Source organism: Variovorax sp. UMC13 (assembly GCF_014170375.1).
Classification (GTDB): Bacteria; Pseudomonadota; Gammaproteobacteria; order Burkholderiales; family Burkholderiaceae_C; genus Variovorax.
The window spans coordinates 332,538-387,745 of record NZ_LZZW01000036.1 but is presented as its reverse complement, the minus strand read 5'-3'; the positions used below and the strand labels follow the sequence as shown (position 1 = coordinate 387,745).

46 protein-coding genes (1 of these 46 only partly in view) are annotated in these 55,208 nt (G+C 70.0%); 25 read left to right on the top strand and 21 right to left on the bottom strand.

Going from position 1 to position 55,208, the window contains the following annotated elements; genetic code table 11:
• Positions 1 to 1,989: PhoX family phosphatase (locus tag A9977_RS31390; RefSeq protein ID WP_183028715.1), on the top strand; the 1,989-nt coding region annotated here is incomplete at its 5' end.
• A 66-nt stretch (positions 1,990 to 2,055) separates the two neighbouring features.
• Here A9977_RS31390 and A9977_RS31385 read toward each other — a convergent pair.
• On the bottom strand, positions 2,056 to 2,523 hold the full coding sequence (locus A9977_RS31385; RefSeq protein WP_183028714.1) for an Lrp/AsnC family transcriptional regulator: 468 nt from the start codon (positions 2,521 to 2,523) through the stop codon (positions 2,056 to 2,058).
• A 106-nt stretch (positions 2,524 to 2,629) separates the two neighbouring features.
• Between A9977_RS31385 and mdeB the strand changes: the two genes are divergently transcribed.
• The 10 genes from mdeB (at position 2,630) to A9977_RS31335 (ending at position 13,809) form a co-directional block, all read left to right on the top strand.
• Positions 2,630 to 5,284, top strand: coding sequence for an alpha-ketoglutarate dehydrogenase (gene mdeB, locus A9977_RS31380; protein ID WP_183028713.1), 2,655 nt, complete (start codon positions 2,630 to 2,632; stop codon positions 5,282 to 5,284).
• A 103-nt stretch (positions 5,285 to 5,387) separates the two neighbouring features.
• Complete coding sequence (gene ltnD / locus A9977_RS31375) at positions 5,388 to 6,281, top strand: L-threonate dehydrogenase (RefSeq protein WP_183028712.1); 894 nt, start codon at positions 5,388 to 5,390, stop codon at positions 6,279 to 6,281.
• Positions 6,278 to 7,246 (top strand): LysR family transcriptional regulator, encoded by a 969-nt coding sequence (locus A9977_RS31370; protein ID WP_310936230.1) that lies wholly within the window; start codon positions 6,278 to 6,280, stop codon positions 7,244 to 7,246. The genes ltnD and A9977_RS31370 overlap by 4 nt, the downstream gene beginning before the upstream one ends.
• 70 nt (positions 7,247 to 7,316) lie before the next feature.
• Positions 7,317 to 8,294: a tripartite tricarboxylate transporter substrate binding protein gene (locus tag A9977_RS31365; protein WP_183028711.1), complete on the top strand. Its 978-nt coding sequence runs from the start codon at positions 7,317 to 7,319 to the stop codon at positions 8,292 to 8,294.
• A 7-nt stretch (positions 8,295 to 8,301) separates the two neighbouring features.
• Positions 8,302 to 9,285 carry a 4-hydroxythreonine-4-phosphate dehydrogenase PdxA gene (locus A9977_RS31360; protein ID WP_183028710.1) on the top strand — a complete coding sequence of 328 codons (984 nt, stop codon included), beginning with the start codon at positions 8,302 to 8,304 and terminating at the stop codon, positions 9,283 to 9,285.
• A gap of 24 nt (positions 9,286 to 9,309) precedes the next feature.
• Positions 9,310 to 10,575: a 3-oxo-tetronate kinase gene (gene otnK, locus A9977_RS31355; protein WP_183028709.1), complete on the top strand. Its 1,266-nt coding sequence runs from the start codon at positions 9,310 to 9,312 to the stop codon at positions 10,573 to 10,575.
• Positions 10,576 to 10,636: 61 nt separating this feature from the next.
• Complete coding sequence (locus A9977_RS31350; RefSeq protein WP_183028708.1) at positions 10,637 to 11,305, top strand: aldolase; 669 nt, start codon at positions 10,637 to 10,639, stop codon at positions 11,303 to 11,305.
• Between the two features lie 22 nt (positions 11,306 to 11,327).
• A complete protein-coding gene (gene otnI / locus A9977_RS31345; RefSeq protein WP_183028707.1) occupies positions 11,328 to 12,155 on the top strand; it encodes a 2-oxo-tetronate isomerase in 828 nt (275 codons plus the stop codon).
• Positions 12,152 to 13,348, top strand: a complete 1,197-nt coding sequence (locus A9977_RS31340; RefSeq protein ID WP_183028706.1) for an amidohydrolase family protein — start codon at positions 12,152 to 12,154, stop codon at positions 13,346 to 13,348. The genes otnI and A9977_RS31340 overlap by 4 nt, the downstream gene beginning before the upstream one ends.
• Positions 13,345 to 13,809: a RidA family protein gene (locus A9977_RS31335; protein ID WP_183028705.1), complete on the top strand. Its 465-nt coding sequence runs from the start codon at positions 13,345 to 13,347 to the stop codon at positions 13,807 to 13,809. Before A9977_RS31340 ends, A9977_RS31335 begins: the two co-directional genes overlap by 4 nt.
• Here A9977_RS31335 and A9977_RS31330 read toward each other — a convergent pair.
• The 8 genes from A9977_RS31330 to A9977_RS31295 form a co-directional block, all read right to left on the bottom strand.
• Complete coding sequence (locus A9977_RS31330; RefSeq protein ID WP_183028704.1) at positions 13,802 to 14,488, bottom strand: TetR family transcriptional regulator C-terminal domain-containing protein; 687 nt, start codon at positions 14,486 to 14,488, stop codon at positions 13,802 to 13,804. The genes A9977_RS31335 and A9977_RS31330 overlap by 8 nt on opposite strands.
• Positions 14,489 to 14,534: 46 nt before the next feature.
• Positions 14,535 to 15,497, bottom strand: coding sequence for a PDR/VanB family oxidoreductase (locus A9977_RS31325; RefSeq protein WP_183028703.1), 963 nt, complete (start codon positions 15,495 to 15,497; stop codon positions 14,535 to 14,537).
• A 2-nt stretch (positions 15,498 to 15,499) separates the two neighbouring features.
• Positions 15,500 to 16,519 carry an ABC transporter substrate-binding protein gene (locus tag A9977_RS31320; protein ID WP_183028702.1) on the bottom strand — a complete coding sequence of 340 codons (1,020 nt, stop codon included), beginning with the start codon at positions 16,517 to 16,519 and terminating at the stop codon, positions 15,500 to 15,502.
• Positions 16,520 to 16,560: 41 nt separating this feature from the next.
• Complete coding sequence (locus A9977_RS31315; RefSeq protein WP_183028701.1) at positions 16,561 to 17,931, bottom strand: FAD-binding oxidoreductase; 1,371 nt, start codon at positions 17,929 to 17,931, stop codon at positions 16,561 to 16,563.
• Positions 17,928 to 18,809 carry an ABC transporter permease gene (locus A9977_RS31310; RefSeq protein WP_183028700.1) on the bottom strand — a complete coding sequence of 294 codons (882 nt, stop codon included), beginning with the start codon at positions 18,807 to 18,809 and terminating at the stop codon, positions 17,928 to 17,930. Before A9977_RS31310 ends, A9977_RS31315 begins: the two co-directional genes overlap by 4 nt.
• Positions 18,787 to 19,593: an ABC transporter ATP-binding protein gene (locus tag A9977_RS31305; RefSeq protein ID WP_183028699.1), complete on the bottom strand. Its 807-nt coding sequence runs from the start codon at positions 19,591 to 19,593 to the stop codon at positions 18,787 to 18,789. Before A9977_RS31305 ends, A9977_RS31310 begins: the two co-directional genes overlap by 23 nt.
• A 2-nt stretch (positions 19,594 to 19,595) precedes the next feature.
• Positions 19,596 to 20,414: a creatininase family protein gene (locus A9977_RS31300; protein ID WP_183028698.1), complete on the bottom strand. Its 819-nt coding sequence runs from the start codon at positions 20,412 to 20,414 to the stop codon at positions 19,596 to 19,598.
• Between the two features lie 303 nt (positions 20,415 to 20,717).
• Positions 20,718 to 22,340, bottom strand: a complete 1,623-nt coding sequence (locus tag A9977_RS31295; protein ID WP_183028697.1) for an MFS transporter — start codon at positions 22,338 to 22,340, stop codon at positions 20,718 to 20,720.
• Positions 22,341 to 22,523: 183 nt separating this feature from the next.
• Between A9977_RS31295 and A9977_RS31290 the strand changes: the two genes are divergently transcribed.
• Complete coding sequence (locus A9977_RS31290) at positions 22,524 to 23,984, top strand: ATP-binding protein (RefSeq protein ID WP_183028696.1); 1,461 nt, start codon at positions 22,524 to 22,526, stop codon at positions 23,982 to 23,984.
• 149 nt (positions 23,985 to 24,133) lie between these two features.
• Here the strand turns inward: A9977_RS31290 and A9977_RS31285 are convergent, their stop codons facing one another.
• A complete protein-coding gene (locus tag A9977_RS31285; RefSeq protein WP_183028695.1) occupies positions 24,134 to 24,616 on the bottom strand; it encodes an Lrp/AsnC family transcriptional regulator in 483 nt (160 codons plus the stop codon).
• Between the two features lie 173 nt (positions 24,617 to 24,789).
• Between A9977_RS31285 and A9977_RS31280 the strand changes: the two genes are divergently transcribed.
• Positions 24,790 to 28,395, top strand: coding sequence for an indolepyruvate ferredoxin oxidoreductase family protein (locus A9977_RS31280; RefSeq protein WP_183028694.1), 3,606 nt, complete (start codon positions 24,790 to 24,792; stop codon positions 28,393 to 28,395).
• A gap of 68 nt (positions 28,396 to 28,463) precedes the next feature.
• Here A9977_RS31280 and A9977_RS31275 read toward each other — a convergent pair whose 3' ends face one another.
• Positions 28,464 to 29,075, bottom strand: coding sequence for a glutathione S-transferase N-terminal domain-containing protein (locus tag A9977_RS31275; protein ID WP_183028693.1), 612 nt, complete (start codon positions 29,073 to 29,075; stop codon positions 28,464 to 28,466).
• Positions 29,076 to 29,228: 153 nt separating this feature from the next.
• Here A9977_RS31275 and A9977_RS31270 point away from each other — a divergent pair, with 153 nt between their 5' ends.
• The 6 genes from A9977_RS31270 to A9977_RS31245 all read left to right on the top strand — a co-directional run bounded on the left by A9977_RS31270 (position 29,229) and on the right by A9977_RS31245 (position 36,915).
• Positions 29,229 to 30,383: a YjgN family protein gene (locus A9977_RS31270; protein ID WP_183028692.1), complete on the top strand. Its 1,155-nt coding sequence runs from the start codon at positions 29,229 to 29,231 to the stop codon at positions 30,381 to 30,383.
• A 5-nt stretch (positions 30,384 to 30,388) separates the two neighbouring features.
• Complete coding sequence (locus A9977_RS34725) at positions 30,389 to 31,447, top strand: M48 family metallopeptidase (protein WP_183028691.1); 1,059 nt, start codon at positions 30,389 to 30,391, stop codon at positions 31,445 to 31,447.
• Between the two features lie 31 nt (positions 31,448 to 31,478).
• Positions 31,479 to 32,858, top strand: coding sequence for an adenylosuccinate lyase (gene purB / locus A9977_RS31260; protein WP_183028690.1), 1,380 nt, complete (start codon positions 31,479 to 31,481; stop codon positions 32,856 to 32,858).
• Positions 32,859 to 32,988: 130 nt separating this feature from the next.
• Complete coding sequence (locus A9977_RS31255; protein ID WP_183028689.1) at positions 32,989 to 34,113, top strand: PepSY domain-containing protein; 1,125 nt, start codon at positions 32,989 to 32,991, stop codon at positions 34,111 to 34,113.
• Between the two features lie 55 nt (positions 34,114 to 34,168).
• Positions 34,169 to 36,304 (top strand): TonB-dependent siderophore receptor, encoded by a 2,136-nt coding sequence (locus A9977_RS31250; RefSeq protein WP_183028739.1) that lies wholly within the window; start codon positions 34,169 to 34,171, stop codon positions 36,302 to 36,304.
• Between the two features lie 50 nt (positions 36,305 to 36,354).
• Positions 36,355 to 36,915, top strand: a complete 561-nt coding sequence (locus tag A9977_RS31245) for a YaeQ family protein (protein ID WP_183028688.1) — start codon at positions 36,355 to 36,357, stop codon at positions 36,913 to 36,915.
• Positions 36,916 to 36,919: 4 nt separating this feature from the next.
• Here A9977_RS31245 and A9977_RS31240 read toward each other — a convergent pair whose 3' ends face one another.
• Genes A9977_RS31240 through A9977_RS31225 form a run of 4 tightly spaced genes read right to left on the bottom strand, consistent with a single transcriptional unit; the run spans position 36,920 to position 38,844 of the window.
• Positions 36,920 to 37,654, bottom strand: a complete 735-nt coding sequence (locus A9977_RS31240; RefSeq protein WP_259652221.1) for a sulfite exporter TauE/SafE family protein — start codon at positions 37,652 to 37,654, stop codon at positions 36,920 to 36,922.
• Positions 37,651 to 37,959, bottom strand: coding sequence for a DUF2007 domain-containing protein (locus A9977_RS31235; protein WP_183028686.1), 309 nt, complete (start codon positions 37,957 to 37,959; stop codon positions 37,651 to 37,653). The genes A9977_RS31240 and A9977_RS31235 overlap by 4 nt, the downstream gene beginning before the upstream one ends.
• Before the next feature lie 7 nt (positions 37,960 to 37,966).
• A complete protein-coding gene (locus A9977_RS31230; RefSeq protein ID WP_183028685.1) occupies positions 37,967 to 38,413 on the bottom strand; it encodes a DUF3717 domain-containing protein in 447 nt (148 codons plus the stop codon).
• Between the two features lie 26 nt (positions 38,414 to 38,439).
• A complete protein-coding gene (locus A9977_RS31225) occupies positions 38,440 to 38,844 on the bottom strand; it encodes a hypothetical protein (protein ID WP_183028684.1) in 405 nt (134 codons plus the stop codon).
• On the opposite strand from A9977_RS31225, the gene A9977_RS31220 reads away from it, so the two are divergent.
• The 3 genes from A9977_RS31220 (at position 38,831) to A9977_RS31210 (ending at position 40,536) form a co-directional block, all read left to right on the top strand.
• Positions 38,831 to 39,568, top strand: a complete 738-nt coding sequence (locus tag A9977_RS31220) for a TerC family protein (protein WP_183028683.1) — start codon at positions 38,831 to 38,833, stop codon at positions 39,566 to 39,568. The genes A9977_RS31225 and A9977_RS31220 overlap by 14 nt on opposite strands.
• Before the next feature lie 48 nt (positions 39,569 to 39,616).
• The gene (locus A9977_RS31215; protein ID WP_183028682.1) at positions 39,617 to 40,081 is read left to right on the top strand and encodes a hypothetical protein; all 465 of its coding nucleotides are present in this window, start codon (positions 39,617 to 39,619) and stop codon (positions 40,079 to 40,081) included.
• 104 nt (positions 40,082 to 40,185) lie between these two features.
• Positions 40,186 to 40,536, top strand: coding sequence for a phage holin family protein (locus A9977_RS31210; protein ID WP_183028681.1), 351 nt, complete (start codon positions 40,186 to 40,188; stop codon positions 40,534 to 40,536).
• On the opposite strand, the gene A9977_RS31205 is transcribed toward A9977_RS31210, so the two are convergent.
• Complete coding sequence (locus A9977_RS31205) at positions 40,523 to 45,706, bottom strand: non-ribosomal peptide synthetase (RefSeq protein ID WP_183028680.1); 5,184 nt, start codon at positions 45,704 to 45,706, stop codon at positions 40,523 to 40,525. The genes A9977_RS31210 and A9977_RS31205 overlap by 14 nt on opposite strands.
• Positions 45,707 to 45,798: 92 nt before the next feature.
• A complete protein-coding gene (locus A9977_RS31200; protein ID WP_183028679.1) occupies positions 45,799 to 47,379 on the bottom strand; it encodes a M48 family metalloprotease in 1,581 nt (526 codons plus the stop codon).
• Positions 47,380 to 47,443: 64 nt separating this feature from the next.
• Between A9977_RS31200 and moaC the strand changes: the two genes are divergently transcribed.
• Positions 47,444 to 47,923: a cyclic pyranopterin monophosphate synthase MoaC gene (gene moaC / locus A9977_RS31195; RefSeq protein WP_183028678.1), complete on the top strand. Its 480-nt coding sequence runs from the start codon at positions 47,444 to 47,446 to the stop codon at positions 47,921 to 47,923.
• Between the two features lie 19 nt (positions 47,924 to 47,942).
• Here moaC and asnB read toward each other — a convergent pair whose 3' ends face one another.
• The 4 genes from asnB to A9977_RS31175 form a co-directional block, all read right to left on the bottom strand.
• Positions 47,943 to 49,832 (bottom strand): asparagine synthase (glutamine-hydrolyzing), encoded by a 1,890-nt coding sequence (gene asnB, locus A9977_RS31190; RefSeq protein ID WP_183028677.1) that lies wholly within the window; start codon positions 49,830 to 49,832, stop codon positions 47,943 to 47,945.
• A 37-nt stretch (positions 49,833 to 49,869) separates the two neighbouring features.
• On the bottom strand, positions 49,870 to 51,048 hold the full coding sequence (locus tag A9977_RS31185; RefSeq protein ID WP_183028676.1) for a glycosyltransferase: 1,179 nt from the start codon (positions 51,046 to 51,048) through the stop codon (positions 49,870 to 49,872).
• Positions 51,045 to 52,226 carry a glycosyltransferase gene (locus A9977_RS31180; RefSeq protein WP_220812202.1) on the bottom strand — a complete coding sequence of 394 codons (1,182 nt, stop codon included), beginning with the start codon at positions 52,224 to 52,226 and terminating at the stop codon, positions 51,045 to 51,047. The genes A9977_RS31185 and A9977_RS31180 overlap by 4 nt, the downstream gene beginning before the upstream one ends.
• An 82-nt stretch (positions 52,227 to 52,308) precedes the next feature.
• A complete protein-coding gene (locus A9977_RS31175; RefSeq protein WP_183028675.1) occupies positions 52,309 to 53,982 on the bottom strand; it encodes a Wzy polymerase domain-containing protein in 1,674 nt (557 codons plus the stop codon).
• A gap of 257 nt (positions 53,983 to 54,239) precedes the next feature.
• Between A9977_RS31175 and A9977_RS31170 the strand changes: the two genes are divergently transcribed.
• Together A9977_RS31170 and pilV are read left to right on the top strand one after the other, a co-directional pair.
• Positions 54,240 to 54,770, top strand: coding sequence for a Tfp pilus assembly protein FimT/FimU (locus A9977_RS31170; protein WP_310936228.1), 531 nt, complete (start codon positions 54,240 to 54,242; stop codon positions 54,768 to 54,770).
• Positions 54,767 to 55,208 carry the 5' portion of a type IV pilus modification protein PilV gene (gene pilV, locus A9977_RS31165; RefSeq protein ID WP_183028673.1) on the top strand. 122 nt of this gene lie beyond the right edge of the window, so 442 of the gene's 564 nt are visible here — the first part of the coding sequence; the start codon lies at positions 54,767 to 54,769; its stop codon lies beyond the right edge, outside the window. The genes A9977_RS31170 and pilV overlap by 4 nt, the downstream gene beginning before the upstream one ends.

Below are 55,208 nucleotides of genomic sequence, written 5' to 3'. Positions count from 1 at the left end.
CCCGCGCCCGCCCCCGCACCGGCGGCTCCCAAGCTCGGCTTCAACGCCGTGCCCAAGAGCCTCGAAGACCTCGTGACCGTGCCCGCCGGCTACACCGCCAGCGTGCTCTACCGCCTGGGTGACCCGATCGCCACGGGCGTGCCGGCGTACAAGAACGACGGCACCGATGCCGCCGCCACCTACGACCGCCGCGCCGGCGACCACCACGACGGCATGACCTTCTTCGGCGTCGACGCCAGCGGCAAGTGGAGCCACAGCGCGGCCGATCGCGGCCTGCTGGTGATGAACCACGAAGCCATCACGCCGCTGTTCCTGCACCCCACCGGCCAGACCATCGTGGCGGGCGCCCGCACCGTGGCCGACGAAGTGCTGCGCGAGTTCTACCTGCACGGCGTGAGCGTGATCGAGGTGAGCAAGAGCGCCAACAAGTGGAGCTACAAGCAGGCGTCGGGCTTCAACCGCCGCGTGCACACGCTGACCGAAATGGCCTTCTCCGGCCCGGCCGCCAAGACCGACTACCTGAAGACCAAGTACTCGACCAACGGCAGCATGACGCGCGGCACGGTCAACAACTGCGCCAACGGCACCACGCCCTGGGGCACCTACCTCGCCTGCGAAGAGAACTGGGCCGGCTACTTCCGCCGCGTCGCCGCCACCGACAACACGAACCGCAGCGCCAAGGAACTCGCTTCGTTCGCACGCTATGGCGTCGCCGGCACCGGCCGCGAACTGTGGGCCACCGTCACGCCCGACACCAGCGACGACCTGTACGGCCGCTGGAACACCGAGGTGCGCGGCGCCAACGCGCTGGCCGACTACCGCAACGGTGCCAACACCTACGGCTGGGTCGTCGAGATCGACCCGTTCGACCCGCTGTCCACGCCCAAGAAGCGCACCGCGCTGGGCCGTTTCGGCCACGAAGGCGCCTGCCTGGGCCCGGTCGTCGTCGGCAAGCCGCTGGTCTGGTACATGGGTGACGACTCGCGCGGCGAGTACATCTACAAGTTCGTCTCGGCCGCCCTGTGGGACGCAGCCGATGCGACGCGCGGCCTGGCCGCCGGCGACAAGTACATGGACGCGGGCCGCCTCTACGTAGCCAAGTTCGCCGCCGACGGCACCGGCCAGTGGGTGGAACTGGCCTTCGGCGTGAACGGCATCACGGCGAGCAACAGCGCCTATGCCTTCGCCGACGCGGCCGACGTGGCCATCAACACGCGCCTGGCCGCCGACGTGGTGGGCGCGACCAAGATGGACCGTCCGGAATGGACCGCGGTCAACCCGAAGACCGGCGAGGTGTACGTCACGCTGACCAACACCAACGCCAGCGCCCGCCCGATCGACAAGACCGATGCGGCCAACCCGCGCTTCTACACCGACCCGAAGGGCGGTTCGGGCAACCCGAACGGCCACATCGTGCGCTTCGCCGACACCAACGGCGACCCGGCCGCCCTGAGCTTCAAGTGGGACGTGTACCTGTTCGGCGCACGCTCGGTCGCAGCACCCGACGTCAACGTGTCGCAACTCAGCGCGGACAACGACTTCTCCAGCCCCGACGGCATGTGGTTCAGCGAGGCCGCACCCGGCCTGCTGTGGCTGCAGACCGACGACGGCGCCTACACCGACGTCACCAACTGCATGTTGCTGGCGGCCATCCCCGGCCGTGTCGGCGACGGCGCGGCCAAGACCATCACCAACACCAATGGCACCACCACGCGCACGCAGGACACCTTCGTCGGCAAGGCGCCCGGCGCCGACGGCCTGCGCCGCTTCCTGGTCGGCCCGAAGGACTGCGAACTCACCGGCATCGCCGAATCGGGCGACGGCCGCGCGCTGTTCGTGAACATCCAGCACCCGGGCGAGACCCCCCCGGCGACCGGCACGACCGATCCGACCAAGTTCGGCAGCCACTGGCCGGACGGCGGCCTGTCGCGTCCGCGCTCGGCCACGCTGGTGATCACGCGTGACGACGGCGGCCTGATCGGCCTCTGATCGACACTGTGCGAGGGCCCGGTGCAAGGCCGGGCCGCCTCGGGCAGACCCTGCGCTGCCGCTGCCTCAGTTCCGAGGCAGCGGCAGCGCCGTTTTGTAGCGCACCTGCTTGAGCGCAAAGCTCGAGCGGATCTTCTCGATGCCGGGGATCGGCGTGAGCTGTTCCATGATGAACTTCTCCAGCGCCGCCATGTCGGCCACCGCGACCCGGATCAGGTAGTCGCGGTCGCCGGTCATGAGGTAGCACTCCATCACCTCGTCGTGCTCGGCGATGCGCCGCTCGAAGTCGGCCAGCGACTCCTTGCCCTGGGTGCGCAGGCTGATCGAGATGAACACATTGAGCCCCAGGCCCAAGGCCTGGGCGCTCGCCAGCGCCACATAGCGGTCGATCACGCCGGCCGCCTCCAGCGCCTTCACCCGCGCCAGGCAGGGCGAGGGCGAGAGGTGCACGCGCCGCGCCAGTTCGACGTTGGACAGCGAACCATCGCGCTGCAGTTCGTCGAGGATGCGCAGATCCATGGGATCGAGTTTCATGAAATGCCGTTGCCTCGTATTTCTTCGGCATTTTATGCGGCGAGACATGCGAACAACCGCTCTTCACGGCAGCTCATGCGGCGCATAGCATCCTAAAGTGCCTGCTATGAATGCACCGATTTCCGCCTCGCAGTTGCACGCCCTGATGACCCCCGACGCCCACGATCCCGACCCGCAGGAAACCGCCGAATGGCGCGACGCGCTGACGGCGCTGGCCCAGGCGCAGGGGCCCGAACGCGCGCGCCAGATGCTCGATGCGCTGGCCCAGGTCGCCAGCCAGCAGCGCATCGGCTGGAAGCCGGAACTCTCGACGCCCTACGTCAACACCATCGGCGTCGACGCCCAGCCGGCCTTCCCCGGCGACCTCGCGATCGAGGAACGGCTGGGCTCGCTGATGCGCTGGAACGCGCTGGCGATGGTGGTGCGTGCCAACCAGGCCTACGGCGAGCTTGGCGGCCACATCGCGAGCTATGCGAGCGCGGCCGATTTGTTCGAAGTCGGCTTCAACCACTTCTTCCATGCGCGCAACGAAGGGCATGGCGGCGACCTGGTGTTCTTCCAGCCGCACAGCGCGCCGGGCGTCTATGCCCGCGCCTACCTCGAAGGCCGGCTCGGCGAAGACGACCTGCTGCACTACCGCCAGGAACTCACCGCGCCCGCCTTCACCCAGGGCAGCGGCGCGCGCGGCCTGTCGAGCTACCCGCATCCCTACCTGATGCCCGACTTCTGGCAGTTCCCCACCGGCTCGATGGGGATCGGCCCGATCAGCTCGATCTACCACGCGCGCTTCATGCGCTACCTGAGCGACCGCCAGCTGCAGGACTGCAGCCAGCGCAAGGTCTGGGGCGTGTTCGGCGACGGCGAGATGGACGAGCCCGAATCGATGAGCGCGCTCACGCTGGCCGCGCGCGAAAAACTCGACAACCTGGTCTGGGTGGTCAACTGCAACCTGCAGCGCCTGGACGGCCCGGTGCGCGGCAACGGCCGCATCGTCGACGAGCTGGAAAAACTGTTCGCGGGCGCGGGCTGGAACGTGATCAAGCTGGTCTGGGGCAGCGACTGGGACGGCCTGTTCGCGCGCGACACCACCGGCGCCCTGGCACGCGCCTTCGCCCACACGGTCGACGGCCAGATGCAGACCTTCGCGGCCAAGGACGGCCGCTTCAACCGTGACTCCTTCTTCGGCCAGAACGAGGAACTGAAGAAGCTCGCGCAGGGCATGACCGACGAGCAGATCGACCGCTTGAAGCGCGGCGGCCACGACCTGGTGAAGATCCATGCGGCCTACGCCGCGGCCGCCGCGCACAAGGGCCAGCCCACCGTCATCCTGGCCCACACCAAGAAGGGCTACGGCATGGGCGCCGCGGGCCAGGGCAAGATGACCACGCACTCGCACAAGAAGTTCGAGAGCGCGGACCTGATCGGCTTCCGCAACCGCTTCGACCTGCCGCTGTCCGACGAGCAGGCCACCTCGCTGACCTTCTACAAGCCGGCCGAGGACAGCGCCGAGATGCGCTACCTGAAGGCGCACCGCGACGCACTGGGCGGCGCGATGCCCCGGCGCGAGACCGACTGCGCGGTCGTGCCCAAGCCCGAACTCGCGGCCTATGCGCAGTTCGCGCTGGCGGCCAACGGCAAGGAGATGAGCACCACCATGGCCTTCGTGCGCATGCTGGGCAACCTGTTGAAGGACAAGGCCCTGGGCCCGCGCGTGGTGCCCATCGTGGCCGACGAGGCGCGCACCTTCGGCATGGCCAACCTGTTCAAGCAGGTCGGCATCTACTCCAGCGTGGGCCAGCGCTATGCGCCCGAGGACATCGACTCGATCCTCAGCTACCGCGAAGCCACCGACGGCCAGATCCTGGAAGAGGGCATCAGCGAGGCCGGCGCCATCGCGAGCTGGACCGCCGCAGCCACCAGCTACAGCGTGCACGGGCTGGCGATGCTGCCCTTCTACATCTACTACTCGATGTTCGGCTTCCAGCGCGTGGGCGATGCGATCTGGGCCGCGGCCGACCAGCGCGCGCGCGGCTTCCTGCTGGGCGCGACCTCGGGCCGCACCACGCTGGGCGGCGAAGGCCTGCAGCACCAGGACGGCAGCAGCCACCTGGTGGCCGCGACCATCCCCAACTGCAAGGCTTACGACCCGGGCTTCGCGGGCGAGATGGCGGTGATCGTCGACGCCGGCATCCAGGAGATGATGGTCGCGCAGCGCGACGTCTTCTACTACGTCACGCTGATGAACGAGAACTACGCGCAGCCCGAGGTGCCGGTCGAAGCCGCGGCCGACATCCTGCGCGGCTGCTGGCGCTACGAGGGCTGGCGGGACGCGGCATCGTCGTCGAAGCCGAAGAAGCCCCAGGTCACGCTGATGGGCTCGGGCGCGATCCTGACCGAGGTGGTCAAGGCCGCGCAGCAGCTCGAGGCCGAGGGCATCGCGGCCGAGGTGATCAGCGTCACCAGCTGGAGCGAGCTCGCGCGCGACGGCGCGGCCTGCCAGGCGCGGGCGCTGAACGGCGAGGAGGCCGGCACCGCCTTCATCGCGCAGCAGCTGGGCGAGGGCAAGACGCCGATCGTGGCCGCCACCGACTACGTGCGCGCCGTGCCCGAGAGCGTGCGCGCTTTCCTGCCCGAGGGCCGGCGCTACCTCACGCTGGGCACCGACGGCTTCGGCCGCAGCGACACCCGCGCCGCGCTGCGCGACTTCTTCGGCGTCGATGCGGCGAGCATCGTGCGGGCCGCCAAGCTCACGCTGCGCTGAGAAGCTTCTGAATCCCATCGCCCACGGGCTTGTCCCGTTGGTGCGCGCGCGGCCTCGGGGTATGGTCAGGCCCTCCTGAACCAGCACGCCTGCGGGCATTGCCATGAACACTGTCGGATTGATCGGCCTGGGCGCCATGGGCCTGGGCATCGCGCAGACGCTGCGCAGCAACGGATACGAAGTGCACGTCTGCGACGTGCGGCCCGGCGCGGCCGCGGCCTTCGCCGAGGGCGGCGGCGTCGCCCATGCCACGCCGGCCGACGTCGGCGCGGCCTGCGACGTCGTCGTGAGCGTGGTGGTCAACGCCGCGCAGACCGAAGCCGTGCTCTTCGGCGAGCACGGCGCCGCGGCCACGATGCGGGCCGGCAGCACCTTTGTCATGTGCTCGACCGTCGACCCGAACTGGTCGGCGGCGCTCGAACAGCGCCTGAACGCCAGCGGCCTGCACTACATCGACGCGCCGATCTCCGGCGGCGCGGCCAAGGCCGCGAGCGGCCAGATGACCGTGATGTCGGCCGCCAAGCCCGAGGCCTATGCCCGGGCCGGCGCGGTGCTCGACGCGATGGCGGGCAAGGTCTACCGGCTGGGCGACAGCGCGGGCGCGGGCAGCAAGGTCAAGATCATCAACCAACTGCTGGCCGGCGTGCACATCGCCGCGGCGGCCGAGGCGATGGCGCTGGGCCTGCGCGAGGGCGTGGACGCGGCGGCGCTGTACGAGGTCATCACGCACAGCGCGGGCAACAGCTGGATGTTCGAGAACCGCATGGCCCACGTGCTGGCGGCCGACTACACGCCGCTGTCGGCGGTCGACATCTTCGTCAAGGACCTGGGCCTGGTGCTCGACACGGCGCGCGCGAGCAAGTTTCCGCTGCCGCTGGCCTCGACCGCGCACCAGATGTTCATGCAGGCCTCGACCGCCGGCTTCGCCAAGGAAGACGACAGCGCGGTGATCAAGATCTTCCCGGGCATCACGCTGCCCGGCGCGACGAAGCAGTGAACACGCGCGCCGCGAAGCCCGCGGCCAAGGCCGCCCCGCCGGACACGGTGCCCGGCCGGGTGCACTTCGACCTGACCACGGTGCGGCTGTTCATCGCCACGGCCGAGTCGGGCAGCATCACGCGCGCCGCCGAGCGCATCGCGCTGGCGCCGGCCGCGGCCTCGCGCCGCATGAAGGAACTCGAAGCGCAGTTCGGCGTGCCGCTGTTCCAGCGCCTGCCGCACGGCATGGCGCTGACCGACGCCGGCCGCACCCTGCTGGCCCATGCGCGCAGCGTGGCGCATGCGGTGTCGCGCATGCAGGACGACGCGCAGGCCTTCCGCCACGGCGACAAGGGTGTGGTGCGCATCGCGGCCTGCACCTCGGCCGTGCTGCAGTTCATGCCGCAGGACCTGCAGCGCTGCCACGCGGCCTACCCCGGCATCAAGATCGACCTGCAGGAGATCAACAGCCAGGGCGTGCTGCAGGCCGTGAGCCGCGGCGTGGTCGACCTGGGCATCTACGAGAGCACGCAGGGCGGCCTGGCGCTGCCGGCCCTGCACTACCACGAGGACCGGCTGGTGCTGGTGGTGCATGCCAGCCATGCGCTGGCCGCGCGGCGCAGCGTGCGGCTGGAGGATTTCCTGCCCTACGACGTGATCGGCCTCACGCAGGGCTCGGCCATCTCGACCACGCTGGCGCGCATGGCCTCGGAGGCGCAGCACAGCCTGCGCATGCGCATCCATGTGGGCAGTTTCGACAGCATGACGGCCATGATCGCGCAGGGCATCGGCATCGGCCTGATGCCGCAGGCCGTGGCGCAGAGCTTCGCGGGCGGCCAGGCCTTCAGGCGCCTGCGCATCGACGACGACTGGGCCGCGCGGCGCTTCACGCTGTGCCACCAGCCGGCCGCGGCGATGTCCTCGGCGGCAATGACCGTGGCCGCGATGCTGTGCCCGGGTGAATTCGCAAACCGCGAATCCTGAGTCGCGCAATGAGCGATGGCCGCGGCGCGCGGCCTCTCCTACAGTGCGCGCACTACAGGAGACATCCCACATGACCCACGCCTTCGCCCGCGCGCTCGCGCTTCTCGCGTTTGCCGCCGCCGTCCCGCTGGCGGCGCACGCCCAGGCCGCGGCCTTTCCGAACAAGCCGCTGCGCATCAACGTCGGCGCCTCGGCCGGTGGCGGCACCGACGTGGTGGCGCGCATCTTCGCCGAGAAGATGGGCCAGGGCCTGGGCCAGTCGATCATCGTCGACAACCGGCCCGGCGCCGCCAACACCATCGCCGCCGACCTGACCTCGAAGGCGCCGGCCGACGGCTACACGCTGCTGATGGCCACCAATTCTCCGCAGGTGATCGCGCCGCACCTGATGAAGCTGGGCTTCGATCCGCTCAAGCAGCTCACGCCGCTCGGCATGGTGGTGATGGTGCCGCATGTGCTGATCGTCAACGCGCAGAACCCGGCCAAGGACTTCCGCGCGCTGCTGGCCGAGATCAAGGCGAAGCCCGACAAGCTGAGCTATGCCTCCTCGGGCATCGGCAGCGTGCAGCACATCGCGGGCGAGCTGTTCATGGCCGCCAGCGACACCCGCATGGTCCACGTGCCCTACAAGGGCAGCTCGCAGGCGCATTCGGACATCCTCGCGGGCCAGGTCGACCTGATGCTCGACACCACCTCCTCGGCCATGGCGCTGATCAAGGCCGGCAAGTTCCGCGCGCTGGCCGTGACCACGCCACAGCGCTCGAGCGAGCTGCCCGACGTGCCGACACTGGCCGAGCTGGGCCTGAAGAACGCCGAGATGAGCACCTGGTACGCGATGTACACGCCGAGCGAGACGCCCGCGCCGGCGCTCGACCGGCTGGTGAGCGAGTTCAACAAATCCCTGCAGCTGCCCGAGGTGCAGACCCGGCTGCGCGCGCTGGGCGGCACGCCCTCGACGCTGACGCGCGAGCAGTTCGTGCAGCTGCAGGCGGCCGACTACCAGCGCTTCGGCGCCCTGATCAAGCAACGCAACATCAAGCTGGACTGAGCCCCCCATGACACTTCCCCGCATCGCACTGGCCATCGGCGACCCCGCCGGCATCGGCCCCGAAATCGTCGCGCGGCTGCTGGCCGACCCGGCCACCGCCACCAAGGCCGACATCCAGCTGATCAGCAACCGCGAGGCGCTCGAAGCCGGCGCGCGCGCGGCCGGCGTGCCGCTGCCGGTGGCCGGCGAGCGCCTGCGCTTCGTCGAATGGGCCGGCCAGGACGCGCGCTTCGCGCCCTCGGTCGCGAGCCCCGACAACGGCCGCTTCATCCTCGACAGCCTGACGCTGGGCACGCGCCTGGTCACCGACGGGCAGGCCGACGCGCTGTGCTTCGCGCCGCTCAACAAGGGCGCGATGCGCATGGGCGGCATGCACGAGGAAGACGAGATGCGCTGGTTCGCCAAGCTGCTCGACTACAGCGGCCCCTGCGGCGAGTTCAACGTGCTGGGCCCGATGTGGACCGCGCGCGTGACCTCGCACGTGGCGCTCAAGGAGGTCTCGTCGCTGCTCACACCCGAAGGCGTGGCCGGCGCGATCCGCATGCTGAGCGACGCGCTGCGCGCGGCCGGCACCGCCCAGCCGCGCATCGGCGTGTGCGGCCTCAATCCGCACAACGGCGACAACGGCAACTACGGCAGCGAGGAGGCCGAGGTGATCGAGCCCGGCATCCGCCTCTCGGCCTCGCAGGGCTTCCCCGCGCTGGGGCCCTACCCGGCCGACACCATCTTCGTGCGCGCCCGCCGCGGCGACCTCGACGGCATCGTCACGATGTACCACGACCAGGGCCAGATCGCGACCAAGCTGCTGGGCTTCGACATCGGCGTGACGGTCGAGGGCGGCCTGCCGATCCCGGTCACCACGCCCGCGCACGGCACGGCCTACGACATCGTCGGCCAGGGCACGGCGCAGGCCACGGCCATGACCAGCGCCTTCGACCTGGCCTGCCGGATGGGCGCCAGCCACAGGGTTCGCCAGGGCGCCGGAAGCTGAGTCGAACCGATAGACTTCTGTCGCATGAAAGCTCTCTCTCTCGGCTGCATCGCCGACGATTTCACCGGTGCCACCGACCTCGCCAACAACCTCGTGCGCGCCGGCATGCGCGTGGTGCAGGTGATCGGCGTGCCCGAAGGTCCGTTGGCCGTCGAGGTCGATGCGGTGGTGGTGGCGCTCAAGTCGCGCACCATCCCCGCGCAGGAGGCGATCGACCAGTCGCTGGCCGCGCTGCGCTGGCTGCAGGCGCAGGGCGCGCAGCAGGTCTACTTCAAGTACTGCTCGACCTTCGACAGCACGCCGGCCGGCAACATCGGGCCGGTGACCGAGGCGCTGATGGACGCGCTCGACACCGCCTTCACCATCGCCACGCCGGCCTTCCCCGACAACGGCCGCACGGTGTTCAAGGGCCACTTGTTCGTGGGCGAGCTGCTGCTCAGCGACAGCGGCATGAAGGACCATCCGCTCACGCCCATGACCGATGCCAACCTGGTGCGCGTGATGCAGGCGCAGACGCGCCGCAAGGTCGGCCTGATCGACCACCGCACCGTGGCGCAGGGCGATGCCGCCATCCGCGAACGCATCGCGGTGCTGCGCGCCGAGGATGTGGGCGTGGCCATCGTCGATGCGGTCACGAACGACGACCTGCTGCGGCTGGGCCCGGCGCTGGCCGGCATGCCGCTGGTGACGGCGGGCTCGGGCGTGGCGATCGGGCTGCCGGCCAACTTCGGGCTCGCGCCCTCGGCCGGTGCCAGCGCGCTGCCGCCCGCGGGTGGCCTGCGGGCCGTGGTGTCGGGCAGCTGCTCGCTCGCGACCAATGCGCAGGTAAAGCATTTCATCGACGGCGGCGGCCCGGCCTTCGCGATCGATCCGTTGCGGCTCATGGCCGGCGACGACGTGGTGACGCAGGCGTTGGCCTGGGCCGCGCCGCTGTTGGCGCAGGGCCCGGTGCTGGTCTATTCGACCGCCGAGCCCTCGGCCGTGAAGGCGGTGCAGGCGAAGCTGGGCGTGGACGAGGCCGGCGCCATGGTCGAGCGCGCGCTCGCGGCCATCGCGCGCGGCCTGGTCGCGCAGCACGGCGTGCGCCAATTGCTGGTGGCCGGCGGCGAAACCTCCGGTGCCTGCGTGCAGGCACTGGGCATCGCACAGCTGCAGATCGGCGCGCAGATCGATCCGGGCGTGCCCTGGTGCCATGCGCTGGCCGAGGCCGCGCCGCTGCACATCGCGCTCAAGTCGGGCAACTTCGGCAGCGCGGACTTCTTCACCAAGGCGTTCAAGGCCCTGGTATGAGCGCGGCGCCGGGCCGCCCCAAGCAAGCTCGCACCGCAGTGCGCAGCACGGAGGTTTCTCAATGACCGAAAGCGAGGCACGCGACGAGATCTGCCGCGTCGGCCGCAGCCTGTTCGCGCGCGGCTACGTGCACGCCACCGCGGGCAACATCAGCGTGCGGCTCGACGACGGTTTCCTGATCACGCCCACCGACGCCTGCCTGGGCTTCCTCGATCCCGCGCGGCTGGCCCGGCTCGACGCGCAGGGCGTGCAGACCGGCGGCGACCGCGCGAGCAAGACCATCGCGCTGCACCGACGCATCTACGCGGCCGCCACGCGCTTCGACGCGCAGACGCGCTGCGTGATCCACACCCACAGCACGCACTGCGTGGCGCTCACGCTGCGCCCGCATGCCGAGGGCGAGGAACTGCTGCCCGCGCTCACGCCCTACTTCGTGATGAAGGTGGGCCATGTGCCGCTCATCCCCTACCACCGGCCGGGCGCCGAGGCGGCCGCCGAAGCCGTGGCGCAGGCGATCGAACAACGCGGCGCGCAGGGCACGCCGATCCGCGCCGTGATGCTCGAGCGGCTCGGGCCCAACGTCTGGCACGACACACCCGCCGCGGCGATGGCCACGCTGGAAGAACTCGAGGAAACGGCGAAACTCTGGGGGTCCGCCGACCCGAAGCCCGCCGAACTCACGGCCGCACAGATCGACGAACTGCGTCGCCACTTCGGCGCGCGCTGGTAAACCTTCAGACACGAGACACGCCATGCCCCGCTTCGCCGCCAACCTCTCGATGCTCTATCCCGAGCTCGATTTCCTCGACCGCTTCGAAGCCGCCGCGCAGGATGGCTTCCAGGGCGTCGAGTACCTGTTTCCCTATGCCTACCCGGCGGCCGAGATCGCCGCGCGGCTGAAATCGAACGGCCTGCAGCAGGTGCTGTTCAACGCGCCGCCCGGCGACTGGGAGGCCGGCGAGCGCGGCCTGGCCTGCCTGCCTGGCCGCGAGGCCGCGTTCCGCGAAGGCATCGCGCGCGCGCTCGACTACGCGGCCGCGCTCGACTGCCCGCGCGTGCACGTGATGGCCGGCCTGCTGCCCGCGGGCATGGCGCGCGAGACCGCGAAGGCGACCTATGTCGCGAATCTGCGCTGGGCCGCGGCCGAGGCCGAGAAGGCCGGCGTCGACCTGCTGATGGAGCCGATCAACACGCGCGACATCCCGGGCTTCTTCCTCAACCGGCAGGACGAGGCGCACGCCATCGTCGAAGCCATCGGCTCGCCCCGGCTCAAGGTGCAGTTCGACCTGTACCACTGCCAGATCGTCGAAGGCGACGTGGCGATGAAGATCCGCCAGTACCTGCCCACGGGCCGCGTCGGCCACCTGCAGATCGCGGGCGTGCCCGAGCGCCACGAGCCCGACGTGGGCGAGATGAACTACAGCTACCTGTTCGGCGTGATCGACGCGGTATCGGCCCAGAGCGGCTGGGAGGGCTGGGTCGGCTGCGAGTACCGGCCCGCGCGCGGCGCGGTGGCCGGCGGCACCTCGGCCGGCCTCGGCTGGCTGCGCAGCCTGCCGAACGGCGGTGCCCAGGCGTGAGGCTCGAGGCCGTCCGCATCCCGCCGCGCCTGTGCGGCTTCGACCCCGGTGAATCGCACGTCTTCGACGTGGTGCTCGAGGGCGCGCGCGTGGCCTCGGTCACGCCCACGCCGGGCCAGCCGGCCGCGCGCGGCACGCTGCTCAGCGCGCCGGTCGATGCCCATGTGCACCTGGACAAGAACTACACGGTGCAGGAGGTCGGTGCCGCGCAGGGCGACCTGTTCACCGCCATCCGCCGCATGAACGCGCACCGCGCGGGCTGGACCGCCCAGACCCTGCGCCCGCGCATGGAACGCGCGCTGCACGAGGCCTGGCAGTCGGGCACGCGTGCCCTGCGCACGCACCTCGACTGGGTCGAGCCCGAGGCGCCGGTGGCGCTGGGCGTGGTCGAGGCCCTGCGCGAGGCCTGGGAAGGCCGCGTCGCGCTGCAGTTCGTCTCGCTCACGCCGCTCGACGTGTTCGCCGATGCCGCGGCGGGCGAACGCATCGCGCGCGATGTGAAGCGCGCCGGCGGCGTGCTCGGGGCCTTCGTCTACCGCAACGCCAACCTGGCCGAGACGCTGGGCCGCGTGTTCGAACTCGCGCAACAGCATGGCCTGGCGCTCGACTTCCACGTCGACGAAGGGCTGGACGTCGAGGCCACGGGCCTGCGCACCATCGCCGAACTGGCGATCGCCCACGGCCCCGGCCTGCCGGTGGTCTGCGGCCATGCCTGCTCGCTCGCGATGCAGCCCGACGCCGACGCGGCCCACACGCTCGCGCTGTGCGCCAAGGCCGGCCTGCACCTGATCGCGCTGCCGACCACCAACCTCTACCTGCAGGGTGCCTGGGACCGCACGCCGGTGGCGCGCGGCATCACGCGCATCCGCGAAGCGGCCACGCACGGTGTGCGCGCCAGTCTCGCGACCGACAACGTGCAGGACGCCTTCTACCCCTACGGCGGCTACGACCTGCTCGAGACCTTCGGCCTGGGCGTGCAGGTGGCGCACCTGGCGCCCGCGCTCGACTGGCTAGACACCATCACCCTCAACCCGGCACGGGCGCTCGGCCTGGCCTGGGACGGCCGCATCGCCGCGGGCTGCCCGGCCGACCTGCTGCTGCTCGCGGCCACCGACGAACACGAACTGCTGGACCCGCGCGGCCGACGCCGCACCGTCATCCGCGCGGGCCGCACCCTGGAGAACATGGCATGAGCATGGGCAAACCGATGGCCAACTACGCGGCCGCCAAGCGCGTCGGCGACTTCGTCTTCATGAGCGGCGTGGTGGCGGTCGATCCGTCGATCCGCCGCGCGGTCGCGGGCTACGACGACATCCCCGCTTCGGCGCGCGAGGCGCTGGGCACGTTGGGCTACGCCACCGGCCAGATGTCGGTCGACGTGTTCGAGGCCGCGATCGTGGCACAGAGCTGGTTCGTGCTGGAACGCATCCGCCAGCTCGCGGCCGAGCACGGCGGCACCATGGACGACGTGGTGAAGCTGGTGCAGTACTTCCGCCACCTGCCGCACTACGCCTTCTACAACCGCGTGCGCGGGCTGTTCTATCCGGGCGAGCCGCCGGTCAGCACGGTGGTCGAGGTGTCGCGCTTCCTGCCGGGGGACGAGGTGCTGGTGGAAGTCGAAGCCACCATGTACCTACCCGCGCGCGCTACCTGACGCCCGCGCCCTTGAGCAGGAAAGCGAGCACCTGCGCATTCAGGTAGCGCTGGTCCTTTTCGTCGTCCTGCGGCGCCACGCCGCGGTAGTAGGCGACCTGGGTGGCGTGGTCGGCATAGAACTGGGTCACGGCCCAGATGTGGAACAGCACCAGCAGCGGATCGGACTTGTCCATCAGCCCCTGGTTCATCCAGTTCTGGATCACGGCCGCGGCCTGCTCGGTGCGCTGCTTGCTCGTGGCCATCATCGCGTTGAGCACCGGCGCGCCGCGCATCATCTCGGCGGTGAAGATGCGGGAGCGCAGCGGGTGCTGGAAGGAGAAGGCCATCTTGCGCTGGATCAGGTCGCCCAGCACCTTGCGCGGGCCGAAGGCCTCGTCGGCAAAACCGAACACGCCGATCCAGTCGGTCAGGATGTCCTGCAGCACCTGGCGGTAGAGCGCTTCCTTGCTCTCGATGTAGTAGTGCAGCTGGGCTTTCGACAGCCCCGCCTTGTCGGCGATGGCCTGGGTCGAGGCGCCGGTCAGGCCCTCGCTCGCGAACACCTCGATCGCCGCCTGGTAGATGGTGCCCAGCACCTGCGTGTACTTGCGCGAACGCCCGCGCGTGGCGGGGGCCTCGGGCGCGACCGGTTCGTCGGTGGCCGGGGCGGCGGGAGCAATGTCGGTCGGCGGGATCATGTGAAGCGAATGGTGCCAGAGACGGGCGCTCACGCCCGTGCCGGCATCAAAGGTCGAGCACCAGTTCCTCGCCCACCGCGCGCGCGCAGCACAGCGCGATCTTGTGGCTGCGTTCGCTGCGCGTGAGGCAGAAGTCGCGGTGCTCGGCACCCGCGCCTTCGCCCGTCACCACGCAGGTGCCGCACAGGCCCTGCTGGCACGAAACCGGGATGTCGATGCCCACCCCGTGCAGCGCATCGACCGCGCTCTGGTCGGCCGCGACCGGCACCGTGATACCGCGCTGCGCGAGCTTCAGCACGAAGGGCTTGCCGGTCGCGCCGCCGGCATCGGCCGGCGCCGCGAAGTACTCGGCATGCAGCGCGTCCTCGGGCCAGTGGGCGGCAGCCTGGCGCACCGCGTCCATGAAGCCGGCGGGCCCGCAGACGTAGAGGTGCGTGTCGGCCGCGGGCTCGGCCAGCAGCGCGCGCAGGTCGATCTTCTGGCCCGCGCCTTCACGGTCCAGGTGCAGCCGCACATGCGGCGCCAGCGCGGGGGCGCGCAGCGCCTCGGCGAAGGCCAGGTGCTCCTCGCTGCGCGCGAACAGGCACAGCGTGAAGTCGGCACCGCTGCGTGCCAGCGACTGCGCCATCGCCAGCAGCGGCGTCATGCCGATGCCGCCGGCCAGCAGCAGGTGGCGCCGCGCCGCGGCCTGCACCGGGAAGGTGTTGCGCGGCGCGCTGATGGGCACCAGGTCGCCCTCGCGCACGCGCTCGTGCATCGCGGCCGAACCGCCGCGGCTCGCGCCTTCACGCTTGACGCCGATCAGGTAGGACAGCGGCGCCGCATCGCCGCCGTCCTGCGCCAGCGAGTACTGGCGCATGAAGCCGCCGGGTGTGTGCACGTCGATGTGCGCGCCGGCCTGGTAGGCCGGCAAGGCGCGGCCCAGCGGGTGCGTGAACTCGAAGGACAGGATCTCCGGCGTCTGGCGTGCGATGCGCGCGACGCGCACCGTCAGGATGCGTTCGAGCATGGCTACTTGACCAGCGCCTTGCGGATGTCCAGCCCGGTGCCCTTGTTGACGAACTGGGTGGTGTAGGCGTCCTTGTAGTTGAAGTCGGTCGGCTTGTAGAGGCCGGCCTCGACGGTCTTGTCGTAGAAGTCCTTCATGCGCGCGTCGCTGATGGCGCCGATGCCCTTGGTGGGCGCATCGCCCACGTCCATGTGCGCGCGCAGCACCGGGATCGACTTCTCGATGTAGTCCTCGCTGATGTCCGGGTTGATCTTCTGGATCATCGCGTCGGCCGCCTTGCGGTCGCCGTAGAGGTAGTTGTAGTGGCCAATGTTGGTGGCCTCGACGAAACGGCGCACCAGGTCCGGCTTGTTCTTGACCAGGTCCTGGCGCGTCTCGATCACCATGCCGTAGGTCGACCAGCCGGCATCGGCCAGCGACAGCACCACCGGCTTGAAGCCGGCCTGCTTCTCGACCGCGAAGGGCTCCGAGGTGGCATAGGCCTGCTGCACCGACTGCTTGTCGGCCAGGAACTGCGACAGGCTGTAGTTGTAGGGACGCACCTGCTCGTCGCGCATGCCGTAGGCCTTCTTCATCCACTGCCAGTAGCTGATCTGGCCGTCCTTGGCGAGCAGCACGGTCTTGGCCTTGGCCAAGTCGGCGAACTTCTCGAAGCCCTGGCCCGGGTGCGCGATGATGGCCTGCGGGTCCTTCTGGAAGTAGGCCGCGACCACCACCGTCGGCACCTTCTGCTTGATGTTGTCGAAGGCCATCAGCAGGTTGCCGGTCATGAGGAAGTCGATCTTGCCGGCCGGCAGCATCGGCCGGTTGTTGACCTGCGGACCGCCCTGCTGGATCTCGACGTCAAGGCCGAACTTCTTGTAGGTGCCGTCGGCCAGCGCCTGGTAGAAGCCGCCGTGGCCGGGTTGCGCGCGCCAGTTGGTGGCGAGCACCACCTTGTCCTGCGCGAGGGCGGCGAAAGCGGTGCCGGCGAGCAGCGTCGTCAGCAGTGCGCGTGCGATGAAGGGGGCTTGGAGTCGCATGGGAATGCCTTGTGTGGGTTTGTTGGGGAACGAAGAAAAGCTCAGGCGTCGCGCGCCATCTCCGGGGTCCAGCCGCGGGTCTTGCCGGGGTTCATCAGGCCCATCGGGTCGCTGCGTTTCTTGAATTCGATCTGCTGGTCGTCGATGGCCTTCATGCCGCCGTCCTCGATGGTGTAGACGTGCGGATTGAAAATCAGGCAGCCGCCCTGCGACTCGATCTCGCGCATCACGGCGTACTGGTGGGCCTCGTCCTTCCAGCGCACCAGCAGGATGCCGAAGGTGCCGTAGGCGCCGCCGGCACGCGCGAAGTCGTGGTGCTGCAGCACCTCGTCGCCGAACAGCGCGAGGTGGCGGTCGACCACGGCCGGGTCGAAGGGCTGTGCATACGCGACCTGCAGGTAGGTCCAGCTGCGGTCGACCTTGAGCGCCTGCAGCGTCGTGTGGTTGAAGGCGCACTCGTAAGCCGGCGGCAGGCCGCGCGCCACCAGTTCGGCCTCGGTGCCGGCCAGCGAGACGGTGCCGCCGTGGGCTGCCACCAGCGCACGGAAGCGCGCCATGGATTCCGGCGCCACCATGGTGAAGGCCGCATGCCGGTCGGGCGGGAACAGCGCGCCCATCTGCACGTAGTAGGGCGAGAAGCGCGCCTCGACGGTCGACAGCAGGAACAGGTCGATCTCGGGCGTGCTCGCGGCCACGCTGAAGTCGAGCGCGCCGCGGTAGCTGTCGAACAGCGCGGTGCAGTGCACCCATTCGATGGCCGGGCTCAGCGCGACCTCGACGTCGAGGATCACGCCGTTGGTGCCGAAGGCATGCTGCACCTGCTGGATCTCGTCGCCCTGAAGTTCGATGATGCGCGGCTCGCGCTCCACCGTCATGACGCGCGCGCGCAGCATGTTGCCGGGGTCGCGCAGGATGCCGTGGCGCACCGAGCCGATGCCGCCGAAGCCGCCCGAGATGAAGCCGCCGATCGAGGCCACGTGCCAGGTCGAGGGCCACATGCGCAGCGCCTGGCCGGTCTCGGCCACGGCCTGCTCGATGTCGTGCATGCGCGCGCCGGCCTGCACCCGCACCCGGCCGTCGTCGATAGAGAGCACGCGGCACATCTGCGTGACGTCGAGCACCAGGCCGTTGTGCAGCGGCACGCACTGGCCGTAGTTGCCGGTGCCGCCGCCGCGCACGGTCAGCGGCAGCTTCCACTTGGCGGCCACCGCGCAGACCTGGCGCACGTCGTCCTCGGTGCTGACCTTGACCACCAGGTCGGCCAGGCAGTCGGCCAGTTGCGCCGTGAGGATCGGGCTGTACCAGTAGAAGTCGCGCGAGAGCTGCCGGCGCTGGCCCGGCGCGTCGATGAGGTTCAGGCCCTGCAGGTCGGCGCACACCGCGGCCCAGTCGATGGAGACGGTAGCGTTCATCGTTCCCTCCGCATCTCGCTCTCGTGCCAATGGCCGAGCACCAGCCGCGACAGCGCCGCGAACACCAGGAAGATCACGATGCCCAGCAGCGACACCAGCAGCAGCGCGGCGAACATCATCGGGATCTCGGTGCGGAAGCTGGACTCGAGGATGCGCGAGGCCAGGCCGGTCTCGCGGCCCGCGGTGCCGGCCGTGAACTCGGCCACCACCGCGCCGATCAGGCTCAGGCCGCCCGCGATCTTCAGGCCCGCCATGAAATAGGGCAGCGCGCTGGGCGCAAGCAGGTAGCGGAAGGTCTGCCAGGGCGAGGCCTTGTAGAGCTGGAACAGGTCGCGCAGGTTGCTGTCGGCGCTCTTGAGGCCGATCACGGTGTTCGACAGGATCGGGAAGAAGGCCACGATCCAGGCGCACAGCAGCAGGGCCGCGGTGGTGCTCGACACATAGATCAGGATCAGCGGCGCGATCGCGATGATCGGCGTGACCTGCAGGATCACCGCGATCGGGAACAGCCCGATCTCGACCCACTTGAACAGCGCGAAGGCGATCGCCAGCAGCACGCCGCCCACGATGGCCGCGAGCAGCGCCAGCAGCGTGAGCTTGACCGTGAACCACAGCGCGCTCGACAGCGTGCCCCAGTTCTCGAACAGCGTGCTGAGGATCAGCGTGGGCGCGGGGATGATGTAGTGCGGCACGTTGTTGATGCGCACCAGCGCTTCCCACACGATCAGCAGCAGCGCCACCACGGCGATGGGCACCACGATGCGCAGCGTGCGCTCGCGCCGGCGCAGGCGCTCGTCGCGCGCGCGCAGCGCATCGGCGGAGGTGGCGTCGGCGTCCTGGAGGGCCACGCCGGGCTCAATGATCGATGTCGATGCCATGCAGGGCTCCATGCAGGGATTGCGACACTGCGGTGCAGTGGGCGTTGTAGCGGCTCGAGGTGCGGAAGGCTTCGCCGCGCGGGTAGGGCTCGTCGATGCGGATCTCGTCGATCACGCGGCCCGGGCGCGCCGCCATCACGACGATGCGGTTCGACAGATAGACCGACTCGTAGACGCTGTGGGTCACGAAGATCACCGAGAAGCGGTGCTCGCGCCAGATGGCCAGCAAGTCGTTGTTGAGCTTGATGCGGGTCATCTCGTCGAGCGCGGCGAAGGGCTCGTCCATCAGCAGCAGGCGCGGATGGGTGACCAGCGCGCGCGCGATCGACACCCGCATCTTCATGCCGCCCGAGAGTTCGCGCGGGTAGACGTCGGCGAAGCGCGACAGGCCCACCATCTCCAGCACCTGCTCGACCACCGGCGCGGCCGCGTCGCGGCCCATGCCGGCCAGCTTGAGCGGCAGCCAGACGTTGTCGAAGACCTTGGCCCAGGGCATGAGCGTGGGCTCCTGGAACACGAAGCCCAGTTCGCGGTCGCTCTTGCTGCCGCTGGTGTTCTCGCGCGACCAGTTCAGTTCGCCCGAACTCGCGCGCGTGAGGCCGGCGATCAGCCGCAGGGCCGTGCTCTTGCCGCAGCCCGAGGGGCCGAGGAAGCTGATGAAGTCGTGCTCGCCGCAGTCGAGGGTCATGCCCTGCAGCGCGAGCGTGCCGTTGGCGAAGCGCTTGCCGACGTTGCGCAGGCTGACCAGCGGCGGCGTGGCGGTGGGGGTGGCGGATGCGTCCATGCTCAGCGCCATGCGGGAACGTTGTCCAGGCGAGAGAGCGGGAAGCGGTCGACCTCCTGCAGCAGCTCGACGAAGCGCCGGCCCACGTGGTCGAGCACGGCCGCGCCCTTCTCGGCGGTGGCGCGCGTGGCGTCGCCGGCCGCGCCCGCGGGGTTGATGTCGTGCATCTGCCAGCCGAGCTTGCCGGTGGGCGTGATCGAGAGGAATTTGTTCTCGCGGGCCAGGTCTTCCGTCATCGAGTGGAAGTTCTGGAACTTGTCGGACTGCACGTCGTCGGGCGTCAGGTGCAGCATCACCGAGCTCTCGAGGTCGCCGGCATGCACGCCATGCCGGCCTTCGTGCGCGGTGAACAGGCCTTCGGGCAGGCCCAGCGTGTACCAGTTGGCCGACACGACCATCATGTCGTGCTCCTCGCGCAGGTCGCGGCCCACGATGTCCATCACGCCCATCTGGCCGCCATGGCTGTTGTAGAGCACCAGCTTGCGCACGCCGGCCTTGGCCACGCAGGCGCCGATGTCCTTCCACAGCGCGATCAGCGTGGCGGCCGACACGGTCAGCGTGCCCGGGTAGCGCGAATGCTCGTTGCTCTTGCCGTAGGCCACGGTGGGCAGGAACAGCACCGGCAGGTCGTCGGGCAGGTAGGGAATCGTCGCCCGCACCATGCCGTCGATGGTGGCGGTGTCGGTCGACATCGGCAGGTGCGGCCCATGCTGCTCGGTCGCGCCCACGGGCAGCACGGCGATCAGCCGTTCGCGGTCGAGGCGGGAAAACTCTTCGCTGGTCAGGTCGGACCAGTAGCGCGTGCGCAAGCGTGTCGTCATGGGCGGGTCTTCCTCTTGTGGTGGGGAATCAAAATTATCCGAGTGGTCAATAGTAATGGGGCTAGCGACTAACCCTGAGCAAAGGCCGTGCCGGAAATTCGGGATTTTCCCAGGGGAAAACGGCACACAAAGCGGGTATTGCGCCTCAGGGCGGTGCGTCGCCAGACCAAATACTTATACGAGTGGTCAATTTACAGGAGGCGGCTGCGTGGTGGGAGCGCGTGCAGCGGAGGTCGCGAGCGACCGACAGCCGGCCACCGCAGCTGCGGGATCGGGGGGCGCAGCAGGCCCCTGCCCGCGTTCTCAGCGGCGGACGACGAAGCGCTTCACCACCGGCGGCCCGTCGCCCAGGTGGAAGGCCAGCCGGCGCTCGCGCAAGGCCAGGTCGGCCGCGGTGGCGCGGTGGAAGCGGCGCAGGTGGCCGGTCCAGGACTCGTCGACGATCTCCTCGACGTAGCGGCCCGGCTCGGCGATGTCGTGCAGCAGCTCCCAGCCGATCGCGCCCTCGCTCAGGCGCGTGCGGCGCGTCTGCTGCATCACCTCCTGGAAAGCCGCGGCGCGCGCCGGATCGATCAGGTACTCGACCATGATCACCAGCCGCCCCTCGCCTGGCGGCGCATGCGGCGGCACGTCGGCCCAGCCCGGCGCGGCCGGGCTCACGTCATCGTCGACGCCGCCGTCGACCACGTAGCGCAGCGCCGCGCCCATCATCAGCACGCCGGTGACCGCCGCAATCAGCAGGCTGGCCTGCAGCGAGCTCACGGTGGCGATCTGGCCCCAGAGCGCGGCCCCGAAGGCGCTGGCGCCCATGATCGACATCTGGAACATCGACATGCCGCGCGCGCGCACCCAGTCGGGCAGCGCGAGCTGCGCCGACACCGACAGCGAGTTCGCCACCGTGATCCAGGCCGCGCCGCCGAAGAACATGGCCGGCACCGCCACCCAGGTGTTGGGCGCGACCGCCATCACCGCGGTCGCGGCCGATTGCAGCAGCGCGCCGCGCAGCACCAGCTGGTCGCGCACATAGGCCTGGCGCAGCCGTGGCATCACCAGCACCGCGCTGATCGCGCCCGAGCCCATGGCCGCGAGCAGCAGCGTGAAGGTGCCGGCGCCGCCGCCCTCGAGGCCGCGCGCCAGCAGCGGCAGCAGGGCCAGCAGCGCGGTCGAGTGCAGGAAGAAGATCGAGATGCGCACCAGCACCGCGCGCATGCGCAGCGACTGGCGCACGAACTGCACGCCCACGCGCATCGCGCTGATCAGCTTCTCGCGGCCCAGCGGATTGGGCGTGTGCTCGCGCCGCCAGCGCAGCACGATGAAGCCCGAGGCCACCGACATCACGGCGTTGAGCACGAAGACCCACAGCGTGCCCGCGCTGGCGATCAGCGCGCCGGCCACCAGCGGGCCGACGATGCGCGAGGCGTTCATCGCGATGCCGTTGAGCCCCAGCGCGGCCGGCAGCAGCGGCCGCGGCACCAGCTCGGGCACGATGGCCGCGAACACCGGCCAGCGCAGCGCCAGCCCGATCCCGTTGGCGAAGGTCAGCGCCAGCAGCAGCGGCGCGCTCATCATGTCGAGCGCCACCGCGATGCACAGCACCACCGCCACACCGGCCAGCCAGAACTGCGTGGCCATCAGCCAGCGCCGCCGGTCGAGGATGTCGGCCAGCGCCCCGCTGGGCAGGCCCAGCAGGAACACCGGCAGCGTGGAGGCCGACTGCACCAGCGCGACCCAGATCGGCGTGGTGGTCAGCGTGGTCATCATCCACGCGGCCGCCACGTCGTTCATCCACATGCAGACGTTGGCCAGCAGCCAGGTGCTCCACAGCATGCGGAAGACCGGCAGCTTCAGCGGCTCGAAAGGCCCGACGCGCGCAGGCTTGGCGCGCGGCGGGGAGAGGGGTGTTTCTTCGGGGGAGATGGGTGGCATCGGGTGGGCTATTGTGGCCGGACAATTGTGGGGTGGCCCGACAATCGCCCCCATGACAACACCCCGAAGCCAACGCCCCAGGGCTGATCGGCGAGAAGCTCGCCGCTGCGGACGGGGAGTGCAGGACATGCATCTGCGGGGCTCGGGCGCGGATCGCCGTTGCCGGGCGACTAAGGAGAGCACGTGATTCGCGACGAAGACTATTGGCGCAGCGTGGTGCACGAACTCGCGGCTTTGCCCAGAGAGACCGGCTGGCTCGAATTCAAGCAGAGCAAGGCCGATCCGCAGGACATCGGGGAGTACATCTCGGCACTCGCAAATTCGGCGGCGCTGGAGGGCAAGGCACAAGCCTATGTGGTCTGGGGCATCGAAGATCTTGCACATGCCATCGTCGGAACGACGTTCGACCCGGCAGCCTGCCGCATCGGCAACGAGGAGTTGGAGAGCTGGCTGTTGCGGCAGCTCTCGCCAAAGATCGACTTTCGATTCCATGCGATCGACATCGACGGCATGCGCGTGGTGCTGCTGGAACTGTCGCGTGCGGTGCGTCACCCTGTGCAGTTCGCCGGCACCGAGTACATCCGCATCGGTTCATACAAAAAGAGGCTCAAGGACTTCCAGGAAAAGGAGCGTGAGCTGTGGCGCATCCTGGACGCCGTGCCCTTTGAACTCCTGACGGCCGCGCAGCGCTTGAGCGCGGACGAGACCGTGGCGCTGCTCGACTACCCGGCCTACTTCGAATTGCTGGGACGGCCCCTGCCCAACGGCAGGGACGCAATCCTTCTGGCCTTGAACGAAGACCATCTGATCGAGCGCGAAGACGGCGGCACGTGGAGCATCCGCAATCTCGGCGCCATGCTGTTTGCACGGCGCCTTTCGGATTTCGGGCGGCTGCAGCGCAAGGCCGTGCGGGTCATTGCGTACAACGGCGTCGGCCGAGTACAGACCTTGCGGGAGCAGGAGGGCAACCGCGGCTACGCGGCCGGCTTCGAGGGCCTGATCGGCTTCATCAACGGCTTGTTGCCGAGCAACGAGATGATCGGCCAGGCCTTGCGCAAGACGGTGCCCATGCATCCCGAGCTGGCGATTCGCGAGCTGGTCGCCAATGCACTGATTCACCAGGATTTGTCGGTGACCGGAAGCGGGCCGATGGTGGAGATCTTCTCGGATCGCATGGAGATCAGCAATCCGGGCCCACCGCTGGTGGACACGAACCGGTTGCTGGACCACCCGCCACGTTCGCGCAACGAAGCGCTGGCGTCGCTGATGCGCCGCATCGGCATCTGTGAGGAGCGTGGCAGCGGGGTCGACAAGGTTGTCTTCGAAACCGAGTTCTACCAGTTGCCGGCGCCGTCGTTCGACGTGGTGGGCGATTCGATGCGCAGCATCTTGTTTGCCCCGATACCCCTGACCAAGATGACGAAAGCCGATCGCATTCGGGCGGTCTATCTGCATGCTTGTCTGCGCCACGTGCAGCGGGAGGCCATGACCAACACTTCGCTCAGGGAGCGCTTCGGCATCGACCCCAGGAACAGCGCGACGGCGTCCCGCCTGCTCAAGGAAGCACTGGAAGCAGGCGTGATCCGGCTGATGGACCCGGATGCTGCGTCCAAGCTGCGCAAATACGTGCCGGAATGGGCCTGAGGCCTGTCCAAATTTTGCTTGATGGGTATTTGATGGAGTGCGCCTTCAGGCCCCGCCATTCACCCATAGAACCCATATGAATCAACAACTTGCAAGCACATCGTTTGCTTGACAGGTAAATGGCGAGCGGCTCCGCCCGTCCGATCCCGTCACTTCTTCAGAGCCAGGTGCCCCAGCGGCAACGCATGGCTCGCCTTCACCTCCCCCAGCGAGAAGCTGGTGTGCAGGTCCTTCACGTTGGGCAGGTTCATCAGCTGCTGGCGGGCGAAGGTCGAGAAGCCGTCGAGGTCCTGGGCCACCACCTGCAGCTCGAAGGTGCCGGTGCCGCTGATGTAGTGGCAGGCCACCACCTCGGGCATCTTGCGGATCGCGTCCTCGAGCTTGCGCGTGGCCTCGTGGGTCACGCGCTCGGTGTCGACGCGCACGAAGGCGAGCACGCCGAGCCCGATCTTGTGGCGGTCGATCTCGGCCCGGTAGCCCTTGATGAAGCCGGACTCCTCCAGCGCCCGCACCCGGCGCCAGCAGGGCGCGGCTGACAGGCCCACGCGCTGGGCCAGCTCGGCGTTGGTGAGGCGGCCGTCGGCCTGCAGTTCTTGCAGGATGGCGAGATCAAACTTGTCAAGGCTTTCCATTTGGATCGATTCTAAGAAAGAATCTTCCCCAAATGGTCGTTTGAAGGGCGTAGAAAGCAAACACCTGTCGGTTGTGCAGGCATACACTTTGCGTGCACCATGGGGTCCATGCCCTACCCGGGCACAGACCCACCAGCCAGGCCCACAAGGCCATGCCACCAGGAGACAAGACGATGAATGCCCCCCTGCCCGAGCACATCCGCAAGGCCCTAGAAACCGTCACGCTCGACGACAAATACTCGCTCGACTACGGCCGCGCCTTCATGAGCGGGGTGCAGGCCCTCGTCAAGCTGCCGATGCTGCAGCGCCTGCGGGACCAGCAGAACGGCAAGAACACCGCCGGCTTCATCAGCGGCTACCGCGGCTCGCCGCTGGGCGGCTACGACCAGGCGCTGTGGAAGGCCAGCAAGTTCCTCAAGGCGCAGAACATCGTGTTCCAGCCGGGCGTGAACGAAGAGCTCGCGGCCACCGCGCTGTGGGGCACGCAGCAGCTGGGCTTCTCGCCCCAAGGCACCAACAAGTTCGACGGCGTGTTCGGCATCTGGTACGGCAAGGGCCCGGGCGTGGACCGCTGCTCCGACGTCTTCAAGCACGCCAACATGGCGGGCACCACCGAGTTCGGCGGCGTGATCGCCGTCGCCGGTGACGACCACATCTCCAAGAGCAGCACCGCCGCGCACCAGAGCGACCACATCTTCAAGGCCTGCGGCACGCCGGTCTTCTTCCCCACCAACGTGCAGGAAATCCTGGACCTGGGCATCCACGCCTTCGCCATGAGCCGCTTCTCGGGCGTGTGGTCGGGCATGAAGACGATCCAGGAGATCGTCGAGTCCAGCGCCACCGCGATGATCGACCCCGAGCGCGTCGAGATCGTCATCCCCACCGACTTCGAGATGCCGCCCGGCGGCCTGCACATCCGCTGGCCCGACCATGCGCTGGACCAGGAAGCGCGGCTGATGCACTACAAGTGGTACGCCGCGCTGGCCTACATCCGCGCCAACAAGCTCAACCACAACGTGATCGAAGGCCCCAACGACCGCTTCGGCATCATGGCCAGCGGCAAGGCCTTCAACGACACGCGCCAGGCGCTGATCGACCTGGGCCTGGACGACGCGGCCTGCCGCCAGCTGGGCATCCGGCTGCACAAGGTCGGCGTGGTGTGGCCGCTCGAGGCCCAGCTCACGCGCCAGTTCGCCACCGGCCTGCAGGAGATCCTGGTGGTCGAGGAGAAGCGCCAGGTCATCGAGTACCAGCTCAAGGAAGAGCTCTACAACTGGCGCTCGGACGTGCGCCCCAACGTGGTCGGCAAGTTCGACGAAGGCCTGGTCGCGGGCGCCGACGGCTACTCCGGTGGCGAATGGTCGATGCCCAACCCGACCTCGCACACGCTGCTGCGCGCCAACGCCGACCTGAACCCGGCGCTGATCGCCAAGGCCATCGTGCAGCGCCTCAAGAAGACCGGCCTGTTCGACCAGGTGGGCGCCGACATGCGCGCGCGCATCGACGCCCAGCTCGCGATCCTCGAGGCCAAGGAGCGCTCGATGGACGTGCTCAAGCTCGGCGGCGTGCAGGGCGCCGACCGCCTGCCCTGGTTCTGCTCGGGCTGCCCGCACAACACCAGCACCGTGGTGCCCGAAGGCTCGCGCGCGCTGGGCGGCATCGGCTGCCACTACATGGCGACCTGGATGGACCGCAGCACCATCGGCTTCACGCAGATGGGCGGCGAGGGCGTGCCATGGATCGGCCAGCAGCCCTTCACCACCGACCAGCACATCTTCGCCAACCTGGGCGACGGCACCTACTTCCACAGCGGCCTGCTCGCGATCCGCCAGAGCATCGCGGCCGGCGTGAACATCACCTACAAGATCCTCTACAACGACGCGGTCGCCATGACCGGCGGCCAGACCGTGGGCGAGCGCCCCGAGGGCCATTCGGTGCTGCAGATCGCGCAGAGCCTGCAGGCCGAAGGCGCGGCGAAGATCGTGATCGTCAGCGACGAGCCCGAGAAGTACGCTGGCGTGAAGGTGGCGGGCGATCCCGAGATCAAGCACCGCGACCTGCTCGACGAGATCCAGCGCGAGTTCCGCGAGATCAAGGGCACCACGGCCATCATCTACGACCAGACCTGCGCGACCGAGAAGCGCCGCCGCCGCAAGCGGGGCACGGCCGTCGACCCGGCCAAGCGGGTGGTGATCAACGAGCTGGTGTGCGAAGGCTGCGGCGACTGCAGCGTGCAGAGCAACTGCCTGTCGGTGGAGCCGCTGGAGACCGAATTCGGCCGCAAGCGCACCATCAACCAGAGCAGCTGCAACAAGGACATGAGCTGCCTCAAGGGCTTCTGCCCGAGCTTCGTCACCGTCGAGGGCGGCGCGCTCAAGAAGAAGGCCAAGAACAAGGCCAACTCGCCCTTCGAACTGGGCCCGCTGCCCGAGCCGGCCGTGCCGCAGCTTGCGCGCGACCAGGTCTGGGGCGTGGTGGTGGCGGGCGTCGGCGGCACCGGCGTGATCACCATCGGCCAGCTGCTGGGCATGGCCGCGCACATCGAGGGCAAGGGCATCGTCACGCAGGACGCGGCCGGCCTGGCGCAGAAGGGCGGCGCGACCTGGAGCCATGCGCTGATCGGCGAATCGCAGGCCGCGATCCGCACCACGCGCGTGGGCACCGCGGCGGCCGACCTGATCCTGGCGGCCGACCCGCTGGTGGCGGTCAACGCCGAAACGCTGGCCCGCATGCTCGAAGGTCGCACGCACGTGGCGCTCAACAGCCACAGCACGCCGACCGCCGCCTTCGTGCGCAACCCCAACTGGCAGAACCCGCAGGACGACTGCGCCAACCAGATCGCCCGCATCGTGGGCCTGGACGGCCTGGGCAGCTTCGACGCCGATGCCGCCGCGGTCTCGCTGATGGGCGACAGCCTCTACGCCAACCCGATGCTGCTGGGCTACGCCTGGCAGAAGGGCTGGCTGCCGCTCGAATACGCGTCGCTGATGCGCGCGATCGAGCTCAACAACGTCGCGATCGAGAACAACAAGACGGCCTTCGAATGGGGCCGCCGCGCGGCGAACGACCTGGGCTCGGTGCAGAAGCTGGTGTCGCCGGGCCAGGTGATCGAGTTCAAGAAGCGCGAGACGGTCGACGGCCTGGTCAAGCGCCGCGTCGAGTTCCTCACGGCCTACCAGAACGCCGCCTATGCCGAGCAGTACCGGGCCTTCGTCGCCAAGGTGCAGCAGGCCGAGACGGCGGCCGTGGGCAAGGCCACGGTGAGCGAATCGGTGGCGCGCTACCTGTTCAAGCTGATGGCCTACAAGGACGAGTACGAGGTCGCGCGGCTGCACACCGACCGCAGCTTCCTCGACCGCGTCAACGGCATGTTTGAGGGCGACTTCAAGCTCAACTATCACCTGGCGCCGCCGATCATTGCCAAGAAGAACGCCAAGGGCGAGCTGCAGAAGCAGAAGTTCGGCCCGGCCATGCTGACCGGCTTCAAGCTGCTGGCGAAGCTCAAGGGCCTGCGTGGCACGGCCTTCGACATCTTCGGCCGCACCGAGGAACGCAAGACCGAGCGCGCGCTGATCGGCGAGTACCGCGCCAGCATCGAGGAAGTGATCGCCGGCCTGAACGCCGCCAACCACGACGTGGCGCTGGAGATCGCGAAGCTGCCCGAGCAGATCCGCGGCTACGGCCACGTGAAGGAGCGCAACCTGGCGGCCGCGCGCACGCGCTGGACGGCGCTGCTGGCCAAGTGGCGCAACCCGCAGGGCGAGCGCGCCGCGGCCTGAGCACTGCTCGGCCGCCCATGAAAAAAGCGCCTCACGGCGCTTTTTTCATGTCCGCGGCAGCGGTGTGCTCAGGGCTTGGTTTCGGCAAAGCTGGGGCGCAGCATCAGCTTGTCCTGCAGCTTCGCCAGGTTGGCGTACTGGCCGCGCCAGTCGATCTCGGGGAAGCGGAACTCGATCCAGCCCAGCGCGCAGCCCACCGAGATGTCCGACAGGCTCAGGTGGATCCCGCTGCAGAAGGGCTTGTCGCCCAGGCCCTTGGCCATGGCGGCGATGCCGGCCACGACCTTGCCGCGCTGGCGGTCCATCCAGGCCTGGCTGCGCTCGCCTTCGGCGCGGTGCGCCCAGGTGGCTTCGAGGCGCAGCAGCACGCCGGCGTCCATCACGCCATCGGCCAGCGCCTCCCAGGTCTTGACCTCGGCGCGCTCGCGGCTTTGCTGCGGGATCAGCTTGCCAACCGGCGACATCGTGTCCAGGTACTCGACGATCACGCGCGAATCGAACATGGCTTCGCCGCCTTCCATCACCAGGCAAGGCACCTTGCCCAGCGGGTTGGAGCTGGCGATGGCTGTGTCCGCCGACCAGACATCCTCGATGGCGAACTGATAGTCGAGCCGCTTTTCGGCCATGACCACCCGCACCTTGCGCACGTAGGGACTGGCGGCAGATCCGATCAGTTTCATTGGGTCTCTCTCTCTTTCCCCCCTCGGGGAATCCTCGTTCTGTAGCGCTTTGATTCTAGTGTGAGGCCGCGCCGTGCCGCGCGCCTTGGCGACCGCGGCCGACCGCGCGTGCAGAATCGTGGCGCATCACCAACGAGGGAGCGACAAAAAGCCATGGACATCGACACAGCGGCCGCCACGGCCCCCGAACGCCACCCCGTGCGCTTCACGGCCAGTGGCAGCGAGTACTTCCGAATCTGGATCGTCAACCTGCTGCTGACCGTGGTCACGCTGGGCCTCTACCTTCCCTGGGCCAAGGTGCGCAAGCTCAAGTACTTCTACGCCAATACTTGGGTCGGCGGCGATGCGCTCGACTTCCATGGCGAGCCGGCGCGGATGCTGCGCGGCACGCTGATCGCCGGGGCCTTCCTGATCGCCTACCTGGTGGCCGGCGCCTTTTCGGGCTGGGCGGAGCTGCTGGCGGCCGTGGCCTTCGTGGGCCTGTGGCCGGCGCTGTTCCACGCCTCGCTGCGCTTCCGGCTGGCCAACACGAGCTGGCGCGGGCTGCGCTTCCACTTCGCGGGCGACCGGGCCGGCGCCTACGGCGCGATGCTGCCGCCGCTGATGCTGGCCATCCTGCCCTTGGCCCTCGCCGGCCTGACGGTGGACCCCGGCAGCCGGGAGCCTTCGCCGCTGGCGTCGGGCCTGATCGGCTTCGGCATGCTGGCCTTCGCGGCCAGCTTTCCCTTCTTCCTCTGGAAACTGCGCCGCTACCAGCACGACCACTTCACGCTCGGCGGCCTGCAGACCCGGCTCACGGCCAGGGCCGGCAGCGTCTACGGCGTCTTCCTGCGCATGCTCGGGCTGGGCATCCTCGCCTTCGTGGGCATGGCGCTGGTCTTCGGGCTCTTCGCCTCGCTCGGGCTGATCGGCCGCAAGGCCGGGGCCAGCGCCGCCATCCTCACGCTGCTGGGACTGTTCGCGATCGGCGGCGTGCTGCTGTTCAACATCCTGCCCCAGTCCTACCTGCAGGTGCGGCTGCAGAACCTGTTCTGGTCGGCCACCGGCAACCCGGTGCTGCGCTTCGACAGCCAGATGAAACTCGGCCCTTATATCGGCCTGCAGCTGAAGAACTTCCTGCTGATCTTCCTCACGCTGGGCCTGTACTGGCCCTTCGCCGTGGTCCACACGCGGCGCGCCCGCCTGGAGGCCGTGACGCTCGAGACCCGCGGCTCGCTCGACGCCCTCACGCGCACCGGCGGCCAGGAGAACCCGGCGGCGGTCGGCGACATGGCGGCCGACCTGTTCGGCATGGACATCGGCCTCTGAACGCCGTGAGCGAGGCGCTGGAGGCGCGCTATTTCGATGGCCTCAGCAGCCGGCCCCAGCGCGCGCGCCTGGCCATCGCCGAGGCGCGGCTGCAGGTCACGCCGCTCGGGGACGGCGCGGCCGCGCCCTTCGCCGTGCCGCTGGCCGGCCTGCGCTGGCCCGAACGCACGCGCCACGGCGGCCGCCTGCTGGCGCTGCCCGGCGGCGCCAGCCTGCAGGCGCAGGACGTGGCGCAATGGGACGCCTGGGTCGCGCAGCAGGTGGGCGCGACCGAAAGCCGCGTGGTGCGCGCGCAGCAGAGCTGGCGCGGCGTGGCCGTGGGGCTGCTGCTGCTGTGGGCCGCCGTGGGCGCGATGTACCAGTGGGGCCTGCCCTGGGCGGCGCGCGGCGTGACGGCCCTGGTGCCGCACCGGGTCGATGCGCTGATCGGCACCCGGACGCTGGCCCAGCTCGACGACACCATGCTGCGCCCGAGCGCGCTGCCCGTGGCCGACCAGGAACGCCTGCGGCGCGCCTTCACCCGCATGGTCGAGGCCGCGCACCCCGAGGGCGCGCCGCCCTGGAACCTGCAGTTCCGCCAGGGCCGCGACAAGGCGCTGGGCCCCAACGCGCTGGCGCTGCCCGGCGGAACCATCGTGCTGACCGACGCGCTGGTGCAGCTGCTGCCGGGCGACGACGACGCGGTGCTGGGCGTGCTGGCCCACGAGTTCGGCCATGTGCGGCTGCGCCACACGATGCGCCAGCTGGTCCAGGCCTCGGCGGTCGGTTTCGCGGTGTCGGTGGCCTTCGGCGACTTCGGCACGCTGATCGGCACCGCGCCGGTGCTGCTGGCCACGCTGGGCTATTCGCGCGACGCCGAGCGCGAGGCCGACGGGGAATCGGTGCGGCTGATGCGCGCGGCCGGCCTCTCGCCGCGCGCCATGGCGGGCTTCTTCGAGGCCATCGAGCGCTGGCGCGGCACGCAGCCGGGCGGCCGCGCCCAGGGCGGCTCGATCGGCCTGGCCTTCGCCACCCACCCGGCCACGGCCGAGCGCATCGCCTTCTTCAAAGCCGCGGCCGAGTAGGCCCGGCGGCGGCCCGCCTAAAATTGGGCCCATGAGCTTTTCCACCGTTTCCGCCCTTTCCCCCCTCGACGGCCGCTACGCCGCCAAGCTGGCCGCGCTGCGCCCCCTGATGAGCGAACAGGGCTACATGCACCGTCGCGTGCAGGTCGAGGTGGCCTGGTTCATCGCCCTGTCGGACTGCGGCTTTGCCGAGTTCAAGCCGCTCACGCCCGGTGCCCGCAAGTACCTGATGGGCCTGGTCGCCAATTTCTCCGAGGCCGACGCGCTGGCCATCAAGGAGATCGAGAAGACCACCAACCACGACGTGAAGGCGGTCGAGTACTGGATCAAGTCGCGCTTCGAAGCCCGGCCCGAGCTGCTGAGCGCGGCCGAGTTCGTGCACTTCGCCTGCACCAGCGAGGACATCAACAACACCAGCCACGCGCTGCAGATCCAGGCCGCGCGCGAAAAAGTGCTGCTGCCCGCGCTCGACGGCCTGGTCGCCAAGCTGCGCGAGATGGCGCACCAGTTCGCCGACGTGTCGATGCTGGCGCGCACCCACGGCCAGACCGCCAGCCCGACCACCGTCGGCAAGGAGATCGCCAACGTCGCGGTGCGCCTTTCCAAGGCGCGCGACCAGATCGCCGGCGTGCAGCTGCTGGGCAAGATGAACGGCGCGGTGGGCAACTACAACGCCCACCTGGCGGCCTGGCCCGAGTTCGACTGGGAAAGCTTCAGCCGCAAGGTCATCGAGACGCCCGCCCCGCTGGGCCTGGGCCTGACCTTCCAGCCCTACAGCATCCAGATCGAGCCACACGACTACATGGCCGAGCTGTTCGACGCGGTGGCCCGCGCCGACACCATCCTGATCGACTTCTCGCGCGACATCTGGGGCTACGTGAGCCTGGGCTACTTCAAGCAGCGCCTGAAGAAGGGCGAGATCGGCTCCTCGACCATGCCGCACAAGGTCAACCCGATCGACTTCGAGAACGCCGAAGGCAACCTGGGCCTGGCCAACGCGGTGCTGCGCCACCTGAGCGAGAAGCTGCCGATCAGCCGCTGGCAGCGCGACCTGACCGACAGCACGGTGCTGCGCAACATCGGCGTGGCCTTCGGCTACGCCACGCTGGCCTATGCCAGCCTGGCCACCGGCCTGGGCAAGCTGGAGATCAACGAGGAATCGCTGGCCGACGACCTCGACGCCTCGTGGGAAGTGCTGGCCGAGCCGATCCAGACCGTGATGCGCCGCTTCGGCGTGCAGGGCGCCTACGAGCAGCTCAAGGAAGTCACGCGCGGCAAGACCGTGACGGCCGAGGCGCTGCACGGGCTGATCCGCTCGCTCGAGATCCCGCAGGCCGAGAAAGACCGCTTGCTGGCCATGACACCGGCCAGCTACACCGGCAAGGCCGGCGAACTCGCCCGTAGAATCTGAGCCTTCGCGCGGCACGGCGCCGGGTCCTACACGGCCCCGGCGCCTTGTCCGACGCGCAACCTCCCAGCCAACGCGCCTCTCGCGGCGCGCCAGCCAACGACCTTTTGACGGGACTTTCGTCCCTGGCTTCATGGCGCGCGCTCCCCTGAGACGCCTCTGGCTTCGCCTTCACCGCTGGATCGGCCTCACCCTCGGTCCCCTGCTCGGCCTCACCGCACTGCTCGGCGCCGTGCTGGTGGTCGCGCTGCCGCTCGACCGGCTGGCCCACCCCACCTTCTTCACCGCCGCCAGCCCCGCGGGCGCAACCGCGCTGCCCCTGGAGCCCCTGCGCCAGCGCATCGTGGCCGAGTTCGGCCCCAAGACCCGCATGACCCTGCGCCCGCCGCGCGAACCGGGCGACACGCTGTGGGTGCTGGTGCGCGGCCCCTGGGACGGCACGCTCTACGTCGACCCCGCGACCGGTGCCGAGCAGGGCCGGCGCGGCACGCACGAGGGCGCCTACAACCTGCTGTTCGAGCTCCACAGCAGCCTGCTGCTTGAGGACACCGGCAAGGGCGTGCTGGCCTTCGCGGCGCTGGCCTACCTGTTCCTGCTGGCCACCGGGCTGGTGCTCTGGTGGCCCAGGCGCTGGCCGCCCTCGCTGCGCATCGCGCTCGACCGCGGCCTGCTGCGCGGGCTGTTCGACCTGCACCGCACCGGCGGCGCGGTGCTGGGCCTGCTGATCGCGGTCTCGGTCTTCACCGGCGCCTACATGGCCTGGCGGCCGCTGGGCGACGTCATTTCCGCCACGCTCGGCCAGACCCCGATCAAGCCGCCCAAGGTGCCCAAAGGCCCGCCACAGGGCCCCCACCTGACGCTGGACGAACTGGTGGCGCGCGCCCAGCAGGTGTTCCCGGGCCAGCCCATCGGCTACGTGCAGGTGCCGGCCGGCCCCGACCGGCCGCTGCGGGTGCGCTTCCGGCTCGCCGACGACCCGCATCCCAACGGCATCAGCTCGGTCTGGCTGCATCCGCTGACCGGCGAGGTGCTGGCCACGCGCCGCTGGCAGGACCTGGACACCGGCTCCGGCGCGGTGGCCATCATCTATCCGCTGCACACCGGCATGCTCGGCGGCCCGCTGCACGAGGCCGTCACGGCGCTGCTGGGCCCGGTGCTGGCCGGCCTGAGCTTCACCGGCGTCTGGCTCTGGTGGCGCCGCCGCGCGCCGAGCCCCGCCGTGGCCGCCACCGACGCGCGCCGCCCCCCTGTTTCCTGATCGATATCCCCGAGGAGTCCCCGTGTTCCAGAAGAGAAAGTGCGCCGCCCTGGTGATGGCGCTGTGCCCCGTCAGCTTCCAGGCCTTCGCCGCCGATGCCGCCACCGCCCCGCCCACCGGCGGCAACGATTCGCTCGATGCGGTCACCGTCACCGGCGACTGGCTGGGCACGCCGACCGAGACCAAGGTGCTCGAGCACCCGGGTGCGCGCACCATCATCGAGCGCCAGCAGATCCGCGAGAGCGGCTCGGCCAACGTGCGCGACGTGCTGCGCCAGATCCCCGGCGTGCAGGTGCAGGAGAGCAACGGCACCGGCGGCAGCGACGTCTCGCTCAACGTCGGCGTGCGCGGCCTGACCGCGCGCCTGTCGCCGCGCTCCACCATCCTGCTCGACGGCGTGCCGCTGGCCTATGCGCCCTACGGCCAGCCCCAGCTCTCGCTGGCGCCGCTGTCGCTGGGCAACCTGGAGGCGGTCGACGTGGTGCGCGGCGCGGGCTCGGTGCGCTTCGGGCCGCAGAACGTCGGCGGCATCATCAACTTCGTGACTCGCGCGATCCCGCAGCAGTTCGCGGGCGAGGCCAGCGTGGGCGTCGAGAGCGCGAGCCACGGCGGCGGCACCAAGAGCACGCCCAACCTGTTCATCGGCGGCACCAACGACAAGGGCCTGGGCCTCGCGCTGCTGTACTCGGGCACGCACGGCCAGGGCTACCGCGCCGCCAACGACCGCACCGACATCGACGACCTGATGCTCAAGGGCGCCTACCGCATCTCGAAGACCGACGACATCGCGCTGTCGCTGCACCACTTCGAAGGCAGCGGCAGCATGCCCGGCGGCCTGACGAGCGCGCAGTACGCGGCCGACCCGTACCAGTCGACCCGCCCCTTCGACGACTTCACCGGCCGCCGCACCGACGGCTCGATCAAGTACACGCACAACGACGGCGTCAACAAGTTCGAGCTGCTGACCTACTACACCGACTCCTTCCGCGGCAGCCACATCGAGCAGGACGGCAGCGGCACCACCGCCGGCCAGCGCCGCCTGACCGCGGCCCCGCGCAGCTACCACACCTTCGCGCTCGAGCCGCGCTACTCGCGCCTCATCGACTCGGGCAGCGTGGTGCAGGAAGTCAGCGTGGGCTACCGCTACCTCAAGGAGGCCAGCTCGGAAGTGGCTTCGCGCAGCAGCTACTACCGGCCGCGCGTGGGCTTCGACGCCAACACGCTGGCGCAGAACGTCTACCAGACCAGCGCCGGCGGCACCACCGCCCACGCCTTCTACATCGACGACCGGATCGACTTCGGCAACTGGACCGTGACGCCCGGCGTGCGCTACGAATCGATCCGCACCTTCAACGACGTGACCAACCTGGCCGGCGGCACGATCACCGGCGTGCTGAACCCGAAGGTCGATGCCAACGAGGTGCTGCCGACGCTGTCGGTGCTCTACCGCATGGACGCGAAGTGGTCGCTGTTCGCCAACGCCGGCGTGTCCTTCGGGCCGCAGCAGTACGCGCAGCTCGCGCAGTCGACCTCCGGCCTGCACCCCGAGAAGGCCACCACCTACGAGATCGGCTCGCACTACAAGGGCGAAGCCTGGAGCGGCGAGCTCACGCTGTTCAACGTCGACTTCGACAAGGAACTGCAGCTGGCCCGCTCCATCGTGGGCGACGGCACCTGGACCGACCTCGGCGCCACCCGGCATCGCGGCATCGAATCGGGGCTGCGCTACCAGCTCGGCGACCTGAACCCCGCGCTCAAGGGCCTGTCGGTGTCGGCCACCTACACCTACACGCAGGCGATCTCGAAGGCCGGCGTGTTCGCCGGCCGCGACCTGCCCTTCTACTCGCGCCAGGTGGCCTCGCTCGGCGCGCGCTACGAGCGCGGCCCGTGGACGGTCAACGCCGACCTGTTCGCGCAGAGCAAGCAGCGCTCGCCGGGCTCGCCCGACCCGGGCGCCAGCTACACCACGCTGGAAGACGCGAGCGGTCGGCTCGGCGACATCCCGGGCTTCGCCACCGTCAACCTGCGCACCGGCTACGACTTCGGCGCCGCGCTGAACCAGCTCAAGCTCGCGGTCGGCGTGAAGAACCTGTTCGACCGCCAGACCTTCACCCGCTCGGTCGACAACAACGGCGGCAAGTACGTGGGCCAGCCGCGCACGGTGTACGTGCAGGCGTCGGTCGCGTTCTAGGCGGCACCTGGCCGAGTGTGTGCGCCGCGCGCGCATACACTCGCGCACCCATGGCGCTCAAATCAACCATCTTCAAGGCGAACCTCGCGGTCGCCGACATCGACCACGGCTACTACGCCGACCACGCCCTCACGCTCGCGCGCCATCCGAGCGAGAACGACGAACGCATGATGGTCCGGCTCATCGCGCTGGCCCTCAACGCCCACAAGCTGCAGAGCGTGTGCGACGGCGACGGCGTGCTGGGCTTCGGCGCCGGCCTGTCGAACCCCGACGACCCCGACGTGTCGCTGCGCGACTTCACCGGCCGCACGCGCGTCTGGATCGAGGTCGGCCAGCCCGAGGACAAGCCGCTGCTCAAGGCCTGCGGCAAGGCCGACGAGGTGCTGCTCTACTGCTTCAGCCACGCGGCCGGCATCTGGTGGAAGGGCATCGAGAACAAGCTCACGCGGCCCGACAACCTGCAGGTGTGGCGCATCGCCAGCGAGACCTCGCAGGCCGTGGCGGCGCTGGCGCAACGCAGCATGCAGCTGCAGGCGACGATCCAGGAAAACACGCTGATGCTGGGCGACGGCAAGAACAGCATCGACATCGAGCTGCAGCGGCTGCGCTAGCCGGCTAGCCGCCGTGCCTGAAGGCGGCCAGCAGCAGCGCGGTGCCCGAGCACAGCAGCAGCCCGTCGATCAGATACTGGAAGGCGCGCGGCCCGAGCCGCAGCACCGCCGCCTTGCCGATGAAGGTGCCGGCCATCAGCGACGCGCCCACCAGCAGGCCCTGCAGCAGCAGCGGCAGCGGCAAGGCCCCCATGCCGCCGAAGGCCAGCACCTTGCTCACGTACAACGCCAGCGAGGACATCGCCTCGGTCGAGAGGAAGGCGCCCTGCACCAGCCCGTAGGCCGCGAACACCGGCACGCTGAGCGGGCCGGTCGACAGCACCAGCCCCGTGAGGTAGCCGATGACCGCGCCCGCCAGCGCGAGCTGCCACAGCCGCACCCGGAAGTCGCGTGCGCGCAGCCAGTGGCGCAGCGGCACCATGGCGAGGAAGAACAGGCCGAGCCCGAGATCGATCGCCGCCGGCGGCAGCGCGATCAGCGTGCGCGCACCCAGCGCCGCGGCCGGCGCGCCCGGCACCGCATAGGCGAAGAAGGCGCGCCAGTCGACCTCGCGCCACCAGGCCAGCACGCGCGCCAGGTTGGCCATCACGGCCGCGACGGCCATGATCGGCACCGCCTGCTTGGGGCCGAAGGCCCAGACCAGCACCGGCAGCAGCATCAGCGAGGAACCGGTGCCGATCACGCCGCTGACGGCGCCGGCCAGCAGGCCCACGGCGAGGACGAAGAGGTAGGCGGTCAAGGCAAGGTCGGCATCATGGCGCCGCACTGCCAGCATTGCTCGAAGCCGCCTTCGACCAGTTCACCGCAGCTGCAATGCCAGCGCCGCTGCGGCCGGTTCTGCAGCTCGCGCAGCGCGCGCGTGGCGGCATCGAACTGATCGTCGTCCTCGATCCAGACCTCGGGCAGGCACTGGTCGGGCGGCAGCTGGCCGACCACCGCGCCCAGGTACTCGCGCTGCACCGACACGTCCAGGCCCTCTTCGCGCAGCGCATGCGCCCAGAGCGTCGCGATCGAGAGGTTGGGGGCCTGGGCCAGCCGGCGCATCGTCGGCTCAGTCCGGAGCGGGCGGATCGGCCGCGTCGTCGTCGGGCGCGTTCTCGCGGGCCCGTTCGGCGTAGGTGTTGAAGCGCCAGGCCTTGTCTTCCATCGTGATGCGGCGCCAGGTCTGGCGCTTCTCGGCCGGCGTCATCGCGGGCCAGTACTGGACCTCGTCGAAGCTGCGGCCGCAGCCCTTGCATTCGTCGTCGCCCTGGCTGGTGGAGCAGATCGCGATGCAGGGGGTGTCGATGGTGGTGTCGTACCAGGCGAGCCAGGCGGTCCAGGCCTCGGCGGGGAAGCCGACCTCGTCGACCTCGTCCTCATGGTAGTAGACCATCAGGGCGTAGACCTTGGCCAGCGCGCGCAGCTCGGGCGCGAGCGTGATGCCGTCGGGCGAGGGTTTCTTCTCGCGCCAGTGGTTGATGGCGGCCTCGATGTCGGTGATGTGAATGGCGGCCATGGAAAGGAAAAAATGCAGGGACGGCATCATAGTTCGGCAAAGTCCCGGGTTGCCCCAAGGATATGAGCCGCTCTCATTTCCGGAGCAACAAAACCAGCAGCGACAACGATTCCAGGATGCTTTTTCTTAAGCGCGCCGGGCGGCCGGTTGCCACACCCGCGCCGCGGATGCTCTAATTCGCGCCACGAAGGGGAGTAGCTCCCGCCTGCGGCTCGCGCCGCGGGTATCGCCAGGTCGTCAATACGAAGCACAACAACTTCCGGCCTGTCGGGCCGCGCTTTGCGCGGCCGAGCAAGACCTTCGATTTGAACCTGCAAGGGTTGGATCGAAGCGATTGCGCGTTCCGGAGATTCCGGGCCTCGTTCCACCGCGTCGATCCGATCCTGATCGGTGAATCGAAACGAAAAGAGGAATCCAATGGAACAGTTCATGACCCCGGAATTCTGGGTCGCGGTCGGTCAGATCATCATGATCGACATCCTTCTGGGCGGCGACAACGCGGTGGTGATCGCGCTCGCCTGCCGCAAGCTGCCCCCCGCACAGCGCACCAAGGGCATCCTGTGGGGAACCGCCGGCGCCATCCTGCTGCGCGTGATCCTGATCTTCTTCGCGCTCACGCTGCTCGCGATCCCCTTCCTCAAGGTCGTGGGCGCGCTGCTGCTGGTCTGGATCGGCATCAAGCTGCTGGCCCCCGACCATGACGACGCGCACGGCAACATCGCCGGCAGCGACAAGCTGTGGGCCGCCGTCAAGACCGTGATCATTGCCGACCTGGTGATGAGCGTGGACAACGTGATCGCCATCGCCGGCGCTGCGCAAGGCGCGGGCGAAGGCCACCAGATGCCGCTCGTGATCTTCGGCCTGCTGGTCAGCATCCCGATCATCGTCTGGGGCAGCCAGCTGGTCATCAAGCTCATGGACCGCTTCCCGATGATCATCACGCTGGGCGGCATGCTGCTGGGCTGGATCGCCGGCACGATGCTGATTTCCGACCCCGCCGTCGTCCGCCTGGACGCCTGGACCTGGGTGCCGAAGATCCCGCAGACCGACACCATCAAGTACGCAGCCGGCATCGCCGGAGCCCTGCTGGTGCTGGCCATCGGCAAGTGGGTTGCATCGCGTCGGCCGAAGGCGCACGATACGGCCACGGTCTGATTTCGCGTCCCGGCTCACTCTCACTCTAACTATCCAAAGGAGCGCATCGTGGAAAAGATCATTCTGTTTGTGGACGACGCGGCCTACGCCCGCGAGTTTCTCGCCAAGGCGCCGGCCGGCACCGTGAGCACCGGTGCCAAGCACTGGGTGCTGGTGGCCTGCGCACCGCGCATGACCCACCGCATCAGCAAATGGGTGAGCCACAGCGCGCGCGAGAACTGGCGCGGCAAATGGTTCGCCAAGACGCAGGAACAGGTGCTTCCGCTGCTGCGCCGTCCCGGTGACGAAGTGACGCCGGTGCTGGCCCAGGGCCCGCTGACCGACCTGACGCAGCGCCTCAAGCTCGAGCATGGCGCGGCCCGCGTGATCGATGCGCGCCGCCCGAAGCTGGGCGTGGACATGGAACCGGTGACGCCGGGCCAGAAGCCGGCCGGCCACACCGGCTGGGCGCTGCCGGGCGCGACCCTGGGACTGGGCGCCCTGCTGGTGCTGGCGAACGAACTCGCCGAGTAAGGCGAGCAAGGCCCGTAAGGCGCGTCTCGCGTCCAGCCGCAACGGCCGCCCTCGGGCGGCCGTTGTGCTTTGTGCGTGCGCGGCCCTCGGGTATGCTGGACCGCATGCGACTGATCATCCAATGGCTCCTGAGCGCGCTGGCCCTGCTGGCGGTAACCTACATCTATCCGGGCGTGCAGGTGAGCAGCTTCACCTCGGCGCTGATCGCGGCGGCGGTGATCGGCCTGCTCAACATGGTGGTGCGGCCGGTGCTGGTGGTGCTCACGCTGCCGGTCACGATCGTCACGCTGGGCCTGTTCCTGTTCGTCATCAACGCGCTGATGTTCTGGGCCGCCTCGGGGCTGCTCAGCGGCTTTGTCGTGAAGGGCTTCCTGGCGGCGCTGATCGGCTCGCTGATCTACTCGCTGCTGCGCCTGCTGATCGAAGCCGCGCTGGGCGGGCTCACGAAGCGCTGAGGTTCTCTTCGCGGGCCAGCTGGCCCAGCGTCTCGTAGACCATGCGCGGCGGCTCGACCCGCCAGCCCAGCCGTTCGCGGATCGCGACCACCGCGCGCATCGCCAGCAACGAATGGCCGCCCAGGTCGAAGAAGTTGTCGTCCAGCGCGACCGTCTCGACCCCGAGCAATTCGCACCAGACGGCTGCAATCGCCCGCTCCGTCGGCGTCGTCGGCAGCGCGCGATGGCGCGGGGGCCCGCGACGGACCTCAGCCTGCGGCGCCGGCAGCGCGTTGCGATCGATCTTTCCGTTGGGCAGCAAGGGCAGGGCATCGAGCAGCACCAGGTGCTGCGGCAGCATGTACTCGGGCAGCCGCGTGCGCAGGTGCTCGCGCAGCACGGCGGCATCGGGGGGGGTGCCGCGCGGCACCACGTAAGCCACCAATTGCACGTCGTCGGCACTGGGCGCCCAGGTTGCGATGACGCCCTCCGCCACGCCCGGATGGTCCAGCAGTGCCGCCTCGATCTCGCCCAGTTCGATGCGGCGTCCGCGCAGCTTGACCTGCCGGTCGAGGCGTCCCAGGTGTTCGAGCTGGCCGTCGTGGCGCCAGCGGCCCAGGTCGCCGGTGCGGTAGCAGCGGGCCTCGGGCGCCATGCCCTCGACGTCGGGCGGAAAGCGCTCGGCCGTGAGCTCGTCGCGCTGGTGGTAGCCCAGCGTCACGCCGAGGCCACCGATACAGAGTTCGCCGGCCACGCCGATCGGGCACAGCTGGCCGTCGGCGTCGCGCACCTGCACGTCGGTGTTGGCGATGGGCCGGCCGATCGCGATGCCCGCGCGCGGCGCCGCGACGCGCCAGACGGTGGACCACACGGTGGTCTCGGTCGGCCCGTACATGTTCCACAGCGTCACGCCGCTGGCCAGCAGGCGTTCGGCCAGGGCCGGCGGCAGGGCCTCGCCGCCGATCAGCGCCTGGAAGCGCGTGCCGCCGGCGGGACGGCGCCAGCCCGCATCGAGCAGCATGCGCCACAGCGTGGGCGTGGCCTGCAGGGCGGTGATCTCCTGGCGCATGCCGAGCGCGCCCAGCGCATAGGGATCGCGCACCTGCTCGGCGTCGGCGATCACCACCCGCGCGCCCACCGCCAGCGGCAGCAGAAGTTCGAGCACCGCGATGTCGAAGGACAGCGTGGTCACGGCCAGCAAGCGGTCGTCGGCCGTGAGCCCGGGCTCGCGCGCCATGCTGGAAAGGAAGTTGACCACCGCGCGGTGCGGCACCACCACGCCCTTGGGGCGGCCGGTCGACCCCGAGGTGTAGATCATGTAGGCCGGATCGAGCGGCCCGGCATCGTGCAGGGCGTCGGCCGCCAAGGCCTCGCGCGCGTGGCCGGCCAGCAGCGCATCGTCGTCGAGGCTCAGCCGCGGCACGCTGCTGTCGGCCAGTCCGTCGGGCGCCACGCCGCGCGTCAGCAGGGCCGACAGGCCCGCGTCCGCGGCCATGAAGCGCAGCCGCTCGGCGGGGAAGTCCGGGTCCAGCGGCACATAGGCCGCGCCCGACTTCAGCACGCCCAGCAGCGCCACTAGCATGGCCGTGTCGCGCGCCACGCCCAGGCCGACGCGGTGGCCGCGGCCGATGCCGCGCGCGCGCAGTGCACGCGCCAGTGCGTTCGAGCGCGCGGCCAGCTCGCCGTAGCTCAGCCGGATGCCGGCCGAGTCGACGGCCGCGACCGTCTCGGGCGCCACCGCGGCGCCCGCCAGGTAGCGATGCACCGTCTGCTCGGGTGGCAGCGCCGCCTGCGTGGCGTTCCAGCCTTCGCGCAGGAAGGCGCGCTGGGCCGGCGCGACGATGGCCATCGCCGACAGCGGCGCCGCGGGCCGGGCCAGCAGCCGCTCGAGCAGGGCCAGGTAGTTCTCGAGCATGCGCTCGGCGGTCGCGGGCGCGTACAGGTCGCTCGCGTACTCGAGGTGGATGCGGTGGGTGAACTCGGTGTCGATGTGCACCGACAGGTCGAACTGCGCGGTGGTGCGCTCGAAGGGGAATTCCTCCACCTCCAGTCCCGCGTGGTCGAGCCGCCCGAGCGGGGCATTGAGCACGTTGAACAGCACGCGCACCAGCCCTTCGGGATGCAGCGAACGGTCGTGGCCCAGCGACTCGACCAGTTCGTCGAACGGGGCTTCCTGGTGGGCATAGGCCTGCAGCGCGGTCTCGCGCACGCGCTGCACCAGCCCGTCAAAGCTCGGGTCGCCGGCCAGGTCGGTGCGCATCACCAGCGTGTTGACCAGCGTGCCGACCAAATGCTCGGCGGCGAAGCGGTGGCGGTTGGCCACCGGCGTGCCGACGGCGATGTCGGTGTTGCGCGCCTGGCGCGTGAGCATCAGCTTGAAGGCCGCGAGCAGCACCACGAAGGGCGTGACCGACGCGCGCGCGCAGTAGGCGCGCACGGCCGAGCGCAGCCGCATGGGCAGCGCGGCCGAGACGCGGGCGCCGCGGAAGCTGGGCCGCTGCGGACGCGCGAAGTCGGTCGGCAGGTCGAGCGGCGCGAGCCGGGCCAGGCGGGCGCGCCAGTAGGCCAGCTGCGGCTGCCGCTGCGCCACCGCGGCCGGGCTGCGCTGCCAGGCCGCGTAGTCGGCGTACTCGACCGGGATCGGGGCGGGCTGCGGCGTGCGACCCGCCTGCCAGGCGGCATAGGCGGCCAGCGCCTCGCGCATCAGCACCGCGAAGGACCAGTTGTCGGCGATCGCGTGGTGCATGACCCACAGCAGCACATGGTCGCGGGCGTCGAAGCGCAGCAGGCTGGCGCGGTGCAGCGGCGCCTGCGCGAGGTCGAAGGGCGCGGCCAGGCGCTCGCCCAGCAGCACGCGGGCCTGGGCCACGCGATCGGGCCGCGCGGACAGGTCGATCTGCTCGATGGTGAACGAGGCCGAAGGCGCGATGCGCTGCACCGGGCCGGCGCCGTCGAGGACCAGGCGGGTGCGCAGGCTCTCGTGGCGCGCGACCATCAGGTCGAAGGCCCGCTGCAGCAGCGCGACGTCGAGCGCGCCGCGCAGCCGCACCGAGACCGCCACGTTGTAGGCCGAGGAGGCCGGATCGAACTGCTGGATCACCCACATGCGCCGCTGCGACAGCGACACCGGCAGCGGGCCGTCGCGCGGCACCCGCACGGGCGCCTCGACCGGGGCCGGCGCGCTGCCGCCTTCAACCGCCAGCAGGCGGGTGACATGGTCGGCCAGCGCCGCGACGCTGGTGTGCTCGAACAGGTCGGCCAGCGGCAGCTCGACGCCCATCTGCTGACTCACGCGCGTGGCCACCTGCGTCATCAGCAGCGAGGTGCCGCCGAGCTCGAAGAAGCTCTCGTGCACACCGAAGGCGGTGGTGTCGAGCACCTCGCGCCAGATGTCCCACAGCGCCTGCTCGGGCGCGTCGCGCGGCATCAGGTGCAGCGCGCGCGCCGGGGCCTCGGCATCGGCTTGCAGCGACGGATCGCCGCTGGCGTCGCGCGCCACAATGGCCTGCATGTCGAGCCGGTTCTCCAGGTACAGCTGGCGGGTGCGCCGGCGCTGGATCTTGCCGCTGGAGCTGCGCGGCAGCGAGCCCGAGCGCACCAGCACCACGGCCTCCACGGGCAGGCCGTGGGCGTCGCCGACGGCGCGCCGCACCGCGGCCGCAACCGCTTCGGCATCGGGCACCGACGCGCGGCGCTCGGTCTCCAGCGCCAGCACCAGCGCTTCGCCCTCCGGCGTGTCGACCGAGAAGGCGGCGCCATAGCCGGTGCGCAGCGCGGAGTGCGCGCGCTCGGCGGTCCATTCGAGGTCCTGCGGATAGTGGTTGCCGCCGTGGACGATCACCAGGTCCTTGAGCCGGCCGGTGACGAAGAGCTCGCCCCGGTGCAGGAAGCCCAGGTCGCCGGTGCGCAGGTACGGGCCGTGGCCGTCGGCCATGCGCGCGCCGAAGCTGGCTTCGGACAGCGCGGGCTGGCGCCAGTAGCCGTCGCCCACACTGGGCGAACGCACCCAGATCTCGCCCACGGCATCGGCCGCCGCCGCGGCGCCGCTGGCGACGTCGACGATCTGCAGTTCGGTGTCCGCCAGCGGCGGGCCGCAGCCGACCAGGCGGGCCGATCCCGCGCCGCCATCGCGCGGCACCACGCGGTCCTGCAGCAGCGCGGCCGCGTCGACGGCGAGCAGCAGCGGCGGCCGGTCGGGCTGCGAGGTGCTCACGCCGAGCACGGTCTCGGCCAGGCCGTAGGCCGGCAGCAGGGCCTCGGGCCGCAGCCCGGCGCGGCCGAAATCGGCCAGCACGCGCTCGAGCGTCTCGGCACGGATCGGCTCGGCACCGCAGCTCAGCGCGACCAGCGACGAGAGATCGGCGGCCGGCGCCGCGCCGTCCAGCGCGCGCAGGCAGGCCAGGAAGGCCGAGGGCGGGGCGCCGGAATGGGTGATGCGCAGCGCGCCGATCGCGTCCAGCCAGCGCAGGGGCCGACGCAGGAAGGCCAGCGGCGACATCAGCCAGCTGGTGGCGCCCGCGCAGAAGGGCGCGAGCACGCCGAAGATCAGGCCGTAGTCATGGAAATGCGGCAGCCAAGTCAGGACCCGGCTGTGCGCATCGACCCGGGTGGCCGCGTGCAGCGCCCGCACGTTGGCCAGCGCCTGCGCATGGCTGACGCGCACGCCGCGCGGGGCCAGCGTCGAGCCGGAGGTGTATTGCAGGTAGGCCAGCGCGTCCGGCGCCGCGGGCGCCGGCAATGGGGCGGAACCGGTCAGGTCGTCGGCGGCGATCCAGCGCGCGGCGGTGAACATCCCGGGCTCGAAGACCTGGCGGGCCGCCTCGCGCAAGGAGGTCGAGGTCCAGACCAGCGCGGCGGCAGTGTCGTCCAGGATGCCGCGCAGCCGCGGCGCGCTGCGCAGCAGCCGCACGGGGTCGGGCGCCGGCGCCGGCACCGCCACGCAGCCCGCGCGCAGGCAGGCCCAGAAGGCGCGCACGAAGTCCAGCCCGGGCGGCAGGGCCAGCAGCACCCGGTCGCCCGGCCGCGCGATGGCCGCCAGACCCTGCGCCAGCGCGCGCACCTCGTCCGCCAGCTCGGCATGGCTGCGCTGCTCGGCCACCGAAAGGTCGTCGCGAAGGAAGACATAGGCGGGACGCTCGGGGTGTGCGCTGCACTGGGCGTCGAAGACGTCGGACAGGGTTTTTGAAAACACAATAGCTACATTGTGTTTCACGTCACGCGGTTTGGGCTCAATATTGCTGCGTTGCAACGGGCATTGCTCCGCAATCGGCGCGAACTTCGGCGTCAACGCAACGGCGGATCGGCCTGCTGCTGCTGCAGCAGTGCGTCCACGGCCCGTGCGCGGGTGTCGATGATCGAGGCTTCGTAGTGGTCGCCGCCGCCCCGCGCCAGGTCCTGGGCGGCCTTGAAGCGGTCGCGCGCGCCCGCATAGTCGAGCACCGCGACGTTGGCTTCGGCATCGGCGCGCACCGCGCGCAGGGCGTCGTTCTGCGCGCCGTAGAGGGTGGACAGCGCATGCCAGGCACCGGCGTCGCGCGGGTGCAGCGCGACCCAGTCGCGCAGGGGCGCGACCAGCGGGCTCGGCTGGCGCGTGGCCACGGCCGCCTGTGCGGCCAGCAGCAGGTCGGCGCGGGTGCGGGGCGCCGCCCCGGGCTCGAGGAGGGCCGCGGCCTGCGGCGCCGCGCCGGCGGCCAGGTAGAGCTCGGCGCTCAGCAGCCGGGCCTGGTGCGCCGCGGCCGGATCGGCCGCCACCAGCGCCGTGAGCCGGTCGGCCAGCCGGCGGGCCGTGCGCGCGTCGTGCAGTTCGCTCGCGCCCAGCGCCCCGGCGTACAGCAGGCCGGCCTGTTGCGCGGGCGCGCGGCGCGCGAAGTCGGTGCCGCCGGAGGCGTCCACCGCCTGGCGCAGCACGTCGGCCCCGGGCCGCGACAGCACGCGGGCGCGCGCGGCCATCATGGCGTGGTCCATCTTCAGCTCCGGCTTGGCCGCGGCGGCCGGCACGGTCCCGGCCGCGGGCACGGCGGAGCCCTCGCCACGGAACTGGAAGCGCGCCTGCATGTCGGCGATGCGCTCGCTGTTGAGCGGATGGCTGCGCAGGTAGGGATAGGAGCCGTTGTCGTTGAGGCGCGAGGCGTACTGCAGCTTCTCGAACATCGAGGCCGCGCCCTGGGGTGCGAAACCGGCCTGGGTCATCACGCCGAAACCGACGCGGTCGGCCTCGCGCTCCATGTCGCGCGAGAAATCGAGCTGGCTCTGCATGGCCAGCGCCTGGCTGCCCATCAGCACCGCCTGGCCCGCGTCGCCGTTGCGGCTCTTGCCGGCCGCGATCATGCCCAGCACCATCGCCGCCAGCAGCAGCGGCATCTGCCGGCTCTGCTTGGCCATGATGCGGGCGATGTGGCGCTGCGTGACGTGCGAGAGCTCGTGGCCCAGCACGGTGGCGAGCTCGTCGCGGCTGTCGGTGACGGCGATCAGCCCCAGGTGCACGCCCAGGTAGCCGCCGGGCAGCGCGAAGGCGTTGATGCTGCGGTCGCGCCCCAGCAGCACGGCCCAGGCGAAGCGCTCGTCGAGCTCGGGCGTGAGCTCGCCGCGCACGCGGGCCGCGGCCATCAGCGGCTGCCAGACCGACTGCACGTAGTCGACCAGCACCGGGTCGTCGATGAAATCGGGGTCGCGGTAGAGCTCGCGCGCGATCTGGTCGCCGAGCCGGCGCTCGGCCGCGGCCGTCATCTCGCCGCCGTCGCCCATGCCGGGCAGCAGCTGGGCGCGGGCCAGCGGCGGCAGCAGGCACTGGCTGGCGATCAGCAGGGCCACGCAGGCCCGGCGCCAGGCGGGGCGGGCAGTGCGAACGGCGGTCCATTGCGGCATGGGGGGCGGCATCTCCAGAGCGAAACGGCCTCGTATGATGCACAACCGGAGCGACAGTTCACCCATGAGTACCCTTACCCACTTCGACGCCCACGGCCAGGCCCACATGGTGGACGTGGCAGCCAAGCCCGCGACCCACCGCGTGGCCGTGGCCACGGGCCGCATCGAGATGCAGGCCCACACCTTGGCGCTGATCGAATCGGGCAGCGCGAAGAAGGGCGACGTGCTGGGCATCGCGCGCATCGCGGGCATCCAGGCGGCCAAGAAGACCAGCGACCTGATCCCGCTGTGCCACCCGCTGGCCCTGACCCGCGTGGCCGTGGCCTTCGCGCTGGCCGAGGGCGGCGTGCCGCAGGTGGTGTGCACCGCCACGGTCGAGACGGTCGGCCCCACCGGCGTCGAGATGGAGGCGCTGACCGCGGTGCAGGTCGCGCTGCTGACCATCTACGACATGTGCAAGGCGGTCGACCGCGGCATGACCATCACCGACGTGCGCGTGCTGGAGAAGCACGGCGGCAAGTCGGGCAGCTACCTGGCGGACTGAGCCGCCGGCGGCGTCAGGCTCAGGCCGTCTCGGCCACGGCCACCGGCACCTCGGCCGCGCGCGCCGCCATCCACGACTGCAACATCACCAGCGACCAGACGTGCGTCCAGTTGACGCGCCGGTCGCCGGCCAGGAAGCGCTGCCACAGCGAGGCCACTTCGGCGCGCTCGAACAGCGCGTTGCGGCCCAACTGGTCCAGCGCGGCGGCGCAGAAATCCTTCAGGTCGTTGCGCAGCCAGCGGTCCCAGGGAAAGGCGAAGCCCTTCTTCGGGCGGTGCACGATCTCCGGCGGCAGCAGTGTGCCCATGGCATCGACCAGCGCCTTCTTGGGGGTCTTGAAGTCGGTCTTCATCGCGTCGGGCATGCGCAGCACGTACTCGATCAGCCGGTAGTCGAAGAAGGGCTCGCGGATCTCCAGGCCCCAGGCCATGCTCATCTGGTCGGTGTCGCGCAGCAGCACGTCGAGCGTGTAGCCCGACAGCTCGGCGATCGAGTACTGGCCCAGCAGCGGGAATTGCGCCGCGGCGCCGAAGTTGACGTGTTCCCAGCCGCGCGCATGCGCGTCGGCCGGGAAGCTCAGCAGCCGGTCGAGGTCGCCGCGCACGAACACGCTGCGGCTCGCGCCATAGAAGGACGACAGGTCGAGATTGCCGCCGCTCGTGAGGTCGTTGAGCTTGGACAGCGCGCGCGTCTTGAGCACCGCGCTGGCCGCGCCCACGCCCTGGCGGAACAGCGGGTGGCCGAACAGCTTCTTGTGGCGCGACACGGTGAGCCAGCGCTCGAAGCCCGGGTAGCCGGCGAACAGCTCGTCGCCGCCCAGGCCCGAGAGCGCGACCTTGATGCCGGTCTGCGCCACCAGCTTGGAAACGATGAAGGTGTTGATGCCGTCCAGCGTCGGATGGTCGGTGCGGCGGATGTAGTCGGGCAGGATGCGCACCACCTCCTGCGGATCGAGCAGCAGTTCGGTGTGGCGGGTGCCGTATTTCTTCGCCACGATCTGCGCGTACTCGCGCTCGTCGAACTCCTTGTCCTCGAACACGATGGAGAAGGTGTCGACCGGCTGGTCGTGGTGCTGCGCCATCAGCGCGACCACGGCCGAGGAATCGATGCCGCCCGAGAGGAAGGCGCCCACCGGCACGTCGGCCACCATGCGCATCTGGATCGAGGCGTCGAGCAGCTCGCGCAGGGTGGCGGTCACGCGGCCGTAGTCGGCGTAGGCATCGGCGGCGATGGGCTGCGTTGGCGCGCCCGTCAGGTGCCAGTAGATGCGGCGCTCGAAGGCGCCCTCGGTTAGCGTCGCGCATTCGCCGGGCAGCAGCTGCTCCACACCCTCGAGGATGGTGTGCGGCGTCTTCACCGACACGCCGCCCAGGTACTCGCGCAGCGACTGGCGGTCGATGCGGCCGTCGCTCGCGCCGGCCGCGATCAGGCCGCGCACTTCCGAGCAGAAGGTGAAGCTGCCGGCCTGGCGCACGAAGTAGAAGGGCTTGACGCCGATGCGGTCGCGCGCGATGAAGAGTTCGCGCTTGTGCTTGTCCCAGATCGCGATCGCGAACATGCCGTTCAGGCGCGACAGGCAGTCGGCGCCCCAGCGGATGAAGGCCGCCAGGATCACCTCGGTGTCGGAGTGCGTCTTCCAGGCGTAGTCGAGCTGGGCGCGCACTTCCTTGTAGTTGTAGATCTCGCCGTTGAAGACCATCACGTAGCGGCCGGTCTCCTCGGTGAAGGGCTGGTTGGCGGCGTCGCTGACGTCGATGATCGACAGCCGGCGCTGGCCCATCAGCACGCCATCGGCTTCGTAGCGCCCTTCGGCATCGGGGCCGCGGTGCTGCATCGCCGTGTTCATGCGGTCGATGGCCGCCGGGTCCGCGCTGTGGTCGAAACTGATGATTCCTGCGATTCCGCACATGGTGGAGGGGCCTTGTGGCGTTGAAGGTGGAAGGGGCTCAGGCCGGCCGCGCGTGCGAGGCCAGCGTCTGCATGTAGATCGCCTCGATGCGGTCGAGCGCGGCATCGGAGTCGAAGCGCCGCACCTGCGAGAGGCCGTGTTCGACGGCCGCGCGCCGCGCCTCGTCGCTCAGGCCGACCACCTGCGCGAGCACGGTGGCGGCGGCCGCGGTCCAGGCCTCGTCGGCCGGGGCCGCGGCATCGGCCGGCGGCACGTAGAAGCCCGCGTCGCCCGCGACCTCGTTCATCGGCGCCGCATCGGTGGTGATGACGGGGCAGCCCGAGGCCATGGCCTCGGCGATCGGCCAGCCGAAGCCTTCGGCGATCGAGGGGAAGAGGAAGGCCGTGGCCGTGCCGTAGAGTCCGACCAGCACCTCGTCGGCGACGCCCGAAAGGAAATGCACCTCGTCGGGCGCGTGCATGCCCAGGCGCTGGGCGACCAGGGCGTCGGTGGGCGGCGGGCCGATCATCAGCAGCGGCAGGCCCTGCGGCGTGCCGTGGCGCCAGCGGTCGACCATCGCCAGCACGCCGCCGCGGTTCTTGTACCAGACGTCCACGCCCACGTGCAGCAGGAAGCCGCGCGACAGGTCGAGGCCCAGCCTGCGGCCCAGTTCGATGCGGCCGGCCGCCACATCGGGCGCCGGATGGAACTGCGGGTTGACGCCGTTGTAGACGACATCGCACACCGGCTGCGAGCCGATGAAGCCGCGCAGGTCCTGCTCGGTCTTTCTCGAGATCGCGATGAAGCGGCGACCCTGCGTGAAGCCCTGGCGGATGTAGCGCTGGTAGAGCCGGCCCGTGAAGCCCGGCCGGTTGAGCGGCACCCGGCCCAGCGCCGAATGCTGCGCCAGCAGGTCGTGGCAATGGATGACATGGGGCTGCGACGCCACCAGCGGCACCCAGGGGCCGAGCGCGTGGTCGCTGAACACATAGAGCGTGTCGGCGGGCTGGCGGGCCTTCTCGCGCCGCACCCAGCGCGGAAAGACCACGAACTGGTCGAGGTAGCCCATCCACTTCTTGAAGCGCCGGTGCACCGGCCAGGCATGAAACAGGGGCTGCGGCGCCCAGACGCGCACCGTGTGGCCGCGGCGCAGCAGGCCGTCGGCCAGCCAGCGGGTGTAGCGCGGCATGCTGGCCGAGCCCAGGAAATCCGGATGGGCGAACAGCACGACGTTCATGCTTCGGCCTGCATCGTCTTCAAGGCCGCGAGCAGGCGCCGGGCCGCTTCGTCGGCCTCGAAGTTGTGGCGGTAGACGGCGTAGGCCGCGGCACCGCGCGCCGCGCGCTCGGTGGGCGACAGCGCAAGCCAGCGCGTGAGCAGGCGCAGCACGCCGGCTTCGTCGTCGGCCTCGACCAGGCCGCCCGCCTCGCACTCGCGCCAGATGTTGACCTCGTTGCTGATCAGCACCGGCCGGCCGCAGGCCATGGCCTCGACCACCGAGATGCCGAAGTTCTCCTGATGGCTGGGCAGCACGAAGGCCTCGCAGCCGTAGAGCGCGCCCCATTTCTCGTCGCCGCGCAGCATGCCGGGGAAATGCACGTCGGGCTGGCCCGCGGCCATCGCCTGCAGGGCGCGCCCGTGCTCGCTGTCCAGGCCCGGCCCGGCGATGACCAGCGCCGGCAGGTCCGCGCCTTCGCGCCGCAGCGCGAGCCAGGCGCGCAGCAGCAGGTCGGTGCCTTTCTTCTCGTGCACGCGGCTCAGGAACAGCAGGTAGGGCTTGCCTGCCAGCGCCGGGCAGCGGGCGGCGAAAGCCACCGCCATGCCCTCGTGGCGCGCCGGCGGCGCCTGGATGCCGTAGCCCACGTCCAGCTCGCGCTTCGGGCGGTAGGGCGAGAAGGGCTCGCGCGCCAGCAGCAGTTCCTGGGCGCAGGTGAACAGGATCGCGTCGGCGCCGTGGATGGCTGCGCCTTCGAACAAGGTCCAGGCGAGGGTGTTGCGCAGCGCCTTCCAGCGGCGCTCGGGCGCGCGCTGGAAATAGGGGTCGAGCATGCCGTGCGGCATGACGCAGAAGCGCGGGCCGGGCTGGCCGGTCTGCCGGCGGTACGCCTTCAGCGCGCCCCAGGTGCCGGCGTTGTTGTGCAGCCAGAGGCCGTGCGCGATCACCACGTCGAAGCGCCCGAGGTTCTGCAGCAGCCAGGGGCGCAGGGCCGGGCAGTAGGCGTAGGGCGTGCGTGCCGGGCCGATGGCGTGGACGGGGAACGGGTCCTGGCCCAGGAAGGCGGCGTCGGGCGCGTCGAAGCTCAGCACCTCGTTGTGCACGCCCAGCGCGGTCAGCGCCGGCACGATGTTGCGGATTCCCTGGCAGGGACCGCCGTGCACGGGGTCCATGCTGGAAATGACACGCAGAATTCTCATGGGCCTCTCATGAACCGACAAAAGTAAGTTCAAAGTTTTAACAAAGGTCTCGATTGTCGCGAACCTGTGACATTTCGCAACCTCAATCCAGCTCTTTTTCGACCGGCTCCCCCCGCATCCAGCGGGCATATTCCTCCGAATAGGCGATCTTGAAGCGGGCGGCCCATGCGAGCGCTTGGTCGTCGCGCCCGATCAGCGTGGCGCTTTCGATCAGTTTGGCGACCACGCGCGGCTCGGGCGAGAAGTGCAGCGTGCGCTGCGCCAGCGCGTTCACCTGGGCCGCATCGGCCCGGGTCACGGGCATCAGCGACAGCTCGGCGAAGCGCACCTGGCCCGCGAACAACCAGGAACCCTGCAGCCGGGCCAGCGTGTCGTCGCGCCAGGGCGGCAGACGCTCGGCGCGGGCGACGTAGATCTGGCTGATGCGCAGGTAGTCCCAGCCCGCGTAGCCGACCACCGCGATCAGCAGCGCAGCCAGCGCCCCGCCGATGCGCGGCCCGCTCACCTTCGTGCGCGCGCCCGCAGCCGCCGCCGGCCACAGCAGGCCCAGGCACAGGCCGAAGACCAGCTGGAAGGGCCCGTACCAGAGCGGGTACTCGAGCAGGCTGTGCAGCACGATCGCGCCCAGCACGCCCCAGGCCAGCAGCCGCTGCGGATCGCGCTCGCGCCAGGGCCGGGCGGCCAGCGCCAGCGCGGCGAAGCCGGTGCACAGCAGCACCGCGGCCGGGACGCCCAATTCGACCGCCAGGTGCAGCGGCAGGTTGTGGGCGTTGTCCAGGATCTCGATGAAGCGCGGCCCGGCGTACAGGTGGCTGAAGTGCGCATAGCTCAGCTCGCCCCAACCCCAGCCCCGCCAGGGATGCTCGGCGATCAGCTCGAGCACGTTGCGCCACAGCAGCAGCCGGGCATTGCCCTCGGGCGCGCCGTCGCGCAGGCGCTGGAGCATGCCTTCGACCTCGGACCCGGCCAGCATCGGCAGGGCCCAGGCGGCGAGGAAGTAGGCCGGGATCAGCGCCAGCAGCAGCCCCGGATGCGGCAGGCGCAGGGGCGTGCCCGGCGCGCTCCGGCGGCGCTCGCCCCAGGCCAGCGCCGCCGCCAGGAGGCTGATCGATGCCCATTGCAGCAAGCCGGTGCGCGAAGTGGACGCGGCGGCGGCCAGGGTCAACAGCACCAGTCCCGCCAACCAGGCCAGGCGGGCGCGGGTGCCCAGTCCCGCGTGGAGCCACAGCGCCGCCACCAGCGCCATGCTGATCAGCGTGGCGAACTGGTTGCGCTGGCGCAGGTTGCCGTAGGCCTGGCCGACCTCGGGCGCGGTGGTGAAGGGCGCGAGCGCCGCGGCGGCGCCGTAGTACTGGCACAGGCCGAGCAGCGCGCTGAGCAGGCCCGCGGCCAGCAGGCCGACGGCGAAGGCGCGCGTGCCCGGGGATCCGGGCGTCCGCGCGATGCCCGCGCCCACGCAGGCGGCCATCGCAGCGACCGCGATCGCGGCACAGGCGCCCAGGAACTGCCCCGTGTCGCGGCCCCGGCCCAGCACGATCGCCAGGGCCAGCGCGCCCAGCCACAGCAGGACCCCACGCGACGGCACGGCCCGCGGCCCCAGCCACCACAGCAAGGCCGCGCACAGCCAGCTGACGAGCAGTTGCCAGACGTTGGCGGAGGGGCCGGCGACGAGGGGGGAGAGGAAGGGGAAGGCGACAAGCGGAGCGAATGCAAGCCCGCCCGGCAATTCACGGCTCGCATGAACGTCAAAGCTCATGAGTCGCCCAGAAATGTGAAAAATTCACGGCTCGGGTTGTGCGGCTGCGCCATTGGGCGGCTGTCCCCTTCCGTTCGTCGCGAACGCCCGTTTGGCGGCACAGTGGCGACGAACAAATTGCTACATTTGAAAAACATCGTGCATTAGTTCTTCCGCATTCAGGCCCTCAGCCTCCCTTAATGAAAAAGTCCCCACACCCTGCACGCGTTCCGTCAGGTCGCATGCCCCCGCTCGACCGGAGGCCTGCGCCTGGGGCCGTGACAGGTTTTACCGCAATCGAACTGATGGTCGTCCTGGCGATCGTGGCCATCCTGATGGTGGTGGCGGTCCCCTCGTTCTCGCTGCTGATCCAGAGGAACCGCTTGGCGACCCAGACCAATGCCTTCATCGGCGATCTCCAGTTCGCGCGCGCGGAAGCGATCAAGCAGGGGTTGCCTGTCACGATCTGCGCATCATCGGACGGCTCCACCTGCCTGGGCACCACCACCTGGGGTACCGGCTGGATCGTGTTCGCCGACCCCGACAACAGCAAGACACGCGACGCGACGAAGGTGGCCGAGGCGCTTCTCCGCAGGCAAGCCCCTTGGCCCGGTTCGGACACGTTCGTGGCAAGCAACAGCATCGCGGCCATCACCTACAGCCGCGACGGCTTTGCGCTGGGTCTCACGGGCACGATCACCCTGGCGATGCGCACCAATCCGGCGAATGCGCAGACCACGCGTTGCGTGACGCTGAGCCTCGTCGGTCGCCCACAGGTCGTCTCGCCCAACGGAAGCAATTGCACATGAAGCGCCCGGTCCCGCCGTCGTTCCAGCGCGGCTTCACCCTCCTCGAAGTCCTGGTGGCCATCCTGCTGGTCACGATTGGCATCTTCGGCTTCGCCAAGATGCAGGCATTGGCGTTGTCGAGCACCCAAGTCTCCAACGCACGCTCCATCGTCTCGATGCAGGCCGCAAGCCTCGCGGCCGCCATGCAAGGCAACAGGACCTATTGGGCGTCTGGCGTGGCTCCCGCCAGTTTCAGCACGGCGCAGTCGACCGTGACCGATGCCACCGGCGTGCTTTCGGCCACCGTGGGCTCCTGTGAAGCGACGGCGAAGCCCGCCACCGCTGCCTGCACATCCGCGCAACTGGCCGCGCGCGACGTGCAGCAATGGGCCAGCAACCTGGCCAATCTCCTGCCGACATCGAGCTCCACCGTCAGCTGCAGCACATCGACCAGTGTCC

Excerpts from the sequence above, each read along its gene's own strand:
- A9977_RS31255 (WP_183028689.1), top strand. The coding sequence starts at position 32,989 with ATGGCGCGCGCTCCCCTGAGACGCCTCTGGCTTCGCCTTCACCGCTGG.
- A9977_RS31185 (WP_183028676.1), bottom strand. The coding sequence starts at position 51,048 with ATGAACGTCGTGCTGTTCGCCCATCCGGATTTCCTGGGCTCGGCCAGC.
- mdeB (WP_183028713.1), top strand. The coding sequence starts at position 2,630 with ATGAATGCACCGATTTCCGCCTCGCAGTTGCACGCCCTGATGACCCCC.
- A9977_RS31310 (WP_183028700.1), bottom strand. The coding sequence starts at position 18,809 with ATGGCATCGACATCGATCATTGAGCCCGGCGTGGCCCTCCAGGACGCC.
- A9977_RS31250 (WP_183028739.1), top strand. The coding sequence starts at position 34,169 with ATGGCGCTGTGCCCCGTCAGCTTCCAGGCCTTCGCCGCCGATGCCGCC.
- A9977_RS31235 (WP_183028686.1), bottom strand. The coding sequence starts at position 37,959 with ATGCGCCGGCTGGCCCAGGCCCCCAACCTCTCGATCGCGACGCTCTGG.
- moaC (WP_183028678.1), top strand. The coding sequence starts at position 47,444 with ATGAGTACCCTTACCCACTTCGACGCCCACGGCCAGGCCCACATGGTG.
- A9977_RS31335 (WP_183028705.1), top strand. The coding sequence starts at position 13,345 with ATGAGCATGGGCAAACCGATGGCCAACTACGCGGCCGCCAAGCGCGTC.
- A9977_RS31175 (WP_183028675.1), bottom strand. The coding sequence starts at position 53,982 with ATGAGCTTTGACGTTCATGCGAGCCGTGAATTGCCGGGCGGGCTTGCA.
- otnK (WP_183028709.1), top strand. The coding sequence starts at position 9,310 with ATGAAAGCTCTCTCTCTCGGCTGCATCGCCGACGATTTCACCGGTGCC.
- A9977_RS31300 (WP_183028698.1), bottom strand. The coding sequence starts at position 20,414 with ATGACGACACGCTTGCGCACGCGCTACTGGTCCGACCTGACCAGCGAA.
- A9977_RS31315 (WP_183028701.1), bottom strand. The coding sequence starts at position 17,931 with ATGAACGCTACCGTCTCCATCGACTGGGCCGCGGTGTGCGCCGACCTG.
- A9977_RS31180 (WP_220812202.1), bottom strand. The coding sequence starts at position 52,226 with ATGAGAATTCTGCGTGTCATTTCCAGCATGGACCCCGTGCACGGCGGT.
- A9977_RS31225 (WP_183028684.1), bottom strand. The coding sequence starts at position 38,844 with ATGAACTGTTCCATTGGATTCCTCTTTTCGTTTCGATTCACCGATCAG.
- A9977_RS31320 (WP_183028702.1), bottom strand. The coding sequence starts at position 16,519 with ATGCGACTCCAAGCCCCCTTCATCGCACGCGCACTGCTGACGACGCTG.
- otnI (WP_183028707.1), top strand. The coding sequence starts at position 11,328 with ATGCCCCGCTTCGCCGCCAACCTCTCGATGCTCTATCCCGAGCTCGAT.
- A9977_RS31270 (WP_183028692.1), top strand. The coding sequence starts at position 29,229 with ATGGACATCGACACAGCGGCCGCCACGGCCCCCGAACGCCACCCCGTG.
- A9977_RS31275 (WP_183028693.1), bottom strand. The coding sequence starts at position 29,075 with ATGAAACTGATCGGATCTGCCGCCAGTCCCTACGTGCGCAAGGTGCGG.
- A9977_RS31210 (WP_183028681.1), top strand. The coding sequence starts at position 40,186 with ATGCGACTGATCATCCAATGGCTCCTGAGCGCGCTGGCCCTGCTGGCG.
- A9977_RS31295 (WP_183028697.1), bottom strand. The coding sequence starts at position 22,340 with ATGCCACCCATCTCCCCCGAAGAAACACCCCTCTCCCCGCCGCGCGCC.
- asnB (WP_183028677.1), bottom strand. The coding sequence starts at position 49,832 with ATGTGCGGAATCGCAGGAATCATCAGTTTCGACCACAGCGCGGACCCG.
- purB (WP_183028690.1), top strand. The coding sequence starts at position 31,479 with ATGAGCTTTTCCACCGTTTCCGCCCTTTCCCCCCTCGACGGCCGCTAC.
- A9977_RS31245 (WP_183028688.1), top strand. The coding sequence starts at position 36,355 with ATGGCGCTCAAATCAACCATCTTCAAGGCGAACCTCGCGGTCGCCGAC.
- A9977_RS31360 (WP_183028710.1), top strand. The coding sequence starts at position 8,302 with ATGACACTTCCCCGCATCGCACTGGCCATCGGCGACCCCGCCGGCATC.
- A9977_RS31330 (WP_183028704.1), bottom strand. The coding sequence starts at position 14,488 with ATGATCCCGCCGACCGACATTGCTCCCGCCGCCCCGGCCACCGACGAA.
- A9977_RS31365 (WP_183028711.1), top strand. The coding sequence starts at position 7,317 with ATGACCCACGCCTTCGCCCGCGCGCTCGCGCTTCTCGCGTTTGCCGCC.
- A9977_RS31385 (WP_183028714.1), bottom strand. The coding sequence starts at position 2,523 with ATGAAACTCGATCCCATGGATCTGCGCATCCTCGACGAACTGCAGCGC.
- A9977_RS31220 (WP_183028683.1), top strand. The coding sequence starts at position 38,831 with ATGGAACAGTTCATGACCCCGGAATTCTGGGTCGCGGTCGGTCAGATC.
- A9977_RS31280 (WP_183028694.1), top strand. The coding sequence starts at position 24,790 with ATGAATGCCCCCCTGCCCGAGCACATCCGCAAGGCCCTAGAAACCGTC.
- A9977_RS31325 (WP_183028703.1), bottom strand. The coding sequence starts at position 15,497 with ATGCTCGAACGCATCCTGACGGTGCGCGTCGCGCGCATCGCACGCCAG.
- A9977_RS31200 (WP_183028679.1), bottom strand. The coding sequence starts at position 47,379 with ATGCCGCAATGGACCGCCGTTCGCACTGCCCGCCCCGCCTGGCGCCGG.
- A9977_RS31230 (WP_183028685.1), bottom strand. The coding sequence starts at position 38,413 with ATGGCCGCCATTCACATCACCGACATCGAGGCCGCCATCAACCACTGG.
- A9977_RS31285 (WP_183028695.1), bottom strand. The coding sequence starts at position 24,616 with ATGGAAAGCCTTGACAAGTTTGATCTCGCCATCCTGCAAGAACTGCAG.
- ltnD (WP_183028712.1), top strand. The coding sequence starts at position 5,388 with ATGAACACTGTCGGATTGATCGGCCTGGGCGCCATGGGCCTGGGCATC.
- A9977_RS31350 (WP_183028708.1), top strand. The coding sequence starts at position 10,637 with ATGACCGAAAGCGAGGCACGCGACGAGATCTGCCGCGTCGGCCGCAGC.
- A9977_RS31305 (WP_183028699.1), bottom strand. The coding sequence starts at position 19,593 with ATGGACGCATCCGCCACCCCCACCGCCACGCCGCCGCTGGTCAGCCTG.